Raw genomic sequence first — 57,671 nt, 5'->3', positions numbered from 1 at the left:
ATATAATATAATTATGACACATAACGGAATTAGTAGTTGATGCTTCTAGACCTAGTTGATAACTAATATTTTTGATTGTTCTCAGCCGCTATAATGATAATTTCATATAATTTACATGGTAATTAAAGTAGGAGGATTTAATTAAGGTTTAATGTTTAAATAAGCATCTAATGAATAAATTATTCCTAATACTCCTTGTCCCATTTAGTCTGAGTCATTCGCATGCCCAGAATGTGCTGGTGAGTACAGTGACCGAATTCAACACAGCGGTAGTAAATGCTCAGGCAGGCGATACCATTTTCTTGAAAAATGGCACTTGGGAAGACGCCCAACTCGACTTTTTCACCAGTGGTACATCAGACAAACCTGTAGTACTCAAAGCACAAACTCCAGGAGAGGTGATTCTGTCAGGTGCTGCCAGACTCCGCATATATGGAGAACATTTGGTGGTCAGTGATCTTGATTTTCAGAATGGAAGCTCATCAGGAGATGATATCATACAATTTAAGAAAAGCAGCAATGAGCTAGCGAAAAACTGCCGATTGACCAATACTCGTATTTTAAATTTTAATCCAGCTTCAGATGATATTGCCTACAAATGGGTATCTATTTATGGAGACAATAATAGAGTCGATCATTGCCATTTCGACGGAAAGAACAATGAAGGTGCACTGCTTGTGGTTTGGTTGACCGGAGAGGCTAGCCATCACCAAATAGATCATAATTACTTTGCCAATATACCTGAATTGGGAAGAAATGGAGGAGAAACGATTCGTATTGGGACGAGTACCAACAGCTTGACAGAATCAAGGACTATTGTAGAATACAACTTATTTGAATCCTGCGATGGTGAAATAGAAATCATCTCAAATAAGTCAGGTTTTAATATTTATCGCTACAATACCTTTCGAAATAATGAGGGCATGTTGACACTTCGTCATGGAGACGACTGTGAGGTATATGGTAATTTTTTCTTTGGTGGAGAAGGGAAGTCCTCGGGAGGTGTTAGGATCATAGGCGAGCGACATAAAGTGTACAACAATTACTTTCAGGATTTGGAGGGCGATGGCCTCAGAGCTGCCATCAGTATGATGAATGGTGTACCGGATTCACCACTTAACAGATACTTTCAAGTTAAAAATGCCGAGGTGGTTAACAATACGATTGTGTCTTGTAAAGAACCATTTGCCATAGGTGAGGGTAATGATAGTGAGAGAACATTGCCGCCACTGGATTGCACCATTGCCAATAATATTGCCATAAGCACCACTGGCAGTAAGTCTATTACATATACCGACACACCCATTAATATGACTTACGAATCCAATTACATTACCGGATCTACCGATGTCAGTGACGAAGGAATTATCAATCAAGACCCAGGGTTGGAATTGATTGATGGGTTATGGGTAGCTTCAAGTGAAAGTGAAGTAGTTGATGTTGAATCATTGACTGTCAGCTATTTAGAGTTTGATATTGATGGTCAGCTCCGTGATGATTCTCCGGACATTGGTTGTGATGAATTGGCTTCAACTGCCAAAATAAATCAACCTTTGACTCAAGACGATGTAGGGTATGACTGGACTGATACAGGAGGAAGTATACCCATCTTGTCTGTATACGAAACTGATGCCAGCATTCAACTGAAATTCACCAGAACGGGTTTTGAGATTAGCGGAATAAAAGAAGAAGATTTACCGGCACAAGTAATCATTCATGATCTACAAGGTAAGAAACTAGTCAACGACAGGGTTTCAAGTCCTACATTTAGTTTACCCATTTCCCTTAAAGGGGTTTACGTTGTGTCATTGATTACTCAGGAGGGTAGTATTCGCTACAAAGCCAAAGTGCAATTTTCCGAAAGGAAGTAGACAAGAGAAAAGCTACGGAATTACTGTTTTACTTTTCTGGCTTCTTTGATTGCTTTTCCCAATTGAAACACTGCCAATGCATAGAGTGGGCTGTGATTGTAGCGAGTGATCACATAGAAGTTCTTGAAGGTAAACCAGTATTCTTTACTGCCATCTTCCATTTCCATGGTTTGAAGAGAAGCAAGTGTATTAGGGTCTATTGATTCCATGAGCTTGTATCCTTTCTGAGTATAATAGGAAATGGTTTTAGAAGGCTTTACGCTTTGTTTTGATAATGCCTCTGCATTTTCACTTTGGTTAGCTTGAATGGCGATCAAGCCACCTTGATCCCATCTGTGAACTTTTAGATAGTTAGCCACACTGGCGATCCCATCATTGACTTCATTCATCAAATCCGCTCCGGTATCACTATCATAACTTTTGGCATAAGCCAGGTAGCTGCTGGGCATGAATTGTCCGTACCCCATAGCGCCTGCATAAGAACCTTTGATAGCTAAGGGGTCTAACCCTTCTTTAGCACAGAGTTCAAGAAACTTAGACAGTTCGGCCTTAAAGAAAGAGGATCTTCTAGGATAGCCAAAGGCCAGGGTGTACAAAGCATCTAGCACTAAATAATTACCCATACGCTCACCGAAGTAAGTTTCTACACCAATAATCCCAATGATGGCTTCTAGACTTACACCGGTTTGGACACTTATCTCATTGAGCACCATTTCATTTTTTGTCCAAAAGTCAATACCTGCATCAATACGTTCTGGCTTCATGAAAATGTTTCGGTAGCGCTCCCATGTCATGGTTTTCTCAGCTGGCCGATTCATTTTGTCTATGATGTCCGATTGAAAAGCAGCCTGATTAACGATGGATTCAACATCTTTCAAGGGCTTTTTTTGTTGGTAGGCTACATTTCGGATAAAATCATTCACTGCAGTTTGGTCGACCTGAGCATGACTTACGAAATAGGAAAAGCATGTAAAAAGAATAAAAACAATTACACGAAATTGATTGAATTTGACCGTATGAAAGAGTGTCATGAATACTAGGAATCTAAATACTTGATTTCATTTTGGAACGAAGATAAATTCATTTTGAATAGGCACACGTCTTATGACGAAATACTACTCGAAAGATTACATTTTATGAACCTGTACTAACCGTTTTTCGATAGGCAGAAGGTGTTAATCCGGTTTCCTTTCTAAACAACGTATTAAAGCTGGTTTTTGAGCTAAATCCAGCTTCAAAAGCTATACCAACAATAGTGATATGTGATTTTGATGGGTCAATGAGTAAGTGCCTGACTTCTTTTAAACGAAAGCCATTTACAAACTCGTAGAAATTCTTGTTCAAATGTTTGTTGATCACTTCTGTTAGATGATGCCGGGATATACTCAATGACTTGGCCAAATCCTCAATGGTCAAGTTAGAGTCCAAATACGGTTTATCTTCCTCCATGAAGGAAAGTAGTCGATGGATATGATCTTGAGCTACACTGTCTTTTAGACTTGAGTTTCTATACGATTTGGCCTCAGGTTTTTCGACTTGTCTCAGCTCTTTAAAAATTTCAGGCTGAGTAAGCGCCTTATAACTAATGATATAGATAAGTATGGGAAACCCTAAGGTCATGATATGTTCTGACCATTGAAGGTCCAATTGAAAATAATCGAAGCTGGTATCTATCAAATGAACCAGGAGTAATCCGCTGAAAATAGCCAATAAGTTTCTGAGCCAATCTAAGTTGGCAGATTCCAAATTTGAAAAAAGGTCCAACGCTCGACGGTCGAACATCAATACTTTTTTGAAGCTGAAAAGCATATATCCAATGGTGACAATAATCAGCACAATTTCCAATAGATACAATCGATCAAACGCATCAATAGGTGGGGGCTGATCTGCATAGTCTAATGCATACAATACGGTGTTGGGAAATACGAACTCAATGAGTATGCCCAAAGGAATGGCCAGAAAATGTGTGAAAATCGATCTGTCCATGGTTCTCCTCTCTGCGGTCAAATAGCTCGTGTACAAATACAACAGCGGACCACTAACATACAACAGAAGAAAAGTAGCATAACGAATCAATTGCTTGGAAAGAAAAGCATCTTGATCCTTGAATTGGAATAAAAAAAGTACCACTGAAGTAACTAACGTGTGGCCTGCAATGAACAAATTGGGCTTGTGATTTTTTCGTTTGTGATAAAGAAAAAAAGTCACCAATAAGCCTTGGATTGCAGCCAGGTTAAGTATGATAACAACGAAATCCATGCTAAACTAAATTAAAATCGTCTTCTGGTTCTTCTGTAAACAAAGCTTAATGACCATCATTGTTTTGGGCTGTGATCCAGTTAATTGCGCCAGCAAAGCTAAAGAAGAAACGAACGGTTTGGTATCCCATAAGATTCAAAAATCGAATATGATTTTTCTTTTCGGACCAATCTGGCAGCAATACTACCACTAATCGAATGGCAGACTTTCGTTGCCCAATATTTCTCAATGGCATGAGCCTTCCGGTTAATTCGAAAGGATGGTTCAAATCCAGCAGGGTACAGGCTATTTTATTGTTTTTGCCAAAACTAAAGATTTGCCTAAGTAGGTGTTTTAGCAGCTTGGTGTCAATTTGACCGATGAGTTTAACCTTAACCACCTTTGTGTTTTGAATATAAGATACTTCATATCCGATACCCTTGGCAACCTCAAACTCCTCCAGCTCATGAGTTGGCAAGTCGAGGAGATCATACAAGTATTTTTTTATTTTCATAAATGAGAGATTTAAAGAGACCGTAGGTAATTATCTACAGCCTCTTATTCTTCTGATTTAACTATTCCGCAGAAGTGATTTTTGTCGCACCGATAGAAACCTGAGTAGCTAAAAAATAACCCAAAGCATAATTGTCTGGCTCAGCAGTGTTGATCACATTTCCCTTAATCGCTACGGGAGGTGTTTCTCCAACTATGAAAGAAGGTTCATCCACTGATTTTTCGTAAAAGAGCTTGTAAAATTCGAAAGCCTTTTGATCCAAACTTCTCATTTTGATGCGCCCCATATCGTCTGGTAAAAAACTAAATTCATCTCCAGGGACATAGGCCTCGATGAACTGACCATTGAAGAACTCGTCTTTGACTACGAGCTGAAATTGATTGCCACCCGACGGAGTGAGGAGTAGCGTATCATTGCGGTATTGTTCGAAATGATAATAGTTCTCTTCATCAACTGGATCCTGAAAGTCAAGCGCTAGCTTGATTCCTGCATCATCGAAGAAAGTAGCTTCTTGTGAAATTTGATATACTTCCTGAAGCGCGGGAACGCCCTGTAGCGTAGATTCTGCTTCATAAGCGACTCCATTCCAATTGACCACCAATCTGTAGGTCTCATCGACTAGGGCTGTGATATCATCACTAGAATAAATGCCTTTTGTAGTCTCAGTTAAGAGATACTCCTGATCACTTTCGTCATAAATAGCCACTCTATCTGCTGTCAATGCTGGATTGGCTGTGTCGTCAAAGTAAGCCGTGGTTGTTGAGAGTTTTACTTCTACTATAGTTTCACTGGTTTCTTTATTCACCTCAATACCTCCATCTATAACGAGACGCTCTTTACCAAGTGGTATATCCAAAGTGATTTCTTCTGTACAAGAGAGGAATAGTCCACAGGCCATTCCAATTATGATTCTTATTATATTATTTTTCATAATTCAATAGTTTATTACTTGATCTACCGATTAAAATTTGAAGTTGTAAGTGATGTTTGGAAACATGCCTATGTAGCTTTTGGTAGCAGTTGTCTCGTTTTTACGGGACAAGAAGTTCGCATAGTTCTCATTGCTATACTGAGCGAAGTTGATGTCGTAAGCATTCTTTCGGTTATAGACATTGTAAATGCTAAAAACCCATTCGCCTTTCCATTTCCTCTTGGATGGTTTTGGTTTTAGGGTAACAGAAAGATCTAAGCGATGGACATTTGGCATCCGGTTTTGATTTCTTCCTTCGTATTGAGCGGCGATTAGTCCACCATACTCATATCGACTGGCAGGGTAGGTGATCGGCATGCCTGTTTTGAACGTGAAATTGGCGCCTAATACAATTCTGCTAGAAAGCTCATACATCCCAACCAAGTTCAGGTCATGGGTTTTGTCAAATAGGCTAGGATAGTATTCTCCTTTATTGACACCAGGGTCTGAAGACGTCAAACCCTTGACTACACGCTCGCTACGTGACCAGGTATAAGAAAGCCAGCCGTTAAATTTTCCGGCGTTTTTTTTGATCAATACTTCTAATCCATAAGACCTACCTTCTCCCGTCAGCAACTCAGTCTCCAGATTGTTGTTAAACTTCAAATCAGCACCATCTACAAAGTCAGGGAGGTTTTGCATGTCTTTGTAAAAAGTCTCTATGGAAAATTCGTACTGCTGGTTGTGTGTCACACCGAAATAGCCAAGAGAGACTTGGTCGGCAATCTCGGGTTCTAAATAGGGGCCAGTAGGCGTCCAAATATCCAGGGCATTGGGTGAATTCGTATTTGAAATCAAATGAATGTATTGGCGCATTCGGTTGTAGCTTGCCTTGATGGAGTTTCTGTCATTCAAGGCATACTTGGCTGATAGCCTAGGTTCTAATCCATAATCGCTTGAGATAACTTCTCCGCTGCTGTATGCAGTCTCACCAACGACTACACCATTTTCATAGGTTTGATTTTCGGGGTTGTAGACCACCGGTTGATTGTTTTCATATTGCAGAATGGTTTCACTGCCCACTCTAAAATAGGAAGAGAATCGAAGTCCATATTTCAGCGAAAAGCGATCAGATAGTTTTTGTTCTAAGCTCACATATGCTGCTGGCTCCCAAGCTTGTTTTTCATCCAGGTCTCTAGGTGTGACACTGGAGCCGGAAATGGGCCTGATCTCTCCCGGTTGGAACTTATATTGATTGATATTGACACCATAGTCAAGGGTGTGGTCACTATTGATAAACCAGGTGAAGTCTGATTTGAGATTGAAATTGTTGATATTAGAATCCCAACTGTATTCCGATCCTTTACCCAAATACTCTAACCCGTAATAATAGTTGCTGTACACCGCAGTGAAGTTGGAGAAGAGGTTGGGACCAAAGAGGTGATTCCATCTGGCCGTAAATGCCATGTTACCCCAGGAATTATCTACCACACTAGCCACTTTAAATTTGTCCCGTCCGAAATATCCTGAAACAAACAGTCTGTTCTTTTCATTGAGATTATAGTTGGCTTTTAAGTTGAAATCGTAGAAATATACAGTTGGCGCATCGCTGGACACTGCGGGTAGGAATACATCTGCATAAGATCGCCTTCCTGAAAGTAGGATAGAACCCTTCTCCGGAACCAATGGTCCTTCAATCGTCAATCTACTGGACATGAGCCCTAGACCACCACTGGTACTCCAGTTTTTTGCATTGCCATCTCGTTGTCTTACATCTAGTACCGAAGACAAGCGACCACCATAGCTGGCAGGAATACCTCCTTTGTAGAGCTTTACGTCTTTGATAGCATCGGGATTGAAAACCGAAATAAAGCCGAACAAATGAGAGCTGTTGTATATGGTAGATTCATCCAGTAGCATCAAATTCTGATCCGATGAACCACCTCTTACATTAAACCCGCTGGAAGTTTCCCCACTGCTGGTAACACCAGGTAAGAGCTGGAGGGATTTTAATACATCTACTTCTCCAAATAGGGTAGGGAGTTGTTTCATCGTCTGCACCTCCAACTTCTGTGTACCCATTTCCAGATTCTGTACTTCGGCGGCCGGATTTTCAGCTATTATTTCTACTTCCTCCAGCTTTTCTGCTGATGGTTTCATTTCCACGGTGAGCATTTCGTCTTTTTGTAGACTTATTACTCTGTTGATTGGCTCATAACCGAGATAATTGACCAAGAGGGTATAATCACCCTTTGGCAAGGAAACTGAAAAGAAACCATAGACATTAGAGACAGCCCCGGTTTCCATTTCCTTTACATAGACCGTCGCACCAATGAGATCTTCTCCATTGTCACCATCTTTGAGATATCCACTAAGCGTGACTTTTTGTTCTTGCGCCATGGTATTTAGGGACCAAGACATCAGCCACATCAGTAGCCACAAATAATTGTTTCGTTTCATGATTATATAAGATTTAAACATCATGAAGCAAAAGTGTGAGGAGATACTAGTGCGTGTGTTCGATCCGCACGAGGCGAACATCTTTTTAAGAATATTCGAAAGAGGATTATTCAGAAGTTGAGAATCATTTTTTGTACTTTACGCATCTAATGAAGGCAATTAAAGGACTACTCATAGATGTAGACGGTGTTTTAATAGAAAACGAGCATGCTTTAAAAGGTGCAGTGGATAGACTAAATGCGATCAGGAATAATTACAGTATCCGGCTATTAACTAACACTACCACAAAACAGAAAGTTGAGATTTATCAAATGTTGACGCGCTTGGGTTTCATTATCCAGCAGGATGAAATTATTACAGCACCCTTGGCTGCGCAAATATTATTAAAGGATAAAGGATGTTCCAGGATTTATCCGGTTGTTAATCAAAATATCTTATCTGAATTTGAATCTTTCGAAATTGATAAAAATAAACCGGAGGCCGTTGTTATTGGTGACATCGGTACGACATGGAGTTACGAATTATTGAATCGAATTTTTAAATACTTAATGAACGGGGCTGAATTGATCGCTTTGCATAAAGGAAAGTTTTGGAAAAGCGAAGGGACGCTGCAATTGGACATTGGAATGTTCATAGATGGTTTGGAATATGCTACTGGTAAAATGGCTACTGTGATTGGCAAACCCAGTAAATCATTTTTCAATGCCGCGCTTACAAGTATTGGTTTGCCTAAAGAAGCCGTGCTGATGATCGGTGATGATATCGATGGAGATATCTACGGTGCGCAAAACGTTGGTATAAAGGCCTATTTGGTTAAAACAGGGAAGTACAATGTGCAGTTTGTTTCCCAATCTAGTGTGAGGCCAGATAAAACCATAAACAGCTTTGCTGAGCTCAAATGGTAAATTCATTTTGATTCTGAGAACCTTATCCTAAGTTACCTAGAAAGCACTGTGTTGTTATTGCAAATTAGTCCAGCAATAAGTTTTAGCTGATTTTCTACTAATACGATGTCCTAAAAAGAGTCAAGGATTACATTTACAAAAATGTTCATTTTTAAACTGTCCGATTTTTAAGTAAGGCTACCCATGGTACTTAGTGATCAAGACATCAGCCACATCAGGAGCAACAAATAAAAAGACCAATTAAGCCAAGTTAATTTTAATAGTTGAACAAACTGAAAGCGGACCATTAATAGTTTAGGACATTATTTGTATTAATCGATGAAATGATTTAATGTATGCAAATACCTAGAAAGGTCAATATCTGAAGTTAGCTGTAATCGTTTTTTTAATCGATACTTTGAAGTTTGAACAGTTCGCTTGGAGTGGTGTAAGAGTTGGCATATTTGATCCGTGCTCAGATTAAGTACAAGTAGAGCGGCAAATCTTAATTCATTTTCGGTAAGATCTGGAGTTTGCTCGAGCAATTTTTTGAAAAATTTAGGATTGGTTTTCTCAAAACGAATCTTAAACGTTTTCCAATCTTCTTCCAGTCGCATTTTAGATTTGATTTCAGATAGCAGTTCTTTGCTTATTGGGTTGGGAAGGGTTTGCATATGATGATATACTTTATCTAGTACTTCCTTCTTAGAGGCCGTGATGATGGACAGGTTGTAGAGTTCGTTGTTCTTGAGTTGCATTTCGCTCTCATATTTTTCCTTCTCCAATTCCTGAATGGCCAACAGATGTTCTTTCTCTTTTTCCCTTTCTCTAAGTTCAAAAATGGCCTTCACCGCTTTCTTTTTGTTTTGATTCATTTTGCGAGTTAAACCCAATTGAAAACACCCTAATTCTAACCCATAGCCTACCAGGGTATAGTGATAGGATTCTGTCAGGAACGAGAAATGAAGCGACAGACTAGTAAGTACTGCGCCTAGAATGCCAAACATCAAACCCGCTATAACAAAATATTTGTTCCTTTGACTTGATAGCAGAACTGTAAACATAAAAGGAATGGATACGAGAGCTATTGACGTATTGGTTCGAGGCAAAAAATGATAGTATAATTCAATAGAGAACGAAAAAAGAATCATCATCCCAAGTGAAATAAAAGCTGCATAGCCAATAAATAATTTAGCGATCAACCAAGACTTTGTGTTTGTTGATTGATAATCCAGATAATTGCTGGCAAAAAGCGCATATAGCATCCAGTTGACTGGAAACAATATACTTGTATCAAAATTGAATTGAGGCGCAATAAACCAGGTAAATTTGAAATAGCCGCAGAGATATAGGCTCAGTGATATCACAAAAAACAGGTAGAACAAGTTGCTTTTTTCTTTGAAAATTAGCCCCAGAGATGAATTGGTTAGCAGTAACACAATCACCATTCCGACGAAAATGCCTATGGCTAACAAGTCGTTGATAGCTACCTCTCGAAACACATCTTCACGCTGAATAAAAAAGTTGTCCGCTACCTTAAAGGGCATGTCCCAAACTTTGCCTTCTACTTTTACGTAAATCTGTTTTGTCTCATTTGATCTAAGTGCTACTCTAATCTTTGTCTCATTGTTTTGACCCGAATAAAAGTCATCGTGGACTTTGGAAATCCATACACCTTTTTTTTTATGATAGATTAATTCATCGTCTGTGAATTCCCAATATTCAATTTTCCATTCATTGCTGAAAAGAAGAAAGGACAATGGAGCTGAGCTGGTATTCGTTAAATCTATGCGATACCAATAATTGTAATGAGGTAAATAAGTTGTCGGCATATCGATGTATAGAAAACCGTTATTGTTGATTACCTCATTTACATTCAGCGTGCCGGTAGTGTCCACCAATAGGCCCACCTGATGTTTCGGTAGTTTTGACATGGATAAAAAATCAGATGCCGTCAAGAGAATGGGTTGAACGTAAGCATAACCTAAGTGGCTAGCCAGCCACAGAGCGAGAAAGCAAAAACAAAAATGTTTTTTCATTAGGTGATGACGTTGGCATGAAACTAAGCGAATATATAACGATTAACCCCTTGGTGCACGGTCGTGATTTTAAAATTTTCCATGTAGTAGCTATGTAGTAGGTCAATAGCTAGTTTTTTTTAGCCTTTGAACTACTATTGGATTTCAATCAAAACAATTGAAGTAGCTATGAGATCTTTTCAAAACCCTCCGAATCCAGATTTTTATGTAATTGCCATCACGTGGCTTATTATTTTTTTAGGCTTTGACTCAAATAGGAGTTATGCACAGTTCACTAAAAATGATGAGGCTTCTACAGTCATTCAAGATATGGCTGGTACTAAAGCGGATTGGGGGGACTTTGACAATGATGGAGATTTGGACCTAGCAGTAGTGGGATCTCATGGCGGAAAGTTTGCTAAAATCTACAGAAACAACAACGGCACTCTAGAAGATATAGAAGCTGAACTGCAAGGTATTTCGGGTTATGGTAATGCTATGTGGGGAGACTTTGATGGGGATCTGGATTTGGATTTGGTGATCACCGGGAGTACATCTGTCGGTGTATTCCCAGACCAGCAGGATATCAATATTGCATACGTATATCGAAATGATAATGGTGTATTTGTTAATCAAGAGGCCAACCTAACAGGTGTGGCTGGATGGGCGCAGTGGAATGACTATGATGGCGATGGCGATCTTGATCTTGCCGTAGTAGGGACACCTACCGATGTGGCTGCGGATGGCACAGATATCCTAGATATATATAACAACGATGATGGCACTTTCACTTCTATTGATGTGCCAAATCTTTTCGTACGAAAATGGACTGGTGCATCCATCGATTGGGGAGACTACGACAATGACGGGGACAACGACCTGTTTGTGTCCGTAACAGGTGAGGTCAATAAAGATCCTCTACAATGGAAGTCTGTTGTATTGAGCAACAATGAAGGTTCCTTTACTGCGGTAGACCTATTCATTCCTGGGGTATTTAGTGGACACGTGAAATGGGCAGATTACGATGTAGATGGCGATCTCGATCTAGCGATGATGGGGATCAACTATCAGGACGAAGATTTTACTACCGTTTTTAATAACAACGACGGCATATTTACAGATATCGGCTTTGATTTTGGAAATAACTCCCCAGACACTAAGTGTGCCTGGGGTTTTTTGGACTGGGAAGATTACGATACCGACGGATATCCAGATTTGCTAGTATCAGGCAAGCAGCATACTGGCACGTTTATTACTAAAGTATTACGAAACGAAGAAGGTGTTTTCAGTGACATGCACATGCCATTACCAGGCACGCTCGGATATGCAATTTGGGGTGATTATGATGATGATTTCGATTTGGATGTATTAGTTGGAGGAGTACAGAAAGTAGGAGATCGGTATTATAATCTGACGGAACTTTACACCAATGAGATCCGAACTGCTCATACCATATTATTCGAAACCATTGGAGAAAAAACATACGGAGACGCTAAGTTCGACTTGTCGGCTGAGTCAAGCGCAGCACAGGAAGTGAAATTTAATGTTATAAGTGGTCCGGTCACTTTAGAAAACAAATCCATTAGTATCCATGGTACAGGAGAAGTAGTTGTACGTGCCTATCATGCCGGAAACGAAACTTATAACCCGAGCTATGCGGAGTGGATGTTTTTAGTGAAAAAGGCAATTTTAACTGCAACAGCAAACAATGAGTCCATCATTTTTGGAGATGCCATACCTGAGCTTGGCATCTCCTATGGTGGATTTGTAAATGGTGATGATGTCACCGATTTACTAGAAGCACCCGAATTGAGTACTACAGCATCCGCAGAAAGTCCTGTAGGAACATATACTATTAACATCTCTGGCGGTCAGTCAAAAAACTATGAGTTGATACTTGTTGATGGTGAATTGACTATTACAACATCGATTTTGGACGTTGATGCACATCAAAAGAAAGTGATGGCCTATCCCAATCCAGTTCACCAAGTGTTAACCATTCCTGAAGCTGATGGCCTTCAGTTAAAATTTTATAACCTAAGTGGAGAACAGCTATACATCAAAGCTCAAAATAACCAACTGGATCTTTCTGGTCTAAATGCGGGTACATATGTTCTTCACTTAAGTGATCCCAATGGTAAGCCTTTGTATAAACAGAAAATTTTAAAGATTAAATAAGTCCAGTCTGTACCAGATAACCAAAAACATTAATTCTGCTTTAAAGACTCGATAAAAAAGATAATTATAACACATAAAATTAATGTGGACTGTTGCTTAATGAGAAAAATAACTCCTCTTAGTACCCAAGCTATACTTGGGAGGGAAGTTTTAGGCTTTATATCAATATCTTTCTATTTTTATTTCAATGAAAGATCAGGCCTCAGCATCTTCTTATGATTTAATTTTTCAGAATGTAGGTCGCTTTATCGACCTTACGGATGAAGAAAAAGACCTATTCAAATCACTTTTAAAAAGTGGGAGTGCCAAGCGCAAAGAGTTTGTCATGCGTCCTGGCAAGATGGCAAAGTATGAATATTTTGTAACCAAAGGCTGCTTAAAAGTTTATTCCCTTGATAGAAATGGGGTAGAGCATGTTTCCATGTTCGCCATTGAAGATTTCTGGACAGGGGATATGGCCAGTTTCATGTTGGAGCAACCTGCATCCTATTTCATCAAAGCGCTAGAAGATTCAGAATTTCTAATGATATCAAAAGAAAGCTTTGAAGGCCTTTTTCAGAAGATACCAAAGTTCGAACGTTTTTACAGAAACTTGTATCAACGGTCATTGGTGAGTTACATAGAAAGAACCAATCAAGGTATTTCATTGACTGCAGAAGAACGTTATGAAATTTTCTTAACAAAATACCCGCATATAGCCCATCGCATCACTCAAAAGGATTTGGCTGCTTATCTGGGCATCACTCCGGAGTTTTTAAGTATGATTCGTAGCAAGATGAGCAAACGGTAGTTTTTCTTAAACTAGTTTATTTTTCCTGGATACAGAAGGGGTCTCTTTTGTATCATGAAAAAGAGAAACACACTTTTAGCCTTTGTTTTTATGGTCATAACCCATGGAAGCATGGCGCAGATTACGCAGCTAGAGCTAGCTTCTGGCCTTCAAAAAACAGACTTTACGTCTTTCTCATTAAGACCAATCACAGCACATGCTAAGTTTTCTATTGGCACGTTGGCCTTCTTTCAAAAATATCATCAGGAAGAAAGCGTCCTATTTGATGAAGCTGGCGTTCATGCGACCATCTATTGGAACATCAATAAAGCTATTTCGATTGGGCCTGGATTGTATTACAACAGCATAGCAGGCTACGCTCAAAGGCTATCCATTTTATATGCGATCAAATCCCAACATTTTATACTGACCGCCATTCCTACCATAGCCCACAATGAACAAACCGGATTGATCAATGGCGAGATGTTTTTGCAGATGCAGTGGACACTCCCAATAAAAAACGATTGGCAGCTCCTGCTCAGCGCACAAATACTCACCAACTGGGAAAAGTTCTCCCAGCACACCAGAAGCTTCCAGCAAATAAGGGTAGGGGTAGATAAAAATAGAACACAGTTTGGACTGGCTGTGGACTTTGATCAGTATGGTGATACTCCGCTGACCAGAACATCACCAGGTCTATTCGTTCGAAAAATTTTTCTAAACAATAAATAAACAATGATATGATGATGAACAAAATTCTAATCACAGAAAGTAATTGGGGAGTGCTAGCCGCTCGCTTGACACTCGGAATCGTTCTATTTCCTCACGGGGCTCAAAAAATGTTGGGTCTATTCGGAGGCTATGGATTTACAGGCACCATGGATGCTTTTACAAATCAAATGCATCTTCCCTGGATTGTGGCTTTGGCAGTAATCATGATAGAGTTCTTCGGATCAATTTCATTGCTCCTTGGATTCGCAAGCAGATTGTGGTCTCTGGCTATCGCAGGCCTTTTTATAGGCATCATTTTTACCACTCATTTAGAACATGGCTTCTTCATGAACTGGTTCGGCAATCAAGCCGGTGAAGGATATGAATATGCGCTATTGGTAATAGGCATTGCAGTAGCAGTCTTGATCAATGGCAGCGGAAAATATGCGATTGACACTCAATTAGTAAAACTTTTAAATAAATAAGCAATGAAAAAGATAATCGCACTCGGGGCAAGTAGTAGTAAGAATTCTATCAACAAAACACTCGCTATTCATGTGGCCAGTAAAGTTGCAGACGCCTCCATTACAGTACTAGATCTCAACGACTATAAGTTACCATTATATAATGTTGATGCAGAAGAAGAGTCAGGGATACCTGAAGCCGCACATCAATTCAATAACATCATTCAATCAGCTGATGGATTGGTGATTTCGCTAGCGGAACACAATGGCACCTACACCGCCGTATTTAAAAACCTGTTCGATTGGCTTTCCAGAATCGACATTAAGGTATGGAAAGACATACCTATGTTTCTCCTGGCTACTTCACCTGGTGGGCAAGGAGGTGGGACTGTACTTGCTGCGGCAAAATCAGGTTTCCCATATATGGGCGGAAATATCATTGTAGATTTTTCCCTGCCATCATTTTATGAAAACTTCTCAAATGCCGGAATTACTAATTCAGAATTATCATCGATCCTGAATGAAAAAATAGGCTTATTCGAGCATTCATTAGAGCAAGAAGAAGCTGACATCCATCAAAAACTTTAACACTATGAAAAGAGCCATTAAATATAGAACCAAAGGCCAGGGACATCACGGCATGATAACGAACCTTATCAGTCCTTCAGGTTTAGGAAATGACATGAAGCCGTTTGTATTCCTGGATTATATACATGGTGTACCACCCCAGGGCACAGGTTTTGGGTGGCACCCACACTCAGGCATAGCCACTTTTACCTATTACCTCGCAGGAGGCAGCGATCTGGAGGAAAGCACTGGCCATCAGGTATCATTTAGGGCGGGGGACATTGAGTATTTACAAGCTGGTACCGGAGCTTGGCACAAGGGAATGCTACTTAAAGACCAACCTACACTAGGGTTTCAGCTTTGGATTTCTCTTCCTCCAAAGCTCGAGACCGCTGATGCAAAAAGTGTTTATGTTGTTCCAGATGAAATATTTGGAAATGATCGGTTCAAAGTACTTTTGGGGGAGTATGAAGGAATCAAAAGCAAAATTGATCCTCCAAATGATATGAACTATCTGGATGTAAGCCTTAAGACTCATGAGAAATGGACCTACGTACCACCAGCCACACATGATATCATGTGGATGATCGTGTACGAAGGACAATTGAGCGGCGAGCGAGCTGCGTCTGTTGGTGAATTGATTGTGTTTGAAGAAGGAAGCCAACCTGTTGAATTTTCAACTGATCATAGTGCCAGCTTTTTGTTGGGCTCAGCAAAGAAGTTTGAACATGATTTGATTTTAGGTAGAGGCTCAGTACATACCTCTAAAGCCAATTTGGAGGCTAGTCAAAATAAGATCAACAAGATCTACGGCGACCTCGTTATAAAAGGTGCCTTTGATTCGCTTTTATAATAAGGGTCACTTGAAAACTCTTATATAAATCAAGTCTTCAGAGTTATCTTTAAGCCGTATTCTTGGGAAGAACAATTAGATAACTTTAGTTGACATAACACATGAAAAACAAGCTGCAACTCATCGGACTCGGAACAGCTGCCCTAGGACGACCTCAGTATATCAATCTACGCCAAGAAGAAGAGAAGGCATTTGAATTGGAGATATTTAAGGCGCATGGCACGTCCATTTTAGAAGAAGCATATGCGCAGGGCATACGTTATTTTGATACGGCACCTAGCTATGGCATGGCCGAGCAACTGCTCTTAGATTGGGTCACGGAAAAGAGGTATCAAGATGTCGAAATCGCCACGAAATGGGGCTACACCTATGTCGCCAACTTCGATCCTGAGGCGACGGTACATGAGGTCAAAGAACATAGTCTAGACAAGCTCAACGAGCAATGGCAGCAATCACAGAAACTACACCCATTTCTGTCGGGATATCAGATTCATTCTGCCACTTTTGAGTCTGGCATATTTGAGCATGTGGATGCCTTGGATAGGCTTTGGGAATTGAAAAACAAGAATGGCTTGCTGATAGGACTGACATCCAGCGGTGCTAATCAAAAGGAGATTATCGAAAAAGCAATTGAATTTGAACGAGACGGCAGGCCACTCTTTGACCTGTTTCAAGTCACCTACAATGTATTGGATCAAAGTCTATTTGATATAATTAGAGCGCTCACAGGATTGAACAAAAGAGTCGTTGTGAAAGAGGCTTTGGCTAACGGGAGGATATTCCCAAACCTTAATTTGCCACACTACGCTGATCTGTACCGTGAGTTGTCACACCTAGCCGAAAAGTACAAGGTGGGGATAGATGCTATTGCCTTACGATTCTGCATGGATAGCATCACACCTTTCGTGGTTTTGAGTGGGGCTTCTGATAAAATGCACATCTCGGACAATCTAAAAGCGAACGATTTCACCTTGAGTGAGAAAGAGGTCGCACTTTTAAAAACCTTCAACATTCCTCCTAAACAGTACTGGCAAGAAAGGTCACAATTGGCGTGGAACTGACCTAATACAGCCGAATGTGTATTTTCATTTGGTCATTTATCCATACGCTGGTCAATTTTAGTATACTACTTCTGATACTCAATTTTAAGAATCTCCCATACAAAATCACCCATTTTGGTTTTAACCACAGCCTCATCTCCAACAGTTTTATCCAGAAGGGCTTTGGCCATAGGAGAGTCCATGGAGATATAATCTTTATTAGTTTTCAACTCTTCGTAACCAACAATACGAAAACGTCTTTGAAAACCTTTCGCTTCGTTTTTAACTTCAATCCAAGCACCAAAATTCACTTTTCCTTCTTGATTGGGGTGGTATTCGATCACCTTGAAGTCATCGATGCACTTACGCAAATATCGAAGGCGACTATCAATTTCTCGAAGACGTTTTTTATTGTAGTGATAGTCTGCATTCTCCGAACGATCTCCCAAGCTTGCCGCCCAGGATACTTTGTTGGTAACATCTGGCCGCTCTACGCGCCACAAGTGATCATGTTCTTCCTTCAATTTTTGTAAACCTTCTGAAGTAATCATTGGCGACCGATTGAGTTTCGGTAGCGTCGATTCTGGGATTTTACGCCTCATATAAGTGATCTGCTATTGAAAACTTTTGCAAGATAATATAATGGTGGATGTATTGTTTGTGCGGGTTGGCCTACTTCATTGAAAAAAGCGATTAAATCAATTCCTAACCGTCACAAAGCACTCCTTTACCTCTCCTCCGAACTAGGCATCACCATATATGTTATACGCCTTTCAATCACCGCATTTTGTGTTAACGGCTATTCCCACCATCGCTCACGCGGACGATACAGGGTTTATCAATGGCGAGGTTTTCTTGGTGATACAAATAACTCGACCATTAGAAAATAATTGGAAACTGCTATTCAGCGCACAAATGCTCACTAGCTGGGATAAATTCTCCCATCCCACCAGAAGCTTTCAGCAATTAAGAGCTGGATTCGACATACAAACCACACAGTTTGGACTGGCTGTGGACTTTGATCAGTATGGTGATACTCCGCTGACCAGAACATCACCAGGTCTATTCGTTCGAAAAATTTTTCTAAACAATAAATAAACAATGATATGATGATGAACAAAATTCTAATCACAGAAAGTAATTGGGGAGCGCTAGCCGCTCGCTTGACACTCGGAATAGTTCTATTTCCTCACGGGGCTCAAAAAATGTTGGGTCTATTTGGAGGCTATGGATTTACAGGCACCATGGATGCTTTTACAAATCAAATGCATCTTCCGTGGATTGTTGCTTTGGCAGTAATCATGATAGAGTTCTTCGGATCAATTTCCTTGCTCATTGGATTCGCAAGCAGATTGTGGTCTCTGGCTGTCGCAGGCCTTTTTATAGGCATCATTTTTACCACTCATTTAGAACATGGCTTCTTCATGAACTGGTTCGGCAATCAAGCCGGTGAAGGATATGAATATGCGCTACTGGTAATAGGCATTGCAGTAGCAGTCTTGATCAATGGCAGCGGAAAATATGCGATTGACACTCAATTAGTAAAACTTTTAAATAAATAAGAAATGAAAAAGATAATAGCACTCGGGGCAAGTAGTAGTAGTAAATCTATCAATAAAGCACTGGCCATTCATGCTGCTAGTAAAGTAGCTGATGCTTCCATTAATGTCATTGACCTATACCACTATATGCTGCCCTTATATAGTATTGATTCAGAAGAGGAATTTGGAATACCAGAGGGAGCACATAAATTCAACAATCTCATCGAATCAGCAGATGGATTGGTGATTTCTCTAGCAGAACACAACGGCACATATACTGCAGTCTTTAAAAATCTAATCGACTGGCTTTCCAGAATTGATATGAAAATATGGAAAGGAAAGCCCATCCTGTTGATGGCGACTTCCCCAGGTGAACGTGGGGGTGTGAGCGTGCTTTCTGCCGCTAAATCTTCTTTCCCATTCATGGAAGGTGATATTGTGGCTGAATTCTCATTGCCCTCATTTTATGACAACTTCTCAAACGCCGGGATTACCAATACTGAATTAGCGTCAAAGCTAGATCACCAGGTAATGCTTTTTGAGCAAGCCTTAGAAAAAGTTGAAACTGTCTAACCTTAAGATTAAAAGAAAATGAAAAGAGCAACTAAACCGAACCATAACCATTACTGGTAGTAACTAGGACTCTTTCAGCTTTTCCTGAGCTGGCAAAAGGGGAGTGGAAAAATGAAAGTGTGCGGTCAAATGGTTGTTTATAACTTATGATAGTAATTGTATATGTAGTCAATATGAATTAATATTACACCAATAGTATGATTATCTGCTTAATATTATAGTTATGGCAACTGTTAGAAAAACAATAACATTTACTGATCAACAGGATAAATGGATTAAGGCACAAATAACTTCTGGTGAATTTACAAATGATAGTGAGTATCTGCGTCACCTTGTTCGTCAAGATCAATCTAAAAACACAAAATTTTCTAATTTGAAATCGGCTATTGCAAAAGGTCTTGAAAGCGGTATTAGCGAAAGTACAATTCCTGATATCATGAAGAAGGTTGAAGCTAAAATGAAAGTGGATGGGCGCCTATAAGCTTTCTATCGAGTGTGAGGCGGATATTTCAGAAATATATGAATATGGAATTGAGAAATTCGGATTGATACAATCACAAGAATATATGATTGGGTTACATGATCTATTTAATACATTAGCAGAAAATACTAATATCGGTAGAGATGCTTCTGAATTTTACCCATCACTTAAGCGATTTGTATACAAGTCACATATGATTTTTTATCTACAATCGGAATCTGGGATTTTCGTTGTGAGAACTTTAAGTCAAAGCATGGATTATCAACGACACTTGGATTTGTAATTTCCTTTGATCATTTAAGCGTTTTATATTGACAATATATCTCATATCAAAACCGTTCAAGCATATTTAAAATAACGCGAATTATGTAACTGGTAGTAACCTGTTACATAATTTATATTATGTTAAATTGAATTTAGGGAGAATGACCCCTGTTACTGTTTTATACTATTTATTCATTTAGAATTGAATTCGAATTACAACAACACCCTTGGGCCACCTTTGAGTAAATCCTGAAATTCTGATGGCCCTACCAGCTCGTCTTTGAGTTTGTTGAAGCCGTCTATCGTTTCAGCGGATAACAATCCCACCACAGCATCCAGCGCTTCCCCGCTGATCATGTATGGACATTCACCCATCACCAATTGATCGCCTAAGCATTGCGCATAGATCTGGCATTCACCAATAGATTTGATATGCTTGTCCGTAGCCACGCAATACTCCAGCCACAGATTCAAATCATCAAACAATTCATTGGCCACCAGGTACTGCCTACGGCTGAGATCTATTTGTTCCTGAAAATACTTATTGATATTCGCCATAGACGATGCGGAGATTTTACTCTTGTGTTGCTGCATACAGCGCACACACATGGCATATTCAAAAATGGTTGCATACACCTCATAGCCCAGCTGCGGTTTGATGGCTTTTTCTATAAAATATGGCATGTCATTATGGAGCAAATCCTGTTCACACGATATACAATTACTCATCATAGCTCCTGTGAGATCATCATAAAATAATTTGGGTATGGGCCTGTGATTGTTTGGTCGCTCTGCTTGCTCTTCCATATGCTATTTTGCTCCTTGATGCAATTGCTTGCCTATTCGTATTATTTCTTGTTGCAGTGACTGCGAAGTTGAATATATCACTCCATGATTGTTCATATAAACCTCCTTCTGGTTTAATGGCAGATCCATTCCTGATGCAGTACTCACAGGCAAACCCAACACTTCAAATATAAGCCTTGTCGCGGCATAGTCCCAGATACACCCGCCACCCCGGTCAGTTTTCGGCCATTTAACATAACATCCTGATCCTTCAGTCAGTAAGCTCATAACGTTCATTACAGCGCCTTTGCCTGTGCTTATTGCCATTTCTTCATATCCTTGTGATCGACAGAGTGATTGTAAGGCATCAACAGTGGGCTCATAACTTGCTGATGTTAAAAAGCTTCTGTCCAACTGACAAACCAGTGTTTTAGTCTTTTGCTCAAACTCATAGGGCTCGTCATTTTTTAAAACCCCACTCCCTTTGATTCCTAACCAATACTCCTTCTGATACGGATCTGCTATGGCGCCTATAATTGGATCGCCAGCCTGATTTATTAATGCGATAGATACCGCATAGCCAGGTTCCTGTTCTGTAAAAGGCAAAGTACCATCCAATGGATCGATACACCAGAAATAATCTTTACCTAATCGCGAACCATCGTCTGGAAGCTCCTCGGTGAGTAAACCTAAATCATAGGTTGTTAGGCTTGGCTTCAACTCCTCCAGGATCAGCCTTTGACTTTCCAGGTCAATCGCCGTGACCACCTGAGTGGCCAGGTTTTTTATCCCATCTTTTAGCTCAATATGATGTGTCTCTTTTACTTGCGACTGAATATATGCTGCTGCTATATGTGTCGCTTTTTGCGCCACTTGAGCCAGTGATTGGATATCGTTTGTACTCAATTTCAAGACAGCTGTTTCAGTACTTTGTTTTTAATGTTTTCACTGTAATCGTGCATCTTCCAATGTCCAGGACTCCAGCCATCGAGGAAGCGATAAAAGTCGGTCCAGGCATAGTCGTAAAGCTTGCTCCACTCCTGCTGAATTTCCTCAAAATCAACCAGTTGATCATATAGTACTAAAGCCTTTTTTAAAGTTTCAAAATAGAATCTTAAAAGCTCTGTCTCACAGACACTTAAGTTCTCTTCATGCAAGCAACTGCTTAAGAAGTAAGCGACGTCTTTCATCCCGGATCCTTGGCCAATATATTGGAAGTCTACAGCCGCTACTTTTTGACCTTTTTCTGAAAAACAAAAGTTGGCCAATTTCGCATCACCATGTACTAAAGTTTGGTATTTGGCACCGGTCAAAGTCTTGTCAATTTCACGTGCTGCAGCCTTTAGTTTTTTGTTCTGCATGGCTTCCAATTCATCGGGCCTGGTATCAAGATGCCAATAGGTTCCCACTGGCCAGAGCCCATCTCCCTTCACTCCCATGAATTTGGCATGGAAATGCGCTAACCAACTCAGACAGGCTTTGATCTCAGGTATCGATACCTCTGATTTTCTGATAGGAAATCCCGCTGCATTCAAGTCTTCCATGATCATCAGCATTTCACCCTGACGGTCCTGAAGGTGAATGGTATCTGGAACTCGACAGTAATCATCACAGCGATGCGCCAAATCATTGTACCAATTGATTTCTACCTGATAGGATTTCAGTTTTCGCTCATGCGAAAGGTTCGTATTCCAACCTCTGGGATGATGACTCTGATTGGGTGGCTGTACATGTTTTACAATAACCGACGGGCTTAAACCTTCTTCCAGTTCGCACCGCAAGATCTGACCATAGCCACTCCAAAGTTCCTGAATGAGACTGGTATTGATAATGGACTTGGCCTGAGTAGCCTTGAGAATGATTTCAGCTAATTGTTCGGTCATAGATAGAATACAATGCTAATGGTTTCAATGAGTGTATCAAAATTCCTCTATAGCAAAAATGCTTACTGGTCATGGGTATTGGCGGTGTTCATCGAATGAAATGGCATTTTAAAAAGGAAAAACTTAAATTATTAAAAGACGTTTAGGTTGGACTGCCAGGGAAGATAGGCCATTGATAACATGAAATTTTCGCCTTTGGTATGCTTTATGATACATACTCGAATAAATTAATCACAAATGGAAACGCGTGCATTGTATGGTTTTGAAGATCCGATTGACTCGTGGAGTCATTTGATTGGCGCTATAGCGGTGTGTATACTACTGTATTACCTTTTCAAAAAAGATGGTATTGGCAGGAAACGTCCCTGGCCCGTAATCATTTACGGCTTCTCTAGTTTGTTTTTATTGTCGATGAGTGGTGTTTATCATTTGGTCTCCAGAGATTTAGATGCCAGATATATCTTAAGAATCATTGATCATGCTGGCATTTTTTTAATGATTGCCGGAAGTTTGATTTCTATTCACATGATTTTATTCAAAGGCATGCTCAAATGGATTATTATTATCCTGGCTTCTGTTATTGCGCTATTGGGCATTACTTTTGGCTCCATCTATTTCAACGAGTTACCTGATTTCCTAACCCACATAGTTTTCATTTCATTTGGCTGTTTAGGGCTCATTTCGGTGATTGGTATATTGAAAATGAGAGGATTGCTATCCATTAAATATGTGGTTTATGGCGGTTTGGCTTATATCATTGGTGCTGTCATCGATATGTTCAAATACCCTTCCATCGTACCCGGTTATTTTGGTCCTCATGAATTATTCCACATCGCTGTACTAATGGGCGTTGCTTATCATTGGGCCTTTCTACTCCAGTCTATCCGACAGCAAGAACAAGCGCATTAAAGAACAATATGCTTCACTTTTATAGGGGCATGTGATTTTTTTATTACTGGCATTTATTCATTTTAGATTTTTTCAACATGAAATCAGATAAAATCAAAAGGACTGTTTGAGTCCTAGAATGAATAAAAATATTTACGATCACTAGAATGGACGAGTTTCTTTTTGATTCTGATTTCATGTTGAAAAAGGCGTTAAGAAATGAATAACAGCCTTGAATTCTTTGATTACTTTCTTTTTCAAGAAAGAAAGTAAGGCCTAGCCGGCGAGGCGAAAACATCGTTGAGAAACATTAGTTTTAACCTCTGTTCACAGGTCACATTCAATCAAGTCAAGATGCATTTTTGATTATATTAAATTTCCCTACCAACTTTACAGAATGCCCCCTTTTATTCTTAATTCAGATTAAAATTTTGAGGCTTTTTTGGTTTCAATGTTTTGGATGCCAATATCAAGGCTTGGGCAAAGATACCCATGCAGATGAGGATAATGATTTCTATCCTGGAAATAGAATGACTGGTTTTGATAACATCATTCGATTGATTGATGAGCCTTTCTCCTTCTTCCATTTGGATATTGGATAAGCCCTCAAGCAAGGTAATAAGTTGAAGGTGCTTCTTTTCAATTTCACCTCGTAGTGTTATCGAATTACTATCCTTTTGAAATTGACTCTCCAATTCGCGAACATCAAGGAGTTTAGTTTTGAACTCTTGAAACAGCCGGGTTTCTTTTGCCGTGTATTTGGTTTTTTCGTATTCAACGAGCAGCGCATCTATCTTCTGGTTAATCTTTAGTTGATCGTTCGAACTCATTATATTTTCTTCACTGGAGTGCAAAAGCATATGTTTCTGATGGACAAGTCCAGAAAGTTTGAAAATATAATTCTCTACCAGCAGACGATCCTTATAAACAGATGAAAAGGACTCCTGCAACTCAGAAAAATGATTTCTATCTAACAAATTGGTAGCCAGGACCAGTAGGAAAACAATGGCCAGGGAAGAGGCCGCTTTTACCTTTTGTTCAATCGAATAAGTCCATTTCATATGCTAAGTTTTTTGTACATCAAAGTCACCTGTGTCATTCTGCACAAATGTCTTAATGGTTAATACTCGGTTAAAGTAAAGAATGTTGGGGGAAAAATAGAATCGGAAGTCAGCAGACCTGATTATTATAATCTCTTTTTAATCAATGAGACCTCATCAGTATCAAATCCACTTTCCATCAAGTGCATAAATCTTCTCACAATTTCCTGAGTAATCATTACAGGTTTATGAGCTCTATAAATTAATTCTCTAACAAGCTTTCAGCTGAAAAATGAAAATTCAAAATTCTGTATTGTAGCCTGACAGCCCCATTCATTAAAGGGAAATAGGCCAAAAGATAATATCTACTCTCCTGTTCATCTGCCGCCCTTGAGAAGTGCTGTTGTCATAGATTGGATTGAATTGTCCAAAATCTTTTTGTTCTATAGATTCTATTCGAATGCCATTGTTGTCAACAAGCTCGTGGACGGTAGTAGCACTTCTCATTTCAGAGAGCCACTGATTGTATGCAGCTCCGCCAATATTATCTGTATGGCTATGAATGGTAATATTAAAATGATTGAGATCTGGAATCGAGTCTAAAAAGTGGCGGAGTTCTTGAATCTGGTAGGGTGTAATATAGTATTGGCCACCAGGAAAGTAAATACTCTTTCTAATGTGTTCGGTCTGAGCAAAACTCTGTAACGAGATTAACGTCAGGGAAAGGACATAAAAAAACCGAGAAACCATTTCCAAACATACGAAATATGCTTGTTCTGGTTACTCGGCTTTGAAGTCAAAGACTTCGATTGTCTTTTATTGACCTGCTTCCAAGGCGTCTACTTTATCCAAAATAGCCTCAGCCTTATCCATCATTTTCAATTGTGTATACATTTGCTGAAGCGCCTTCAAACCTGCAATATCATCAGGCTGAATAGTTGTCGCTTTTTCCATGTATGGTAGACCTTCCTTCAAAATTTTGTCAGCTTTAGCCAATTTAGCAGGACCATATTTATCGTAATCCTTCAAGTTCATATCACGAACTTCGTCGTAGTATTCTTTGGCCAGATTCACATAGATTACACCTGTGTTAAAATTAGCTACATAGTTATCACCATCAACTTTAATCGCATTTAGGTATGCTTCCTTAGCCTTGTTATAGTTTTCTCTAGCTACTTCCTTTTCACCTGCTTCTAATTTTGCGCTACCCAGGTTATCATAAAGTACACCAAGGTTCAAGTGTAAATTAACGTTAGTAGGATCTTCTTCTATAGCAGCCTCAAGTTTAGTTCTAGCTTCGTCTACCTTATCCATAGTCAAAAGCAAGCTGATTTCTTCCTGACCAAATTTTGATTCAGTAGGATAAAGTTCTTTTGCTTTTCTTACCAAGTCCAACGCTTTTTCGTTGTCTTCTTTGTAAGTTCTTTCTAGATAAATCAAAGTAGATATTACATCGCCATTGGCAATATTAGCATCTACCATTTGATAATAGTAATCCAAAGTCTTGTCATTGTCTCCAGACTGCTGTGCAGCAACTCCCGCGTACAATAAAGTCACTGAATCTGTTGGCTTAACTTTTAGTGCCTTTTCGAAAGCAGCCAGTGCTTCTCCATACTTTTCTTCTCCATACACAGTACCACCGATATTGATGTAGTTACCCCACATCGCATCAAGGTTCGTATTTGAGATCAGGTTATTAGGACTTGTCTCTTTGTCCATTTCCAATACCTTGTTGTAAGCTTCAACTGACTTATCTAAAGCATCTGCATCAAGAGAAGATACCGCTTCATCAGTACTAGTTGCTATGGCTTGATAGATTTTACCTCTCACAAACCAAGTTTTAGATTTTAGGGCATTTTTTTCAATAGTAATAGCCACATCTATCTCGGCTTTCGCGTTTTCAAACTCATTTTTAGCTAAATACGCATCGGCCTTCGTTACAGACCCTTTCTGAGCGAAAGATGCTACACTCATTAATAGGGCAAGCGTCAACACGAATAGTTTACTTGTATTCATAATTTTAATGTTTAACTAGGGCTTTCATAACCCTACTATCTGGTTTAATTTACTCTTTGTCTTTATTATCTTCTGTCGGAGTCTCTCCTTCTTGGTTATCCACCTCAGGTTCGTCACCTTCTATCTTTTCAATTTTCTCGACAGATGAAATCTCATCTTTATCTCCCAATTTAATGAGTCTAACACCCTGAGTGGCTCTTCCCATTACTCGAAGATCTGCCACAGCCAATCGAATAGTAATACCGGATTTATTGATGATCATCAGGTCATCGGTATCAACCACTTCCTTGATTGCAACAAGCGCGCCAGTTTTTTCAGTGATGTTCATGGCCTTCACTCCCTTACCACCACGCTTAGTGATTCGATAGGCGTCGATCTCAGATCGTTTGCCATATCCTTTCTCAGTCACCACTAGAAGATTAGCTTCTTCTCGAGCCACGCAAACCATGCCAATCACATGATCATCGTCTCCTTCTAATCTGACTGCTCTAACACCAGCTGCTGTTCTTCCCATTGGACGAACATCTTGCTCGTTGAAATGAATCGCTTTACCTGACTTTTTAGCAATGATGATATGATTGCTTCCATTAGTCAGATTCACATTTAGTAATTCGTCTCCTTCGTGAATGGTAATCGCATTGATACCATTTTGACGAGGTCTTGAATAGGCTTCAAGTGAAGTCTTCTTAATTACTCCTTGTTTCGTACACATCACGATGAAGTTATTATTGATATAGTCTTCATCTGATAGCGTATCCACGTTGATTACCGCTCTGATTGAATCTTCACTTTCAATATTGATCAAATTCTGGATCGCACGTCCTTTAGTTGCTTTCTGTCCTTCAGGAATCTCCCAAACCTTTTTCCAGAAGACTTTACCTAACTCAGTGAAAATCAATAAGTAATTGTGCGTAGAAGCGACAAACAAGTGCTCAGTAAAATCATCAGTTTTGGTGGAAGCACCCCGTGATCCTACTCCACCTCTACCCTGCGTTCTGTACTCAGTTAGAGGTGTTCTTTTAATATACCCTTCATGAGAAATGGTAATGACCATTTCTTCATCCGGAATCATATCTTCTGCAGTGAAATCATCGGCCGCATGCTCAATTTCCGAACGACGTTCATCACCGTACTTTTCTCTTAGTTCAGTAAGTTCTTCTTTGATGATATCCATACGCATCTCTTCACTTTCAAGAATGGCCTTCAAGTGATCGATCAACTTCATGATCTCATCGTATTCCTTCTGGATTTTTTCTCTTTCAAGACCTGTAAGTCTCTGAAGCCTCATTTCAAGAATTGCCTTGGCTTGAATCTCGCTCAAACCAAACTTCTCCATCAAACCAGCTTTAGCGATTTCAGGATCTCTGGATGCTCTAATAAGATTGATCACCTCATCAAGATTATCCAGGGCAATCAAATAGCCTTCTAGAATATGGGCTCTTTTCTCCGCTTCAGTCAACTCATATTGAGTTCTTCTGATCACTACTTCGTGTCTGTGTTCTACGAAGTACTTGATCAAATCTTTGAGGTTCAAAGTTTGTGGTCGACCTTTCACCAGCGCCACATTATTTACCCCGAAAGAAGATTGAAGTTGGGTGTATTTATAAAGGTTGTTTAGAACGATGTTTGGTATCGCATCTTTTTTGATGTCATACACAATACGCATTCCGTCTCTATCCGACTCATCTCTGATGTCTGATATACCTTCTAATTTCTTATCGTTAATCAAAGCAGCCGTCTTTTCGATCATGCTGGCTTTGTTTACCTGATATGGAATTTCAGATATAATGATCTGCTCTTTACCAGATTTTAGCGTTTCAAATTCGGCCTTTGCTCTTAGCACTACTCGACCTCTACCTGTCTCATAAGCTGAACGAACGCCCTGATAGCCGTAAATTGTAGCTCCAGTCGGGAAATCAGGAGCCGTAATGTGCTGCATCAACTCCGGAATCTCGATATCATTGTTGTCGATGTAGGCGATGGTTCCGTTGACCACTTCTGTCAAGTTGTGCGGAGCCATATTGGTCGCCATACCAACGGCGATACCAGACGTACCATTGACCAATAGGTTAGGGAACTTACCAGGCAACACCTGAGGTTCTTTCAGGGAGTCATCAAAGTTGGGCTGAAAATCAACGGTCTCCTTGTTAATGTCGTGCAGAAGCTCTTCTGCCATTCTTTTCAACCTGGCCTCCGTATAACGCATGGCTGCTGGTGAATCACCATCAACAGAACCAAAGTTACCTTGACCATCCACCAATGGATATCGCAAGGACCATTCCTGAGCCATACGCACCATGGTGTCATAAACTGAAGAGTCACCATGTGGGTGATACTTACCGAGCACTTCCCCGACAATTCTTGCAGACTTCTTATAAGCTCTGTTGTGTAAAACACCTAAATCCAGCATACCATAAAGCACTCTTCTGTGCACAGGTTTTAATCCGTCTCGTACGTCTGGTAATGCTCTCGAAATGATGACTGACATTGAATAATCAATGTATGCGCCACGCATTTCATCTTCAATATTGATAGGTATTATATTCTGATCGCCTAAAGGTAGGTTTTCGTTGTCTTCAGCCATAAAATTTTAAATAATGACAAGCAAAATTAAGTGCGCAATTTAACTAAAATATTACCTAAAATTCACTATCTGAACCAACAATATCAGCGAAAGAATTAAACTATTTTTTAGGTCAAAAAGAGAGGAAAAAATCCATGACTAAACCATCGATCAATACGGGTTTAATTTCTTCCTATTTTTGAATCTATACCGCCATAGTTTCCGATGATTTTCTCCAACTTTTGGGTTTTGCTTTTTCCAAATAGGCTGTCCCCTCACCTCTTCTACACGTCCAGTTTGAGGGTCTGTATACAAGTGTTTGAGCTGGACATGATCACTTTTCATCGGAGACCTTCTGATCTCAGGAATAGTGATACTCACACCAAAATTAACTTTGAATGTAGGGTTTTTATGCTGTACACTCAATCCAGTTTCAGGCACGCTCATGGTGTAATTTTTAAAGTCATAAGATGGCTTAATGACGACCCTGAAGTATTCTGATAAATTTTTCTCTATGGAAACGCCTAAGTTGAAAAACACCCCTTGATTCATTAAACCTTTATTGAACTTCTTACCCATGTTCTGCTTTCCTATTTCAATTTCACCCGCAAATGACCAATCCCAGAAATCATAGAATCTATAACCAAGGTTTAAGTAATAACTGAAAAACACCGCCTTCTTAAAATCGGGCTCGTAATTTCTGATGTTTAAACCATCAACGGTTGGACTCAAAGATTTGACCGTGTGAAACTCTAAACCTAACCCAAGTCCTACTCTAAACTCCTTGTAATTGTACCTTACACCAAGATTGATTGGAATACCCCAACTTTTACCTTCAAACCCCAAACCCAGCGAATCTGCATTGTAGGCTTGTAAATCCCTAAGTAGCAACGGATTGTTGACCGGATTGGCAATAGGTGGATAAGGCACGTCAAAAGTATCAATAAGCACCACAGCCTGCGATAATGCCGGGTTATTAAACCAATTGTTGTAGACGTCGAACTCTGTTCCCAAAGGCTCGCCAGTGTTGGGTGAAATAAACTGCTCTGTTGCCGATTGTAAATACCAAAAACCACTTAGATCATGGCTGTACTTGGTAGAGTTATATCCTGTGGTGACCGTTATAGAAAATTGATTGAGAACGGCTCTAACGGGTGACCTATAAATATCATCAGGATCTATTGGATACTCCTGCGCCTGTACGGTGACAGAACATATTACCAGATATAATAGCAGTCTAAATTTCAATTACCTGTTGATCGTTTGTTAAGGATTATTTAATAGGCTGGTTTCAAATAACACAATTTCATATGGTGCTACTTTAGCAGCATACAAAGGAATAATTTCTAAGTCTACAAAATCTTGTTTTCTATACGAAGGGACCACAAAAACACTCTCTCCGTATGCCTTGTGCGAAGGTAAGATAATTAGTGCGCTTTCTCCCCTTTCCATTTCAGATATGCCTTCGTCCAGCCCCGCAATGATCGTGTTGGTTCCAAATGTATAAGTCAGTGGCGCAGCATTTGATCTTCGATCGAATTCCTCTCCAGCCAAAGTTCTTCCGACATAACTGATGGTTGAAATATCGTTGTTTCTCAACGTATCGTTTTCTGTTCCTTGAGACAACCGCTTATAATAAATCTGCTGAGCAGCGAGATATTCAACAGAATCCTTAGGATGAGCAATGGTATCGTTTAAGTTCTCACTAATAATGTATGCATCGATAGCTGCCAGTTCCGCTGCAATAATATCTCCTTCATTTTGAACTGCCGCTACCTCTATTTCGATTTCTAAAATGGAATTTTCTGGAATTAAAGAACTAAAAGAATAGTCCTGATAGCCTAAAGTGGATGGTATATAAAAACGGAAGGTTTCACCTTCTCTCATTAGACCTAGTCCAATATCTAATCCAACTGGGAACACTGCGTCTACTCCTTGTTTAAGCTTCACAGAATCATCGCCATCTGATCGGCTATTAATATCATAAGCATTGCCATTCATTACTTTGGCAGAATAATAGACACTCAAAATCGCCCCATTTGCTGCTGCACCCGTTGGAACTGTATCCAATATAGAATAGTATATTCCTGATTCATGAGCTACAGCGTTAGAATCATTGTCGGCTATGTACGCTTCGATCGCAGCTTGGTCTAAGGCAGCCTGACCCAAATCAGTAGAATCTGAACTATCACCACATTGCGAGAGTGAATAAAGAGCGACCAGCCCCAATAAAATTTGAGGGAATTTTAATTTAAAAATCAAGATTTAGAAATTTTACACAAATTGATGAAATAACGACGAGAAAGGAAATAAATTTTGGTAATATCTTCCTTTCATTTATTTCACAATAAACGTACTACAGAAGTAATGAAACAGAGGAATTTTATGCAAGCCCAATTTCTCTCCAATAGACTGTACTCGACCGAAATCAACTTTAGAAATTTTTCTCGGGCTGATGATGTCTTCATCATCGTCCAGAAAAAATGAGGAAAGAAACCGAATAAAAATATACGGTGCTTTCAAGACTTCATCTCTGTACTCTGATTCAGTTACCGTTTTGTTAGAATCAAAATCTTTCTCCAGGTTACTGACATCAAACGCTTGTTCCATGGTGAGCCTAATGATTTTAAGAAACTCACCTTCCCAGTTGTCGTATTGCTTAATCAAATACTTGAGTCCAAAAACAACCGGGTCCTTTTTCATAAAATAACCTCCTTTTGATAGCTTTCTTGCCTTTTTATTGAGAGCCATTTCTTCCCACAAACTAACGCTGCCATTGGCCAGGGCCACTCCCACTGTAGGAGCCATGACAATTAGAGAGAAAAAATCTTGATCGGTGATTTCGAGATAAGGTGCTTCATTTTTAATAAACTCTTTCTTTAGCTCAAACGTGGCCTTTTGGATGACCTCGTTTTCTATAAGAGTCTCAATTTCATATTCAGTAAACATTCCCAAGCATTTTGTTACTCTAGAAATTTACCACGTATTGTCGAATTAGAAAAACTCCTAAACAAAAAAGGCGAACTCAATGAGCTCGCCTCTTATATAGAATATATATATTTTTATTCTTCTCCTTCTGTTTCCTCAGATTCGGTAGTTAATGATGCTACAATTTCATCATATTGAGATTTTACAGCTGCATCAGCCTTCAATGCTTTCTTAACTTTGTTGTACGTGCCTGCGCCGATTTCATCTTTCACCACCGCAGTATATTGCGTTTTGAATTCTGCTTTAAATGCAGTGATATCCTCTTGAATTTGAGCATAAGCAGCTAATTGTTCTTCTGATGCACCAATTTCAGCCAATTTAGCTTCATCACCTTTAGCTTTGTTGAGCTGGTTATATAACTTACCGCCTTCCATCAATTCGTTGCTTTTTACAGCCTCGCTAATTTTGGCTTTCATGTCTCCTTTTAAGGAATCAATTTTCGCCGTTACTTGCGCGTATTGAGTTAATTCTTCATTTGTTACTTCTGTATCCTGCGCCATTGTCTTAGGACAAACCACTAAACAGGCGATTAACAAACCAAATACCAATAGGCTATTTTTCAACTTCACACTTTTCATTTTTATCTAATAATTAATAGTTAACAGTTAAACTAACCACGAATAAATACCCATTGGCTCAATATGTCAAGTAAAACAAGGATTAATCCAGTGGATTGTCAATTGTAATTATCTTAGCATCAAAAATATATTGTCTAATACATGAGAAAAATATACTATTTGGCTACCTGCAGCACCTGCATCAGAATTATTAAGGAACTTGACATCACACCATCCAATTTTGAAATGCAGGATATCAAAACACAAGCCATGACTGCTGATCAAGTAGATGAAATGAAAGCGTTAAGTGGTAGCTATGAATCCTTATTTAGTCGCAGAGCGATGAAATACAAATCAATGGGTTTAGCTAACCAAAACTTGACTGAGGCCGATTACAAACGCCTAATCATCGAAGAATACACTTTCCTCAAGCGACCAGTTTTTATTATTAACGATGAAATATTTATCGGAAACTCAAAGAAAATAGTTGAAGCCGTAAAGCAGAAAATTAGTTAATACTGATTCAGGCGCCTTTGAGGAACGCTCTCTAATGAATAGAAAGAATGGAAAATAGTTTGGCCATTCTGAATGTGAAAGGTGAACTCATGCGATTGAGCTATTTCTCTTCCGCTGTTTACATTCAGTGTGGCTTGGCTCACTCCTACAGGCAAATGTGCTCGAGTATAGTAAATCGTATGAGGAATGGTTTGCCAGTTTCGAGTATCTGCTTTTTCCGTATAGGCATTGAAAGCGCCTAATACGGCACCCCAGCCTTCGCTTTCTTCTCTCAATTCTTTTTCGGCAAGCTTTTTCAACGCCAGTCGTAGCAAGGATTTACTCAACTCTAGCCCCATTCTTTGGTCTAGTGAATAAAAAGCAATCTTGTTGATATCCTCTGCTGCTTCAAGACTGTAAGTTCTTCCATCAACAGTTAAAGTACCTTGTTTGAAAATTGGAGGTCTCTCATTGTACTTAGGAATGGCTACCCGATAAAACTCCAAATCAGATAGATCTGCCCCTTCTTCATCGTCCTCTTTTTGCTCAATTGGGAATGAAAAGTTATAACCTCGTTCTTCATTTACAAATGTGATCATCCCCGCTTCACCATGTACCACCGTAAAGTTGATTGAAAACTCATCTTTAACCGGTCCGAGTCCATTGTTCCAGAGAAATATCAAATCTCCCCCTTCTTGATTGTCAGGTTCGTACCTGGTTTGGAATTCCCTTTCGTATTGCGCTAACTCTGTCTGGAATCCCATTAAATAAGCGGTTCGCATGAGGTCTTGCTTCAACTGACTGGGCGGTTGAACACCGAACATTCTTATGTAATCTTCTTTGTAAATGTTATAGGAATTTCTGTATGCAATGAAGGCATTGTTATAATCCCGATCCGCATCATAAATCAGCCCCATTAGGTTATGAATGAAAGCATCACGCTTATATTTCGAATCGCTTTTGTACTTGTCATTCAGCTTTAGTAGGCGATTATTTAATCTTCGACATTCCACCAAGGCAGACTCCCGATCTCCCAGTTTGATATAATTAAGCGCTTTGTAATACAACAACAACAAATGCTCATGGTCTTCGCCTTTGTATTCTATAACTGTCGGGTTGATAACGTAGGCGCCAGCTTCATTGAAATAATTGGTACGATAATCTTCGCCATAAATAAATGCTTTTTCAAAGTAGATGTTACTCTCTTCTGGCTTATTCAGCATGGCTGCTATCGTACCTCTATTTAGAAAATAAAGAAACTTCTCCTTACTGCTTGCCGCCTTAGGGTTTGCCTCTAGCGTTTTTTCCGCTGCCTCCATATCACCACTTTCAAATTCTTGATTAAAAACCAAGTTCATTTGATAGTAGGTCGCGCAGCTCAGCAAAAAGCAAAGCGGTAGTACTTGATAAAATCGCCTCATTATCAACTTTAGAGAAGTTTAAGGAATGTTGGACTTAGTTCTTGATGAATTTCTTAATCTCCTTATCTCCAATCCAAACTTTTTCGCTAGACTCGATGCTGGCCAATTCAAGGTTTACTTTGTAGTTTACCACTTTTTCCTTTTTATAAGCATCTGTTACAGAGGTGATTACCCCAAACATCATAAAGTCTGCACCAAGTTCTTTACCCCATTTGGCTTGCGTTTCTACAGAAGCAAAGTCTCCTTGTTGTGCTCTTTCCTCTCTCAGTTTTTCTCTAAACACAGAGTTTTGCACCACTCTTACCGTGCCGGAGTTGATAAACTCTCTTTCCACATCTTTAATGAATGTTTCTGCCTCAATATGCTCTGAGCTCTTGTTGGCTATCATACCGACAATAACAACCGGTCGATCATCATTTTTGCTTTTAAAATCAGAAATCCATGCCCTACTTAGAACATCTCTAATCATTTCTTCAGCTACCAACTTAGAATCCGTATCATTCCATCTACCACTAAGGTCAATTTGTTGATCTGGACTCACTCGTGTTACAGTTCTTGAACATGAGGTCATTAATACTACAGCAGTTAAAATTAGAGTCAGTCTTTTCATCTTGTTATGATTTGTTTTTTAGAAAATGCACCAATGAATTTGCCACACGAAAATATCCCATGAAATTATTCAGATATTTCCTATTCACCAATGGTTTTCTAAATGGTTTGAAAATTTAAAATTTAGCTATGACCCGGACATTCAAAAATCTTGCCGATAATGCATTGGGTACGGCAAACTGATTTCCAACGACGTCCTGAATCCATGTGTAAGATATTGTATTTTCTGCTCCCAAGGCATTTAACACCTCTAAGCCTATCCATAAGGAGTTCGGGCTCAAGGTTTTATCATTTTCAAATTCAAAACTTTTTGAAAAACCCAGATCTAACCTGTAATACTCGTCGCCACTAAAACTATTTCTGTAAGTATCATTTCTAGGTGGGCCAAATGGCAGTCCACTTCCAAAAAGCATGTTAACACTTACTTTCATACTTGGATCATTGGGTAAATGATCCTGAAAGAAAATTCCCAAATTGACCAATTGATCACTCGGACGTCTAATATAACCTCCCCCTTCTTGTAAATCCTCCATGGTTTTAAGCAGTCCCAAACTAAACCATGACTCTGTTCCTTCGATAAACTCTCCGTTGACTCTGAAGTCGGCCCCATAGGCATAGGCAGTGGCCTGATTGGTTGCAAAGTATCTAATTTTAATATTGTCTACATCATACGGATTCACATCCCACAAATACTTGTAGTACAAATCCGTAGTAAACTTAAACGGCCTGCCCCAGGCCAGGAAATGGTGATCCATGCCTCCTACAATATGTAGAGATGATTGCGCTTTTACATTAGGATTAATATCTCCTTCACGATTTCTCAATTCTCTGTAAAAGGGATGTTGCTGGTAAAGCCCTGTAGAAAGTCTCAACGTGGACCTTTGATGAGCGCCCAACTTGTAAGCATATTGCAATCTGGGGCTGACTAATAGCTGCTCGCTATAGGTCCAGTAGTTAATCCGAGTTCCAAAATTCAACGTGTGAACTGCATTTGCGGAGTTTAGTGTGTACTGAGCGAACCCAGCGATTTTATGAGACTGGAGATCAATGGAATTATTCGCTGAGTAGGTGACATTAGCAAAATCGGCCGAATCGGTAAATGCAAATTCCTGCAGCTTATCATCTAAGTTTTCATAATCCCAGGACATGCCGAAGGCCAGCACATCATTATCTAAATAGATTTCATTCTTTTGATCGACGGTCAGAATTTTGGCTTCCAATTTATTCCTACCGTATGAATAATTGCTTCCTATTCCTCTGATTGAGATACATTCATTAAATCTATTAGAACCGGGCTCTCTGTTAACATCACAAAGAAGATAAGCGCCTTCAACTTCATAATTTTCTCTTTCGCTAGAATGCACTCCAGACACTGTTAATCGAGAAATAATATCTTCTGTAAAAGCATGTGATAAAACTATTCCCACCTGATTTGTATGATAATCCAACTGTTCGCGTCCTTCGAAGGCGGTTGACATTCTGAAAGAAGCCTGTATGGTCCCAAATTCCGTTTCTTGTGATTCTGGAAGGGTCAAATAGTTATTATGAGCAGAAGAAACCAAAAGACCAAGTTTTGTCTTTGATCCAAATTGCTTATTAATAAACCCCTGAAAATCAGTGAATTTAGGTAAGTAGTTGCCATTAGTCTCCAGCGTTCCTAAGAGATACTTACTATTCTTGTGCCTCACTCCAAAGGAGTAATTCAAATCTCCTTTTTTATTGATGCCGCCATAGTGTAAACTGCCTCCTAGCAGACTTAAATTGATTGTGGCTTCATTAGTTTTAGGTTCTTCGTATTGAACGTTGAGCACAGAAGACAGTTTATCTCCATATTTTGATTGCCACCCCCCAGCAGAAAACTGTACGATACCAACCATATCCGTATTGATAAAACCAAGTCCTTCCTGTCTACCCGCACTCACTAAAAATGGGCGATAGATCTTAATACCATTTACATAGATTAAATTCTCATCATAATTCCCACCTCTAACTGAATATACCGAAGCCAATTCGTTATTACTAGTTACGCCAGGCAAAGTGGCCAATATCTTGCTGAAGTCACCTGTTGCTGAAGGTAATGTGTATGCATTTTTGGCACTAATCTCTATATTTCCAATTTCTTGAGCTTCATCAAACCTTCTATCGCTGATATCTACGCCAGACAGCAACTGAGTATTTTCTGTCATCTTGACCTTTAAAAACTTCTCATTGGCTAGCGCTATAATCTTAGTCTGATATTGTAGATGAGAAAGAACAAGTTGGGCTGAGTCTGCACCAGAATACTTCACTTTGAACTCTCCTTTTGCATTTGTAAGAGAGGATGTGGAATCTGGAAGTAATAAGATAAAAACGTCACTGATCGGTTGATCAAGCGAGTCTGCTACTTGCCCTTGAATAAATGTGGTTTTTTGAGCAAATAATCCTTCACAGTTTAAGATTGAAATAACTAAAAATGGTAAGAAGATATGTTTCAAATAGTTGGCCATGTATGGTTTGCTGCAAATTGGATGCAATATATACATCGCCCTAAGAATCAGTAGCGCAATATTTTAACATTTTTGAAATAGGACTCACTTTCTATTTGAAGAAAATAAATGCCTTGCCCACTTTGATTAAAATTCAATTCTGTGATCTGTCCTTTTCTCGTTCTTTTTATGGTTTTCTCATTTAGCAACTTTCCAGATTGGGAATAAAGCTTAAGCTTCAAAGGCATAGGGACACTACCCTTTTCAATTCTTATATTGATATGATCTCCTGTAGCAGGGTTAGGATAAACGGTCAACGCGTCCTCACTATACTTTGTGACAGCAAGGGGCTCTTCTCCTATCGCACTATTATAATTAGGTAAACCATATCCCACTTTGTTATCAGGCGAAGCAAAATTATCTGAAGCGGTTAAGATCAAATCTCTTAATTCCAAATTAGTCAATGTTGGGAATTTCTGCCATAACCCCGCAGCAAAACCAGCAATCAGCGGAGCTGCAAAGCTTGTCCCATTCTTCTTCACCATAGTATTGCCCCCACCAAGAACGGTCGTTTGGTATCCCATCGCCACTACTTCTGGTTTAATTCGATTATCAGCCGTTGGCCCAACTGAACTAAACGAAACGAGATTATACTCTTCATCCAGCGCACCTACAGAGATGATATTTTCAACATCTGCTGGCATTGAAATATAAGGCCATGTAGAACTGTTGCCAGAATTTCCTGCACTAGTCACTACTAATATACCACGCTCGATGGCCATTGCAGCTGCCTTGGAAATGACTGATGTATTACCATCTAAATCCTCAACCGTATAGTCCATCGAGGCGTCATCAAAATCACTATATCCTAAGGAAGAGGTAATGATATCAACCCCTGCGCTATCTGCTCTTTCTGCTGCAAACAACCAGTTGTACTCTTCTATCCTATACTCAGAACTAACATCTTCTGTAATATATAAACTGATGTTTGCATCGTATCCAGTTCCTACAAATGTGGAACTCCAGCTTGCACCTAGACAACTCCAGGTCCCCGTACCATGATCATCGTATTGAAAGACATCCTGACCTCCTGTAGTGAAATCAAAAACATCATTCAACTTTTGATTCTCAAACGTATGAGCAAATACACTTGATTTATTGGCATCCAAGAATCCATCATCGAAAACTGCAATCCAAACATCCTTTCCAGTCATGCCATCATCATGCATCAGGTTAGCTCCCAACATGGATATTTGTTTGTCTGAATTTATGTTGGCTACATTTGATGGTTCCTCATCTAATCTGATGTTATTCACAGGATCTGGCGTGCCATTTAATTTCTGACCCGGCGCTGCATATTCTGTTTTAAGCACCTGATCTAGTGCCTCTATGGCTTCTATTTCTTCTGTAGTGGCCTCAACCAGCACCGCATTCATCCATCTCGAGGTGAAATAAGTTTCTGCTCCTGTATTTTTAACGGCATTTATATAACTGCTATTTACAGGCAAGTCCTCAGAACTGATAGCTATGGATTGATCCTCTCTTCTTTCAATTGCCTTTGCAGACAAATAGGCCGCTGGGTTATCAATGCTATAGCTGGAATTCGCTTTGTCCGTAAAATAAACGACGTATCTATCAGACTGAGCTACAGCCATTTGTGTTGAAACACAAAGCACTAAATAAATTAAAAATACTTTATTCTTTCCCATACGATTTCAGTGTCATTGTCAGCGCTCTTCCTGACTGAATTTCTTTCTCTGTACTGCACTCTACCTGACAATATTTAAGAATAACGCTTTCTTTGATAATCAACCCTACATTTGGTGCAAAAATTTCAGAACGATTCTCTAATCCTAAAAAATCTTCTCCTCTATCATTTTGAACCACTTGCACAATGTCTTGATACAAAGAATCTAACAATGTAGTATCTGGCAATTGAGTATTGTACCAATAGGTCTCATCAGTCAAGCTATTCAAACTGTTACCATTCCATTCAATCTGATGTTCGATCGGAAAACTCATTTTCACAAAAGGTACATTGTTTTCAGTAAGTACTGCAATACTGGTGGACTTTTGAGCTGTCCAAATAGAATCTAATTGCCATTGTTCTGCATCATTTAATCTCGTAGAACGATGAATGATGTATTGCAAATTATTGCTAGCATTTAAACCAGAGTCGGCCACATATTCTTTGAGTTCATAGTTTTCCGTTGTAACTCCCAAGACAGAGTAAATACTCTCTTCTACATCATAAATTCTGTAATCTCCAACTTCTAAGGGAAAATAATGCAACCCCAGTCTATCGGTATCCCATGCCACCTCAGACTCGGAGCAGCTGATTAAAAACGATGCAAAAAAAAGAAACAAACTATACCGCACGCTGATTGATTTGGTTAAAGCTCTTGCTGATCCATCCGCCGCCAATTACATCGTTTCCTTCATAGAAAACAGCCGCCTGGCCTGGGGCAATAGCAGAAACTCCATTTCCAAAAAACACTTTCATAGTATCTCCCACTTGCTCTATAACGGCTGGATTGCCGGAATCATTATATCGAACTTTGGTAACGGTGTCCATACGCTCGTCCAGACTACTGTATTTACCAAGGATCAATTGATTCACATACATACCATCTCTTGACAATTCATCAAAAGTCCCCAGAACTACCTGATTCTTTTCTTTATTAATTTCTACCACATAGGCTGGAAAACCTAAAGCTATACCCAAGCCTTTTCGTTGGCCTACAGTATAAAATGGATAGCCTTCGTGTGTCCCAACAACTGTCCCATCTTCTAGTACAAATTCACCACCAGCTACTTTTTCTTCTAACCCTTCTACCCTTCTTTTCAAGAAACCTCTGTAATCATTATCAGGAACAAAGCAGATTTCATAAGATTCCGATTTGTTTAGAAGATCCGTAAATCCTCGCTCTCGAGCCATCTCACGGATTTCTGATTTTTTCAAGTGTCCCAAAGGCAAAAGTGTTCGGCTCAAGCTTTGTTGAGAAACTCCCCAAAGGGCATAGGACTGATCTTTCATTTCGTCCACCCCTTTACTAATCACGTACCGTCCATTTTCTTCACGGACGTTGGCATAGTGTCCAGTTGCTATAAAGTCGCAACCGAGTTTATCAGCCCTTCTTAGCAGCGCATCCCATTTGATATGGGTATTACACAAAACGCATGGATTGGGTGTTCGTCCGGCTAAATATTCATCAGTGAAATGGTTAATCACATAATCACCAAATTCCTCTCTAATATCTAATATGTAATGGGGGAATCCTAGATTGACAGCAATGTTCCTCGCGTCATTGATGGAGTCCAGACTGCAACAGCCCGTTTCTTTTTTACTACTACCTGAAGAGTTGTAATCCCAGGTTTTCATTGTCATTCCGATAACTTCATATCCTTGTTCATATAGCATCACTGCAGCTACAGAGCTATCTATTCCTCCGCTCATCGCTACAAGCACTCGTCCTTTTGTACTCATTGTTATGTTTTATTGCCAGGTTCACAGCCTGGTGTTGACATTTATTATAAGCGCAAAATTACGTGAAATAGTTTGATATGTAAGAAAATATTAAATGCCTCTTTTTGGCACAAAAAAAATGGTCACATCAAATATTATGACTCAATTATATTTTCTTATACAAATTAAGGCACTTAAGTAATTCATCTTTCTTGGGTGTAGTGATGGGAACATCTACTTTGCCTATTTTTAGATAGTTGCCTCCTATAGCATCTATACAATCCATATTTATCAAATAGGATCGATGAGCCTGAAAAAAAGTATTTTTCGGTAATACATCTATGAACGAAGCCAAAGTTCCTTTAATCAAATGTTTTTTTTCTTTGGTATGAACCTCGATATAGTTTCCGTTCGCTTTAGCCAAATAAATATCCTCAAATCTTACTTTTACCAAAAGGTATTCATCTTTAATAAACAGAGAATCTTTTAGAATAATTTCTTCAAAATCATTAGAAGTCTTAGCGTTATTTATTTCAGCAAACTTCTTCACTGCCACTTCTATAGATGCATATAGGTGATGCTTATCAATAGGTTTGAGGAGATAGCCATAGGGGTTGCTTTCGGTAGCTTGTTCGACCGTAGCTTTATCGCCATAAGCAGTAAGGAAAACATAAGGTATATTATGAAGTTCCTTTAATTGGTTAGCGAGCCAGATACCCGTTTTGTCTCCTTTGAGGTTGACATCGAGCAAAGCAAAATCTGGCTCTTCACTGAGTATAGCATCAAGCGCTGTTTCGGCTCGCATACAAATGCCTACTACCTCGTAGCCCAATTCTTCTAGCATGTCTTTGATCGACTCTGCTGTGATCATTTCGTCTTCGACGATCATTATTTTCAGTGGTGTCATGCTGCAAAAGTTAATTGAAATCGGGTGCCATTCTTATTTTCAAAACTAAAATCTCCTTCTAGTTGTTGACTCAACATTCTGACCAACCTCAGTCCTAAAGACTTGGTTTTTTTGATATCGATCTCTTCGGGTAGTCCCAGACCATTGTCATTTACATTTAAATGGTAGGCTCCTCTCTCTTCTGTCAATGAAATGCTAAATGACCCATTGCTGGTAGTACCGAAAGCGTATTTAAAAGCATTGGTCGCTAATTCATTCACGATTAGACCTAGAGGAACAGCAGTATCTACATCGAAATAAATATTGTGTGCATTGATATTCAACGTTACATTGCTCATCCCAAATGAGGATCGAATTTCTCCAACCAACTCGGTCAGGTACTCATCAAAAGGAATACTTTTCAAATCATCATTTTCATAAAGTTTCTGATGAATAAGCGCCATGGACCTGACCCTACCTTGTCCTTCTTCAAGCACCCGCTTGAAGTCCTCATTCTCGAATTTACCTGATTGCAAATACAGCAAGCTTGCGATGATCTGCAAATTATTTTTTACTCGATGATGAATTTCTTTGAGCAAGGACTCCTTTTCGACCAGTGATTTTGCGATTATATCTTTTTGCTCTTCGATTTCTATCACTCTTTCTTTAATGGTTTCTTCGAGTTCAAGGTTCTTGCGTATCAGTCTACCGGCATTCAATTTCACAATGATATAAATGATGAAAACTAGAATTAATAAGTACGACATAAACGCCCACCACGCCAAATAGGAAGGTGGTTTTATTTCAAACTCAAACGTGGTGACCGAACTAGTTTCGCCAAATACATTACGAGCCTGAACAGAAAATGAGTATTCTCCGAATGGTATGTTGGTAATGTCTTGCTCCGTTTTCTCTGTCCATTCCGACCAATTATCATCAAAACCCGCCAGTTTAGTCCGATACATGACCTTGGAAATCCCTTTGAAAAAGGGAGCCGCATATTCAAAGTTTAGAGAGTTGTATTCATGATCCAAACTATAGGGAATTTTCGAATTCTTTGATCCATGATATATCACTGTGTCGTTTTTCAAGATAGAAACTGATCGGATGATGGGCTCAAAATTGAAATGATGAGAATCGGTTTTGTTGGTTTGTACAACATAGAAGCCATCCAAAGAACCAATGGCCAAGGTACTATCATTTAAGAGTTCGAAATAGTGCGTGAGTGAACCTGGATTCAAAGTTGCAAAAAATGTAGTGTCAGTGACTATTTCATTGGTTTGAGTATTTAGAGAAAGATGACCTATTTCCTGACTGGTAGTCAAATACCAATAGCTATGATCATTTTCCTTAGCCAAAGAATATATGCCTCTCTTATCAAAATACTCGCCAAATCTGGTGTCCTTCTTTAGCATTTGATCATCTGCAGCATAGTACATTGGTCCGTTAGAAGTGGCGATATACACACGGTTTTCGAATAAAAATACTTTGTTTTGAGAACCCGAAGGCAATCCATGGTCATCATTCAAAATAAGGATTTCCGATATGGCATCGAATGAATTGTTCAGTTTAAATTTTAGTACTGTGCTATAAGTCGATGCAGCCCAGTAGCATTTGTGTTTTTCGTCATAAACTATGGTGTGAATGATATCTTTTGGCAGTCGGTCGTCTACAATGGACTTATGATGTTTCCACTTACCATTTTGCATTTTCAGTACCTCTAGTTCATTGCCATTTTCCTTTGTGGTAATAATTATTTGGTCATCTTTAGAATATACCGCTGAGGCATGATAGGTATTATTATTTTCCAGGATCGAAATAAACTGATGATCACTAATCACTCCCTTCTTTCTGGTATGAGCAGAAAAGAGCCAGTCTTCTGAGCTAATTAGAGACAATCCCCCAATTTCAGAATTTTCGACTTTTTTGAAGAAACGTTCTTGAGGATCCAAAATATTTATTTGGTTAGGTAATCCTCTGTAAAAAGTGCCGGCATAGCTTATCACATATTGTTCTTGGTGATGAATGATGGTTTGATTGACAGAACCTTCGAGCCCGTTGGGTTCACTCACCTTACTGATCGGAGAAGTCACATTCAAGTAAATCAGGCCATCATTGGTAGATATCCATAAGTTGTTTTCTTTGTCTTGATACACGCTGTGTACTTGATTGTTGATTCCCGTAGCTTTATCCAAAAGCAATAGAGGATTCATCTGAGCATCAGTAAGCACGAATCCTCCAGTCAGAAAGCAAAATCCATAATAACCGTTGCTAAATCTGGCGGCTCCGAAGAGCTGATTGTTTAGATAGTAAGGGTTGTTGAAAAGATTGGATGGTTGAGGCATTTGATTCGAATAAACATGTGCACCGAACTTGGATGATAAGGTTAGAAATTTATTTTCCTCTAATGGCACTATGTTGTCAATAGTCATGTCTGCCCAGTAGGCTCCCCCAGGTATCATGATCAAACTATCTTCTTTTACTTCGAATAGCCCTTTCTGATCTACCATGATGAGCAGCCTGTCGTCAAATACAAAACTGGGATACATTTGATTTTCAGATGAAATGGTGGCAAACGAATCGTTCTCGGCGTCATAAATATAGACGTACTCATGGGCGATGAAGAAAACCTGATGCTCTATCACATGAATGTCTCGAATCAAAACCACATCAACTTCTTCAGCTAATTTTTCAAGCAATGAAATGTACTTCACTGCGCCATCACTTGCTTCTTCTAAGTACCCCATACACTCATAGCCTGCGGCATAGATCCTACCCTTGCCATCATCTTTGAAACTTTGGATTAATGATGGATCAATCACTTTCCATGTTTCACCATCAAATTCTAATATCCCTCCAAATGATGCTACATATATTAAGCCTTGATTGCTTTGAATGACGTTCCAGATTTGTGAATTACCTCCAAAATCGTCGGCACCATATTTTTTCATTGGCGGGTTTGCACCTGCTATGGTCGACAACTGTTGGGCGTGAATACGATTGGATGCAATGAGCAGTACAAAAAAGAGGATGAGATATCCGTTGAGTCTAGGCATTGAAGTAAACCATGATTTAAAAGAGTGCAAACTAAACCTTAATAGACAAAGAAAAAACCAGTCATCCTAAGATGACCGGTTTAACCAGCTATGGGAAAAAATCATCAATGTAAGTCAACCCAAGCTCCACCTGCTCTTCCCTGAAATTTACTTGTTGTTGTGTTGTATATCATGAGTCCATCTGCAGGAGAAGATATTTCATCTCTTTCTGTTGTGGTCATTCTCGGCATGAGAAGTCCGCCAGTCGTAGAGTTTACTTCCAATGCGGCACTGGCATCTGGAGTATCTGTCCAAACTCCAACAGAATTTTCATTTGCTAAAATTGCAGTTTGAGGTGTTATTCTATCTAGCATGTAAGTTGTCAATTCATTCATATCCCATGTTCCACCTCCATTAGAAGAGCCCCAGTAGGCCGTACCGTCTCTATATGGGTTTCCATTGGTTAATATCCCTTGTATTGAATTTCCCTCAACTGCCACAGTATAGGATTGGCCAGCCACAAGGTCTATATCCGAAGAAAATGAAATATCAACGGTTTGAACGGAAGTGCCCCCTGGAGTAAATGGAACACGTGCCAACTCACTTCCTCCAAAACCAGCCCCATTATACAAAACAAACTCATTTCCTGAAGTGCTCGAAAACACAACTTTAAAAACTACTCTCGTTATTTTGCCCGAAGTTGCAGGCTTAAATGACTGTCCGACTCTGGATTCGGCACCCGACCCACTTACGCTTGCAAATGCAAAATCTATATCTGTGGTTTCTCCTTGGACAAGGACTTCTAAATCTATATTTCCTACAGCATCGAATGTATTTATACCATCAATTGAGCTATCAACATACAACTTAGTGGCTGCATGTTCATCTACGGTTGGCTCGTCGATTGATAAATTGCCATTAATGATTGCGTCACCCGTTTTATAAACAATCATCGCATCAGAAGCTGTACTTGATGAGCCATTACCAATGACGAACAATCGATCTGCTGCATTGAAGTTTTGTGAGTTTACTACCGTATAGGTGGTATTATATGATCCTATCGCAGTTTCAGCATACGAGCCTGCATTTGTTCCTATGCCAGCGGCAAATGAATTTCGTCCAGCAGCCACACTGAGTCTACCTACAGCAGTAGCAGCCAAATCTGTAGCTGATGTAGAGTGACCCATGGCCACAGAACCAATCCCCGACGCTGTCGTCTTGTATCCAGAGGCAAAAGACCATTGCGGAACAGAACCTTCTATCCACTCGTCGGCTGTAGTAACACCAGCACGAAATGCCCCGCCACTTTTGTCAAAGAACATGCGAGTCCCATCGGTGTATAAGTCGCTTGCTCCAAATACGAAATCGTCGTCTGCGTCTCCTGCTGAAATTACATTTGAGGTGTTGGTGAAGGCTCCTACCTCATCATTATCATCCACATATTTCTTAGTCGCAGCGTGTTCATCTGTTGTTGGATCGTTTAGGGATAAATTACCATCCAGCAAGGCATTTCCATTTTTGTAAACTGTGAATGCATCTGATTCTGACCCGTCGCTGGTTCCATTGCCAATCACAAAGGCACGGTCAGTGTCGTCTCCAACAGGCGTGTAGTCTGTATTATAGCTACCAATGGCCAATTCGGATTCTCCCCGTGCTACTGTGTGGTTGCCCATGGTGGTAGCATTCGAACCGGATGCAGTAGTGTTGATACCTAGAGCTGTTGAGTTGAGGCCATTGGCCAAATTGTATTGACCAATAGCGATTGCATACTCTTGAGAAGCAGTTGCATCCGTACCAATGGCAATGGCTCCACTTGCCGTTGCAGAATTATTGGTTCCGATTGCTACAGCACCATATCCACTGGCTTCATCACCAGTGCCCATTGCTATTGAATAATTACCTACATTATCGTCATCCCACTGACCTGCATTTGTTTCACCTGCTCGAAAAGCGCCTTTACTTTTATCAAAAAACATTCTTGCGTTATCATCATTGGTTGCTTTATCATTAACCAATTGACTTGATCCAAATACAAAATCATCATCCTCATCTCCTGAATGTATAATATTATTAGATGTCTTAAAAACTGAAGCATCACTTAAATTGACCGTACTACCGGAACTGATAGACAGACTGCTTCCCTCCAAAGAAATATCCTGTATTTCATTAGAAGCATCGGCGTCGGCATCTTCACCATAAAGGGCATAAGGAACAGCAAGTAATTGGTTAGTTCCGAAGTCATCAAAACCACTACCAAGGTCTACTTCTGTCTTTAAGAAAAATGAGCCCAATGCCCAATTCACTTTAGAAAAAAGCCCTGTGACAGCTTCACCATTGCCTATGGTTACCGAAATTAACCCAAATTCGTTGGTCTTTACTGTATGAGTTTCGGCATAAGATGTAGTACCGGATGCACTTCCTTGAAGGATAGTAAACCGAAGTGTAAGGCTTTCATCCGTTACTGTATTTCCGTCATTGTCCCTGATTATTGCTTGGTATTGAAAACCACCCGGCAGAGGGCTTTCGGCCTGGGCAAAACAGGTCTGAGCTATGACAAGTATGATTAGAAATGATGCTATTCTTTTCATGATTTTATCTTTATTATTCAATTATGATATCTTATTGTTTGATTATTTTAAGTTGCTGAATCGGCTGATGGTCTATACTGATTCTGAGCAAATACATTCCTTCTGGCAAATGACCCATTTCGATGGTTCGCTCCATAGCAAAGTTTACCTCACGCTCGTCCATTACTAAATGGCCCTGTGGCGCAATGAGCTGATAGCTACCCTGATATGAACCAGATGGAGGCTGGATGGATAATAAATCACTAGTAGGATTGGGATAGATTCGCACCTGAAGACCTAAGGGCGAATGGCTGGCGACTACAGATACAATTTCCCCTCCGTGATGAAACCCAGAGGTGATAAGATTCGAATTGGTAGAAGAGCTACCGCTCACGACTTGCCCGAGGGTCCAGGAAATTTGTGCATGGTCCGAAGCTGAATGACTGCCCGCGCTGGCAATCACATGTTGTTGACCAAGCACTTCGCAGATACTAGCACTTAACAGCAAGCAACACAATATTAAGAGTTTGTTCATAGGTAAGTATTTTTTTTACGAACCTACGCTCACGACTATGAACAGTAAAATAAAAGTGACGAATCGCTCAAAGTGCAGTTTGAATCGAGGAAAAGTGTGGACAAAAAAAGAGACCCGTTAGAGCCTCTTTTTTAATTTGTATTACACAGCTTGGTGAAATTATTTTTAGTCAACTTTGAGAACTGTAATTCCCCACATTTCTTGATTGCTCGGAGGATCATCATTCCATCGTCGATAGGAATGCGAACCATCGGTTTCGTAGTATACCCGATAAGTCCCTTTTTCTAGCATCACTGTTTCATTAAATTCTCTGTTTTTTCTTGCACCACCGCCATGCTCAGAATTTCGGTAGTCCATTTCCCAAACGATTTTTCCGGTATCCATATTTTTGATAAAACCGTAGTCGTACATTTCTCCACCACTACCTTCGCCTAAGCCAAGTACTCTTACTCTGGTGTCTTCATTAACAGAAAAGGTTTTTTTTACTAATGCCCGATCTCCTACCATGTTGATGACTACTAATTCATTCTTATTTCTATATTCCTCTGGGTGAAACGGGGTTACATTTTTCATATCAGCTTCATTGGTAGCCCAAATGGTGATTCCCCACATTTCTGGCTCGTATGGTTGACTAGAATTCCAATCTCCATAGGCATGTGAATCATCTGTTGCATAGTAAACAATATAATCGCCTGGTTCAAGTGTGATGACCTCTTCTACATATCTATTCTTATCAGCACCGCCGCCATGCCTTGCCTTGTAGGGCTTCATTCTCCAAACTCGCTCTCTTGTTGTAGCATCTACTATCCAACCAAAATCTGCCATATCATCACCGCCAGTAATCTCCCCGAGACAGTAGATTCTTACGTCCATGGCTTTTTTAATACTAATGCCCTTGGCTATCATTTCATCATCTCTAGCCTTCGTTAATGAAACGAGCGGCTTTACCGTTTTAGGTTCTTGGTAGGCTACCACATTATTTTTGTCGCTACCTTCTGCCCAAACTGTTATCCCCCAGAACTGAATATCATCTGGAGGAAGGGCATTCCATCTTTCAAACGAATGGGAATCGTCCGTAGAATAATTAACCAAGTAACTTCCTTTGGGCAGCGTGATTTTTTCATTGACTTGCAAATTCTTCCTTGCTCCACCCGCATATTTAGCATCTCGGTAATCCATTTCGAATACTCTTTCACGAGTATTGGCATTGGTAATCCATGCATAATCAAACATTTCACCATCGCTACCTTCTCCAATAGCATACACCTTTAATTCCGTGGATCCTGTCAAGGTAAATCCTTCGCTAAATCTTTCGTCATTTCTGGATTTGGTAATTGAAACAACAGCATCTCCTGTTTTCTTATCCAAGAAACTTCTCGCGTCAGCTGCCTTTACACCCGGTCCATCTACTTTGATAAATAAATCATCTTGTGCACTTCTTCGGTAACTCTCTCTTCTTCTTGAACCGAACAACCAATCCATGGTGTCGCCAAATCCATCAAAATACCAATCTTTATCTCTTCCTCTATTCCAATTTCTATTAGAATACATTCCAGCAAAGTAGAGCTCATAATTTCCTTTCTTTAATGAAACCTTGTCGTTGAATTTGAATGGTCCGTCTTCACCATCGATATCCTCATCCTTCATAAAATCGAATAAATGCCATACAACTTCACGAGAGTCAGCATCTATAATCCATCCATAGTATATCAGTAGTTTCCAGTCGTCTTCAAATACTGCACCTAACCCTTCAATATTTACATCTCCATTTTGAGAAGTGCTGAAGCCTTGTATTTTCACTTCTTTTGGATATACATCTCCAAGTCTTACCGATTGCGCCATGCTTGTGGAACACATGAGTATAGCCAGCGCCAGAATATTAATTACTTTCATAGTCATAATGAGTTTTTTCTTTCACAACTAAGATGTAAATGATTGTGAAAAAGTTTTAATCATAAAAGAAATAATTAATAATTGACTCTCTACTAGTCTAAACAGCCTTTTTAAGAGACTTAAAATCATTTTTTTTCTTTCTTCAATTATCTTGGCAATAAATTTGTTAACACTCAGAAGAAAACGACTAATTTTAAGATAAACTCAAATACAGTCCCTATGCGTCACCTTTCCCAACTATTGTTCTTCCTTCTTATTATAAATACCTCCGGCTGTGCCACCGCTAGAATTCCTAGTTGGATTAAAAAAAGACCAATATCTGACACCCACTATATTGGAATAGCCAGAGTTTCAGTAGCAGAAAGAGATTTTAATCAAGTAGCTAAGAATAAAGCGCTAGCCGATATCATTTCTGAAATTTCTGTAGAGCTGAGTTCTACTTCAGTCTTTCATCAGTTGGAAGAGAATGATATACTCAAAGACACTTATGAATCGTGGACAAAAACTAAAATTGAAGACGATTTAGAAGGCTACGAATTAGTCGACACGTATACCAAGAAAGGCGAATATTGGGTGTATTATCAATTGAACATCGCGGATTATAAACGAATTAAAAAGGAGAAATTGGATAAGGCTAAAAAGCTTTCGATCTCTTTATTAGAAAAAGCGCATGAGGAAAGAAAAAAAGGTGAAATAGGCACTGCGCTACAACTTTATCGACAATCATTTGACGCGATCACTCCGCACTTGAATGAGGACTTATCAGCATTTATCCACGAGCATGGCAGAATTGATCTAGCGAATCACAATTACCATTCAATTGCCGAAACATTTGCTAATTTATCTTTCCGGGCTTCGAATGATCCTATCATTTTCATGCCTTTAGGAAATGGTGAGTTACCTACTTTCACCGCTAGATACAAAGACATTCCAGCCAAAGATTTACCATTGCTTATTGGGAAATATGGAGAATCGCTGGAGACCTTCCAATCTGCCAAGAGTAATGATGCAGGCATGGTACAATTACCTATAGTCAATGTGCCCACAAATAGCACACAGTCGATCGAAATTGAATTAGATCTAGGTAAGATATTTGGAAAGAAAAGTACTGAAAACATTATTGGCGCCATGTTTTCACAAAAGCAAGACGCTCCTACCGACCGAATCAATGTAAAGATTGAGCCACAAACTGCAGTGTTTAGAACAAATACAGGTGGCAAAGATCAGGATTTGATTATTAAATCAGCTCAGTCAATACTCACAAGCTATTTAGTGAACAAAGTCTCTGAGGAATCCAAAGCGGCATTCGCTATAGAAATTGATGGTCGCTGGCTAGAGAGTACAAATGATCCTCGATACAACTTGTATCGCGAGACACTCAACTTTTCTATAAAAGTCATACAGCTCTCTTCAGAAAAAGTAGTTTATCAAACAACTAGATCAGACCTTAAAGGGGTAAAGTCTGGGTCGCAAATGAAAGCTAAGGAAGAAGCACTGTCCTTGATGGAAACAGCACTCAGATACGAAATTTTACCAGAAATAAACAGAATAAAAATAGACTAATTAAAACAAATAACTATGAAAATCAATTACATCAACACCCTAGCAATCATCGGAACCATAGGTTTGATGATAGGATGTAAAGGCAGTCCGAAGCCTACTCAGTCCAAAGGAGAAAGTGAAATTGTTCTACATTGCTCAGGCCCAGACTACCGAAGTGATAAAAAGAATTTTAGAGCTTATGCCACAGGTGAAAGCAGTGATCTGGAGATCGCCCGAAAGAAGGCTTCAAGTAATGCTAAAGCTGCATTAGCCAGCCAGGTACAAACGACCGTTAAGAGCACTACAGATAACTATGCAAATTCTAGAGAATTCAACAACGTTGAGGAAATTGAAGAGCGATTTGAATCACTCAATAGAGAAGTAGTAGATCAGCAGTTGAATGATGTCAAGGTAATCTGTGAGAAGCTTACTGAAAACAGTAAAACTGGAAAGTACAAGTGCTATATGGCTGTTGAAATGAAAGCTGATGCTGTACAGGAGGCCATCGAGCAACGAATCAAGAATGATGATCGATTAAAGATTGATTATGATTACGAAAAATTCAAAGAGACTTTCGAGAAAGAGATGGAGAAAATGAGCAATAACTAGAGCTCAGTCCTCACAAAAGCAGAAGCCTGTTTGATAAATATCAAACAGGCTTTTTTTATTCCTTCCAATTCTATTTTGGTAACTGATCCATCGATATATAATAGATGTCATCAAATCCATTACGCGGAAGACTCATAAGTTCTCGCAACTCTGAAACGGTTTTGGCTTTCATATTTTCTTTTCTACTACTAGTAAAATAGAAGGTCTTGCCATCCCGTGAAACAAAAGGGCAATAATCGAGTTTTGAAGAATTGATCTTGTCTCCAAGATTAATAGCAGGCTGCCACTTTCCTTCCTTTTGGTAAGAGATATACAAGTCTCCACCCCCAAATCCATCTGAACGCTTGTACGAGCTAAAAATCAAGTACTTTTCCTCTGGATTGATGAAAGAATTAAATTCATAGGTCATCGAATTAATCGCTGAGTCCAGGCTGACTGGCTTCGTATATTTACCGTTTGTCAATTTGCTATAATAAATATCCTCTTTACCCTTGGTATCTGATCTGGTGGCCGTGAAATAAAGAGTTCCTGCATTAGAAACTGATGGAAAAAACTCCTCTCCCTCAGTGTTGATCATTGTATCTAATGCCATTGGCTCCCCCCATCCTTGTTTCATCTTATCGACATACCATATATTATAGTCCTTACTCTCGTCGCCTTCACGCATCGGACGATCTGAAGCAAAGTATAAACGTGTACCATCAGGAGAAAACATAGGCTCGATATCTTTATAGTTTCCGGAAAAAGACACCACAGTTGGTTCGCTCCAGCTTGCCTCATTCTGCTTCATCTCCACAATCATACGAGCGTCATCATTGTAGCTATGGATGGAATAAAGTAAATGATTTCCGTCTACAGAAATAGTCATATCTCTTTCTTTGTATGGGGTCGACACTTTACCTTCCATAAATAGCTCTTGAGCCGTTGAAGATGAAAAAGGCTGAAGCCAGACTAGCAGTATCGCTAGCCCAGTCTTCAACCATTTAACCGAAGAGTCTTTGTTAATCATATCTATCTTTTGAGTGTTTCGAGTCATCGCCTTGAAATAATATTGAGTTTTTTTATTTTGATACAAGAAACACAGCTAAAGTGAATTGACCTTAACTTTTTAAGTAATACTCGTCAAACTGGTAGAAGCACTCGATGTACTGTTAAATATTTCCGTGAACGAGATCAGAAATTTGATCCTTATAGGTTCGACCGGACTTCACGACTTGCTCATTGGTGAGGTGAAAATGGTATTCCGAATTGGTATGAGGACGGATTTCAACAATCTGGTTACAATTGATAATGTAGGATTTATGAATTCGTCTAAACACTTTAGGGTTAAGCTTTTTTTCTATTTCAGATATTGACTTGTAGAGCAAAAACTTGCCTTGATCATCAATGATCTCAATGTAATCTCCAGCGGCCTCGATACATCGGATCTCGTCGGTAAGAATATGCTTTATTTTTTTTGAGTCCCTAACTACCAGTTTGGATGGATACTCTGATTCGTGGTTTTGAATCAAGGCATTCTGATAATCTAAATTGATTTTCGCCCACTGTTCTTGATAATTTTTAAGTTCCGATAGCTTAATTTTTTCTAATGCCTTATTCATTGATGCATGAAATCTGCCCCTATCAAATGGTTTCATCAAGTAATCAATAGCATTAAGTTCAAAAGCTTTAATCGCAAACTGATTGTAAGCCGTGGTAAAAATGACTGCTGGTTCGTGCAGCAAGTGTTCACTATCCAGAACAGCAATACCATTCATTTTTGGCATTTCAATATCTAAAAACAACAAGTCTGGCTGCAGTTTGTTTATTTGCGTTACTGCCTCTAAGCCATCGGATGCTTCATATACAGTCTCTACTTCCTCAAAGTCCTTGAGATACGAACTAATGATTTCTCTAGCCAGTGGCTCATCGTCTGCTATGAGTACTTTCAATTTCATTCTTCAGTAGTTAGTGCTGGGAAAGTGATGCTTGTCTTGGAAGATTTACAATCAAAATTCAAATGAAAATTCTTCTCGAATAAGGATGAAAGTCTCTTCCGAGTATTTGAGAGTCCCAAACCTTCTTTCAAACTTGACTTTGATTCCACATTCGATAACCCCGTATCCTGTACAGTTATTTGAACTTTTTCCTGTTCCTTGCTGATATGGATAGTTATAGTTCCTTGGTTACCATTTGGCACTATTCCGTGAATCAGTGCGTTCTCAACGATTGGCTGCAACAAGGCCGGTGGTATAAGTAGATTTTTCGTTTCATCCGCTATCTCCCATTCACACTTTAAGTCTTCCCCAAACCTAATCATGTAAATTTCTAAGTACCTTTTAGTATAACTAACCTCATCATTGATAGTAATCCATTTTTTACTATCCAAGTCCATGCTTTCTCGAAGGAGATCACTGAGTTTGGCTATAACCGTAATAGCTAAGTCATTTTCTTTTTTTAAGACTAATCCAGAAATCGCATGAAGTGAATTAAATAAAAAATGAGGTTTGATCTGAGCTTTTAATACCCCAAGTTGTGCCGCCATTAAACTTTGATTTAGATCTGCTTGTTTACGAGATAGAATCTGAGACTCTGAGTAACTCAGATAAGCCACGCAAGAAGCTACGAACCCAAGTCCCAACACAAGGTTAGAATGCAGTCTAAAGGTAATGAGCTGAATAAATATGTTAGCATAGCTCTTTTGTTCTTCTACATTAGAATCACTCACGTAATGAATCACTGATTCCAAACTTAAGATGATACCAATGGCCAAAAGGCATAATCCAAACATTTGTAAGGTGTACAAAAACCAATTTTTCTTTCGAACATACAATTTGCGAATGAACTTGAATAATACTGGTGATAATGGAATCCAAAAAAGAATGAATAGGTCATTAATTACTATTCGCTTATATGGTGCTGGTTCATTGTGAAGCTGGTAATAAAACAAGCTTTCCGATACTGTCAGTGCAAACACTACAAACCAAACCACTGCACTTATAATCGTAAATCGCCACATGTGTTTAGTTGTAAATCTCTTGATAAACATCACCTGAAATAAATTTGAAAACGAAATATACTATAAACCTTCGTTCCCCGCATCAAACACAAACTTCCAGGATTGGTCTGACTGTCTCTTCCATATACTCACATATGTTCCTGCTCCTAATGAATCTCCAGCTAGAGACGAAACAAGATAAGTTCCATAAGTATATCCCAAATCTCCAGAATGAGCAATGTCAGCATACATAGGCTCCCAAGTAAGACGAAAGGCAGAATCAGGTCTGCTAAAATGACCACCAATAACAGCATCTTTTCCTACGATAGGCAATGAGTTATTTCTTAAAACCGCACCATTCTCTGCTATGTAAGTTTCGAAGGCGTAGTTCATCCCTTTTTCAAAGGAAAGTTGTGAAAACGCTCTGTCTACCTCTTTGAGTATTTCAGCGTCAGGCTTTTCAATATTTCGCTCAGTTTTGTCTTGGCTAGATTGACAAGAGCAAAACAATGAGAAAACAATAATTGGATTTAATAGATATCTGATCATAGTATAAAGTTTGGTCATCTAACAGCCAGAGGTTGTACTCCACTTATTTAAATGCTACCGCTCATGTAAAAGGCGATTGAACCTCATTTCCTACTCACCCATGGATTATCTCTAACATAAAACCGCCAAGGAAGCAACGCATCCTCTTCAGCATATTCTACTCCTACTCTGGTAGTTTCTATGATCAATTCATTTGCAATTGTCTCTGCATCTTCAATCCAAATCGGTATCTGGTCAAGAGTCAAACCGGTATGTACAGTTTTGATCCCCAAAGATTTGGCTAATATCCCCGGTCCATTTGTAAGTTTTTTGTTGCTAGAATTGAGTCTGTTTTTCATTACTTCCATTCCTTCTAATGGCTCTAAAGCTCTAATTAAAACAGCATCAGCCTTGTCGGCAACATTGGTTACTACATTAAACAAATGATGAATGCCATAACACAGATATACATAAGCACAGCCTCCTTCTGCATACATCACTTCAGTCCTTGCGGTGCGTCTACCATTGTTTGCGTGGCAAGCCTTGTCATTAGTTCCGCTATAGGCTTCTACTTCTATTATTTTTCCTTTGCATAACTGACCATCAATTTCTGTACAGAGCACTTTGCCCAGCAAATCTTTGGCAACTTCCAGGACATTTGACCTTCGGTAAAAGCCGTTCGGCAAAATATTTAAACTATCTTTCTTCATTCGCAAACCTGAAAACAGGATGAACGTATAACACCCCGTAATTTTAACAATCAAAATGAACTTAATTATGTACAAAACCAAACTGTTCACACTCAGTTTCGTAGCGGCACTTTTTGCCATCTCTTTCAACGGAACTGCTCAAATTAATACACCTGCTCCGAGTCCTGCAGGTTCGGTATCGGCTACCGTAGGTCTTACCGAGATTGAAATCAACTACTCTCGACCACAGATGAAAGGTAGAAAAATCTTCGGTGACGGAGATGTCCTTGTTCCAAATGGCCAACTATGGAGAGCTGGTGCTAATGCTGGAACTACCGTAAAATTCAGTGATGATGTGAAAATTGCTGGCCAAGATTTAGCGGCTGGAGAATATTTATTCTTAGCCACTCCAGGTGCTTCTGAATGGGAAGTGGTATTTTATTCTGACATCTCGTTGGGAGGAAATGTAGCTGCCTATGACGACAGCAAAGCGGCATTGAAAGCTAAAGTAAAATCTTCTAAGCTTACTGAAACTGTGGGTACTCTGACATTCAACATTTCTGACATAAGCGAAAACAGTGAAAATGCTAACATTCAGTTGGCATGGGAAAACACTGCAGTAAATGTGCCAGTACAAGTGTCTTTCGATGAAGCTGTAATGAAAGCTATTGCAGAAAATACAGTGGTAAATCCAAGAAATTTAATGACTGCAGCTAGATACTACTATACTGCTGACAAAGATTTGGATCAAGCGTTGAAGTGGGTAAATACTTATTTGGCGACTGGAGACAACAGCACGCAATTTTGGAATGTTCACTTGAAAGCACAAATTCTTGCTAAGCAAGGTAACAAGAAAGAAGCGATCAAAGTAGCGAAAGAGTCTATGGCAGCAGCCAA

Annotated in this window: 53 protein-coding genes (1 of these 53 only partly in view); 19 read left to right on the top strand and 34 right to left on the bottom strand. The window is 39.4% G+C overall.

Going from position 1 to position 57,671, the window contains the following annotated elements; translation table 11 throughout:
• Positions 1–170: 170 nt before the first annotated feature.
• A complete protein-coding gene (locus R8N23_RS12235; protein ID WP_318171888.1) occupies positions 171–1,871 on the top strand; it encodes a polysaccharide lyase 6 family protein in 1,701 nt (566 codons plus the stop codon).
• A 20-nt stretch (positions 1,872–1,891) separates the two neighbouring features.
• Here R8N23_RS12235 and mltB read toward each other — a convergent pair whose 3' ends face one another.
• From mltB to R8N23_RS12210, 5 genes are all read right to left on the bottom strand, one after another.
• Entirely contained in the window at positions 1,892–2,902 is a 1,011-nt protein-coding gene (gene mltB / locus R8N23_RS12230; protein WP_318171887.1) for a lytic murein transglycosylase B, read from the bottom strand.
• A 103-nt stretch (positions 2,903–3,005) separates the two neighbouring features.
• Positions 3,006–4,130 (bottom strand): helix-turn-helix domain-containing protein, encoded by a 1,125-nt coding sequence (locus R8N23_RS12225; RefSeq protein WP_318171886.1) that lies wholly within the window; start codon positions 4,128–4,130, stop codon positions 3,006–3,008.
• Positions 4,131–4,176: 46 nt separating this feature from the next.
• A complete protein-coding gene (locus R8N23_RS12220) occupies positions 4,177–4,623 on the bottom strand; it encodes a hypothetical protein (protein ID WP_318171885.1) in 447 nt (148 codons plus the stop codon).
• A 61-nt stretch (positions 4,624–4,684) separates the two neighbouring features.
• Positions 4,685–5,554, bottom strand: a complete 870-nt coding sequence (locus tag R8N23_RS12215; RefSeq protein ID WP_318171884.1) for a DUF4249 domain-containing protein — start codon at positions 5,552–5,554, stop codon at positions 4,685–4,687.
• A 30-nt stretch (positions 5,555–5,584) separates the two neighbouring features.
• A complete protein-coding gene (locus tag R8N23_RS12210; RefSeq protein ID WP_318171883.1) occupies positions 5,585–7,993 on the bottom strand; it encodes a TonB-dependent receptor in 2,409 nt (802 codons plus the stop codon).
• Between the two features lie 149 nt (positions 7,994–8,142).
• Here R8N23_RS12210 and R8N23_RS12205 point away from each other — a divergent pair, with 149 nt between their 5' ends.
• Positions 8,143–8,898 carry a TIGR01458 family HAD-type hydrolase gene (locus R8N23_RS12205; RefSeq protein ID WP_318171882.1) on the top strand — a complete coding sequence of 252 codons (756 nt, stop codon included), beginning with the start codon at positions 8,143–8,145 and terminating at the stop codon, positions 8,896–8,898.
• 311 nt (positions 8,899–9,209) lie between these two features.
• Here the strand turns inward: R8N23_RS12205 and R8N23_RS12200 are convergent, their stop codons facing one another.
• Complete coding sequence (locus tag R8N23_RS12200) at positions 9,210–10,811, bottom strand: 7TM diverse intracellular signaling domain-containing protein (protein WP_318171881.1); 1,602 nt, start codon at positions 10,809–10,811, stop codon at positions 9,210–9,212.
• Positions 10,812–11,084: 273 nt separating this feature from the next.
• Between R8N23_RS12200 and R8N23_RS12195 the strand changes: the two genes are divergently transcribed.
• The 7 genes from R8N23_RS12195 (at position 11,085) to R8N23_RS12165 (ending at position 17,498) form a co-directional block, all read left to right on the top strand.
• A complete protein-coding gene (locus R8N23_RS12195) occupies positions 11,085–13,073 on the top strand; it encodes an FG-GAP-like repeat-containing protein (RefSeq protein WP_318171880.1) in 1,989 nt (662 codons plus the stop codon).
• Positions 13,074–13,260: 187 nt separating this feature from the next.
• A complete protein-coding gene (locus R8N23_RS12190) occupies positions 13,261–13,863 on the top strand; it encodes a Crp/Fnr family transcriptional regulator (RefSeq protein ID WP_318171879.1) in 603 nt (200 codons plus the stop codon).
• A gap of 54 nt (positions 13,864–13,917) precedes the next feature.
• Positions 13,918–14,574 (top strand): hypothetical protein, encoded by a 657-nt coding sequence (locus tag R8N23_RS12185; RefSeq protein ID WP_318171878.1) that lies wholly within the window; start codon positions 13,918–13,920, stop codon positions 14,572–14,574.
• Between the two features lie 8 nt (positions 14,575–14,582).
• Complete coding sequence (locus R8N23_RS12180; protein ID WP_318171877.1) at positions 14,583–15,038, top strand: DoxX family protein; 456 nt, start codon at positions 14,583–14,585, stop codon at positions 15,036–15,038.
• A 3-nt stretch (positions 15,039–15,041) separates the two neighbouring features.
• Positions 15,042–15,605 (top strand): NAD(P)H-dependent oxidoreductase, encoded by a 564-nt coding sequence (locus tag R8N23_RS12175; protein WP_318171876.1) that lies wholly within the window; start codon positions 15,042–15,044, stop codon positions 15,603–15,605.
• A gap of 4 nt (positions 15,606–15,609) precedes the next feature.
• Positions 15,610–16,437 carry a pirin family protein gene (locus R8N23_RS12170; protein WP_318171875.1) on the top strand — a complete coding sequence of 276 codons (828 nt, stop codon included), beginning with the start codon at positions 15,610–15,612 and terminating at the stop codon, positions 16,435–16,437.
• Positions 16,438–16,538: 101 nt separating this feature from the next.
• Positions 16,539–17,498, top strand: a complete 960-nt coding sequence (locus R8N23_RS12165; protein ID WP_318171874.1) for an aldo/keto reductase — start codon at positions 16,539–16,541, stop codon at positions 17,496–17,498.
• A 65-nt stretch (positions 17,499–17,563) separates the two neighbouring features.
• Here R8N23_RS12165 and greB read toward each other — a convergent pair whose 3' ends face one another.
• On the bottom strand, positions 17,564–18,028 hold the full coding sequence (gene greB, locus R8N23_RS12160; protein WP_318171873.1) for a transcription elongation factor GreB: 465 nt from the start codon (positions 18,026–18,028) through the stop codon (positions 17,564–17,566).
• Positions 18,029–18,236: 208 nt separating this feature from the next.
• On the opposite strand from greB, the gene R8N23_RS12155 reads away from it, so the two are divergent.
• The 5 genes from R8N23_RS12155 (at position 18,237) to R8N23_RS12135 (ending at position 20,355) form a co-directional block, all read left to right on the top strand.
• The gene (locus R8N23_RS12155; protein ID WP_318171872.1) at positions 18,237–18,575 is read left to right on the top strand and encodes a hypothetical protein; all 339 of its coding nucleotides are present in this window, start codon (positions 18,237–18,239) and stop codon (positions 18,573–18,575) included.
• An 8-nt stretch (positions 18,576–18,583) separates the two neighbouring features.
• Positions 18,584–19,039 (top strand): DoxX family protein, encoded by a 456-nt coding sequence (locus R8N23_RS12150; RefSeq protein WP_318171871.1) that lies wholly within the window; start codon positions 18,584–18,586, stop codon positions 19,037–19,039.
• Positions 19,040–19,042: 3 nt separating this feature from the next.
• Entirely contained in the window at positions 19,043–19,591 is a 549-nt protein-coding gene (locus tag R8N23_RS12145) for an NAD(P)H-dependent oxidoreductase (RefSeq protein ID WP_318171870.1), read from the top strand.
• Positions 19,592–19,814: 223 nt separating this feature from the next.
• Entirely contained in the window at positions 19,815–20,072 is a 258-nt protein-coding gene (locus tag R8N23_RS12140) for a type II toxin-antitoxin system ParD family antitoxin (protein ID WP_318171869.1), read from the top strand.
• Positions 20,059–20,355, top strand: a complete 297-nt coding sequence (locus tag R8N23_RS12135; RefSeq protein WP_318171868.1) for a type II toxin-antitoxin system RelE/ParE family toxin — start codon at positions 20,059–20,061, stop codon at positions 20,353–20,355. The genes R8N23_RS12140 and R8N23_RS12135 overlap by 14 nt, the downstream gene beginning before the upstream one ends.
• A gap of 194 nt (positions 20,356–20,549) precedes the next feature.
• Here R8N23_RS12135 and R8N23_RS12130 read toward each other — a convergent pair whose 3' ends face one another.
• The 3 genes from R8N23_RS12130 to R8N23_RS12120 are packed head-to-tail and all read right to left on the bottom strand — an operon-like array spanning position 20,550 to position 23,005.
• A complete protein-coding gene (locus R8N23_RS12130; RefSeq protein WP_318171867.1) occupies positions 20,550–21,143 on the bottom strand; it encodes a hypothetical protein in 594 nt (197 codons plus the stop codon).
• A gap of 3 nt (positions 21,144–21,146) precedes the next feature.
• Positions 21,147–22,034: an inositol monophosphatase family protein gene (locus R8N23_RS12125; RefSeq protein WP_318171866.1), complete on the bottom strand. Its 888-nt coding sequence runs from the start codon at positions 22,032–22,034 to the stop codon at positions 21,147–21,149.
• Positions 22,031–23,005, bottom strand: a complete 975-nt coding sequence (locus tag R8N23_RS12120; protein ID WP_318171865.1) for an oxidoreductase family protein — start codon at positions 23,003–23,005, stop codon at positions 22,031–22,033. The genes R8N23_RS12125 and R8N23_RS12120 overlap by 4 nt, the downstream gene beginning before the upstream one ends.
• 237 nt (positions 23,006–23,242) lie before the next feature.
• Between R8N23_RS12120 and trhA the strand changes: the two genes are divergently transcribed.
• Positions 23,243–23,914 (top strand): PAQR family membrane homeostasis protein TrhA, encoded by a 672-nt coding sequence (trhA, locus tag R8N23_RS12115; protein WP_318171864.1) that lies wholly within the window; start codon positions 23,243–23,245, stop codon positions 23,912–23,914.
• 392 nt (positions 23,915–24,306) lie between these two features.
• On the opposite strand, the gene R8N23_RS12110 is transcribed toward trhA, so the two are convergent.
• The 8 genes from R8N23_RS12110 to R8N23_RS12075 form a co-directional block, all read right to left on the bottom strand.
• The gene (locus R8N23_RS12110; RefSeq protein ID WP_318171863.1) at positions 24,307–24,954 is read right to left on the bottom strand and encodes an MCP four helix bundle domain-containing protein; all 648 of its coding nucleotides are present in this window, start codon (positions 24,952–24,954) and stop codon (positions 24,307–24,309) included.
• 315 nt (positions 24,955–25,269) lie between these two features.
• Positions 25,270–25,683: an OmpA family protein gene (locus tag R8N23_RS12105; RefSeq protein ID WP_318171862.1), complete on the bottom strand. Its 414-nt coding sequence runs from the start codon at positions 25,681–25,683 to the stop codon at positions 25,270–25,272.
• 66 nt (positions 25,684–25,749) lie between these two features.
• A complete protein-coding gene (locus tag R8N23_RS12100) occupies positions 25,750–26,949 on the bottom strand; it encodes a tetratricopeptide repeat protein (protein ID WP_318171861.1) in 1,200 nt (399 codons plus the stop codon).
• A gap of 49 nt (positions 26,950–26,998) precedes the next feature.
• Positions 26,999–29,533: a DNA gyrase subunit A gene (gene gyrA, locus R8N23_RS12095; RefSeq protein ID WP_318171860.1), complete on the bottom strand. Its 2,535-nt coding sequence runs from the start codon at positions 29,531–29,533 to the stop codon at positions 26,999–27,001.
• A 150-nt stretch (positions 29,534–29,683) separates the two neighbouring features.
• Positions 29,684–30,760, bottom strand: coding sequence for a hypothetical protein (locus tag R8N23_RS12090; protein ID WP_318171859.1), 1,077 nt, complete (start codon positions 30,758–30,760; stop codon positions 29,684–29,686).
• Positions 30,761–30,778: 18 nt separating this feature from the next.
• Positions 30,779–31,774: an FKBP-type peptidyl-prolyl cis-trans isomerase gene (locus tag R8N23_RS12085; RefSeq protein WP_318171858.1), complete on the bottom strand. Its 996-nt coding sequence runs from the start codon at positions 31,772–31,774 to the stop codon at positions 30,779–30,781.
• A 75-nt stretch (positions 31,775–31,849) separates the two neighbouring features.
• Positions 31,850–32,461, bottom strand: coding sequence for a hypothetical protein (locus tag R8N23_RS12080; protein ID WP_318171857.1), 612 nt, complete (start codon positions 32,459–32,461; stop codon positions 31,850–31,852).
• A gap of 113 nt (positions 32,462–32,574) precedes the next feature.
• Complete coding sequence (locus R8N23_RS12075) at positions 32,575–33,063, bottom strand: hypothetical protein (RefSeq protein WP_318171856.1); 489 nt, start codon at positions 33,061–33,063, stop codon at positions 32,575–32,577.
• Positions 33,064–33,219: 156 nt separating this feature from the next.
• Between R8N23_RS12075 and R8N23_RS12070 the strand changes: the two genes are divergently transcribed.
• Positions 33,220–33,573, top strand: coding sequence for an arsenate reductase family protein (locus R8N23_RS12070; RefSeq protein WP_318171855.1), 354 nt, complete (start codon positions 33,220–33,222; stop codon positions 33,571–33,573).
• On the opposite strand, the gene R8N23_RS12065 is transcribed toward R8N23_RS12070, so the two are convergent.
• From R8N23_RS12065 to R8N23_RS12015, 11 genes are all read right to left on the bottom strand, one after another.
• Complete coding sequence (locus R8N23_RS12065) at positions 33,570–34,973, bottom strand: hypothetical protein (RefSeq protein ID WP_318171854.1); 1,404 nt, start codon at positions 34,971–34,973, stop codon at positions 33,570–33,572. The two genes, R8N23_RS12070 and R8N23_RS12065, sit on opposite strands and share 4 nt — an antisense overlap.
• 34 nt (positions 34,974–35,007) lie before the next feature.
• Positions 35,008–35,583, bottom strand: a complete 576-nt coding sequence (locus R8N23_RS12060) for a penicillin-binding protein activator LpoB (protein WP_318171853.1) — start codon at positions 35,581–35,583, stop codon at positions 35,008–35,010.
• Between the two features lie 115 nt (positions 35,584–35,698).
• On the bottom strand, positions 35,699–38,068 hold the full coding sequence (locus tag R8N23_RS12055; protein WP_318171852.1) for a TonB-dependent receptor: 2,370 nt from the start codon (positions 38,066–38,068) through the stop codon (positions 35,699–35,701).
• A gap of 47 nt (positions 38,069–38,115) precedes the next feature.
• Positions 38,116–39,756: a S8 family peptidase gene (locus R8N23_RS12050; RefSeq protein WP_318171851.1), complete on the bottom strand. Its 1,641-nt coding sequence runs from the start codon at positions 39,754–39,756 to the stop codon at positions 38,116–38,118.
• The gene (locus tag R8N23_RS12045; protein WP_318171850.1) at positions 39,743–40,426 is read right to left on the bottom strand and encodes a hypothetical protein; all 684 of its coding nucleotides are present in this window, start codon (positions 40,424–40,426) and stop codon (positions 39,743–39,745) included. The genes R8N23_RS12050 and R8N23_RS12045 overlap by 14 nt, the downstream gene beginning before the upstream one ends.
• Positions 40,416–41,534 (bottom strand): tRNA 2-thiouridine(34) synthase MnmA, encoded by a 1,119-nt coding sequence (mnmA, locus tag R8N23_RS12040; RefSeq protein ID WP_318171849.1) that lies wholly within the window; start codon positions 41,532–41,534, stop codon positions 40,416–40,418. The genes R8N23_RS12045 and mnmA overlap by 11 nt, the downstream gene beginning before the upstream one ends.
• Positions 41,535–41,679: 145 nt before the next feature.
• A complete protein-coding gene (locus tag R8N23_RS12035) occupies positions 41,680–42,420 on the bottom strand; it encodes a LytR/AlgR family response regulator transcription factor (RefSeq protein ID WP_318171848.1) in 741 nt (246 codons plus the stop codon).
• Positions 42,417–45,455: a histidine kinase dimerization/phosphoacceptor domain -containing protein gene (locus R8N23_RS12030; RefSeq protein ID WP_318171847.1), complete on the bottom strand. Its 3,039-nt coding sequence runs from the start codon at positions 45,453–45,455 to the stop codon at positions 42,417–42,419. Before R8N23_RS12030 ends, R8N23_RS12035 begins: the two co-directional genes overlap by 4 nt.
• A 104-nt stretch (positions 45,456–45,559) precedes the next feature.
• Positions 45,560–48,022: a hypothetical protein gene (locus R8N23_RS12025; RefSeq protein ID WP_318171846.1), complete on the bottom strand. Its 2,463-nt coding sequence runs from the start codon at positions 48,020–48,022 to the stop codon at positions 45,560–45,562.
• 31 nt (positions 48,023–48,053) lie between these two features.
• Positions 48,054–48,536, bottom strand: coding sequence for a T9SS type A sorting domain-containing protein (locus tag R8N23_RS12020; protein ID WP_318171845.1), 483 nt, complete (start codon positions 48,534–48,536; stop codon positions 48,054–48,056).
• 165 nt (positions 48,537–48,701) lie between these two features.
• The gene (locus R8N23_RS12015; protein ID WP_318171844.1) at positions 48,702–50,429 is read right to left on the bottom strand and encodes a hypothetical protein; all 1,728 of its coding nucleotides are present in this window, start codon (positions 50,427–50,429) and stop codon (positions 48,702–48,704) included.
• 219 nt (positions 50,430–50,648) lie between these two features.
• On the opposite strand from R8N23_RS12015, the gene R8N23_RS12010 reads away from it, so the two are divergent.
• Positions 50,649–51,992 carry an LPP20 family lipoprotein gene (locus tag R8N23_RS12010; RefSeq protein ID WP_318171843.1) on the top strand — a complete coding sequence of 448 codons (1,344 nt, stop codon included), beginning with the start codon at positions 50,649–50,651 and terminating at the stop codon, positions 51,990–51,992.
• Positions 51,993–52,007: 15 nt separating this feature from the next.
• Positions 52,008–52,580 (top strand): hypothetical protein, encoded by a 573-nt coding sequence (locus R8N23_RS12005; RefSeq protein WP_318171842.1) that lies wholly within the window; start codon positions 52,008–52,010, stop codon positions 52,578–52,580.
• A 70-nt stretch (positions 52,581–52,650) separates the two neighbouring features.
• Here the strand turns inward: R8N23_RS12005 and R8N23_RS12000 are convergent, their stop codons facing one another.
• From R8N23_RS12000 to R8N23_RS11980, 5 genes are all read right to left on the bottom strand, one after another.
• Complete coding sequence (locus R8N23_RS12000; RefSeq protein WP_318171841.1) at positions 52,651–53,589, bottom strand: hypothetical protein; 939 nt, start codon at positions 53,587–53,589, stop codon at positions 52,651–52,653.
• A 142-nt stretch (positions 53,590–53,731) separates the two neighbouring features.
• Positions 53,732–54,517, bottom strand: coding sequence for a LytTR family DNA-binding domain-containing protein (locus tag R8N23_RS11995; protein ID WP_318171840.1), 786 nt, complete (start codon positions 54,515–54,517; stop codon positions 53,732–53,734).
• Positions 54,514–55,578, bottom strand: coding sequence for a sensor histidine kinase (locus R8N23_RS11990; protein ID WP_318171839.1), 1,065 nt, complete (start codon positions 55,576–55,578; stop codon positions 54,514–54,516). Before R8N23_RS11990 ends, R8N23_RS11995 begins: the two co-directional genes overlap by 4 nt.
• Before the next feature lie 60 nt (positions 55,579–55,638).
• Complete coding sequence (locus tag R8N23_RS11985) at positions 55,639–56,106, bottom strand: YybH family protein (protein ID WP_318171838.1); 468 nt, start codon at positions 56,104–56,106, stop codon at positions 55,639–55,641.
• A gap of 83 nt (positions 56,107–56,189) precedes the next feature.
• Positions 56,190–56,795 carry a DNA-3-methyladenine glycosylase gene (locus R8N23_RS11980; protein ID WP_318171837.1) on the bottom strand — a complete coding sequence of 202 codons (606 nt, stop codon included), beginning with the start codon at positions 56,793–56,795 and terminating at the stop codon, positions 56,190–56,192.
• Positions 56,796–56,862: 67 nt separating this feature from the next.
• On the opposite strand from R8N23_RS11980, the gene R8N23_RS11975 reads away from it, so the two are divergent.
• Positions 56,863–57,671, top strand: the 5' portion of a protein-coding gene (locus R8N23_RS11975; protein ID WP_318171836.1) for a DUF2911 domain-containing protein. Its footprint extends 67 nt past the window's final position; 809 of the gene's 876 nt are visible here — the first part of the coding sequence; it begins with the start codon at positions 56,863–56,865; its stop codon lies beyond the right edge, outside the window.

Source organism: Reichenbachiella sp., from assembly GCF_033344935.1.
Taxonomy (GTDB): Bacteria; Bacteroidota; Bacteroidia; order Cytophagales; family Cyclobacteriaceae; genus Reichenbachiella.
The sequence above is the reverse complement of the archived record's forward strand: the minus strand, read 5'-3'. Positions and strand labels throughout refer to the sequence as shown.

Coding starts and splice junctions, on each gene's coding strand:
- R8N23_RS12235 (WP_318171888.1), top strand. CDS start 171: ATGAATAAATTATTCCTAATACTCCTTGTCCCATTTAGTCTGAGTCAT.
- mltB (WP_318171887.1), bottom strand. CDS start 2,902: ATGACACTCTTTCATACGGTCAAATTCAATCAATTTCGTGTAATTGTT.
- R8N23_RS12225 (WP_318171886.1), bottom strand. CDS start 4,130: ATGGATTTCGTTGTTATCATACTTAACCTGGCTGCAATCCAAGGCTTA.
- R8N23_RS12220 (WP_318171885.1), bottom strand. CDS start 4,623: ATGAAAATAAAAAAATACTTGTATGATCTCCTCGACTTGCCAACTCAT.
- R8N23_RS12215 (WP_318171884.1), bottom strand. CDS start 5,554: ATGAAAAATAATATAATAAGAATCATAATTGGAATGGCCTGTGGACTA.
- R8N23_RS12210 (WP_318171883.1), bottom strand. CDS start 7,993: ATGAAACGAAACAATTATTTGTGGCTACTGATGTGGCTGATGTCTTGG.
- R8N23_RS12205 (WP_318171882.1), top strand. CDS start 8,143: ATGAAGGCAATTAAAGGACTACTCATAGATGTAGACGGTGTTTTAATA.
- R8N23_RS12200 (WP_318171881.1), bottom strand. CDS start 10,811: ATGTCAAAACTACCGAAACATCAGGTGGGCCTATTGGTGGACACTACC.
- R8N23_RS12195 (WP_318171880.1), top strand. CDS start 11,085: ATGAGATCTTTTCAAAACCCTCCGAATCCAGATTTTTATGTAATTGCC.
- R8N23_RS12190 (WP_318171879.1), top strand. CDS start 13,261: ATGAAAGATCAGGCCTCAGCATCTTCTTATGATTTAATTTTTCAGAAT.
- R8N23_RS12185 (WP_318171878.1), top strand. CDS start 13,918: ATGAAAAAGAGAAACACACTTTTAGCCTTTGTTTTTATGGTCATAACC.
- R8N23_RS12180 (WP_318171877.1), top strand. CDS start 14,583: ATGATGATGAACAAAATTCTAATCACAGAAAGTAATTGGGGAGTGCTA.
- R8N23_RS12175 (WP_318171876.1), top strand. CDS start 15,042: ATGAAAAAGATAATCGCACTCGGGGCAAGTAGTAGTAAGAATTCTATC.
- R8N23_RS12170 (WP_318171875.1), top strand. CDS start 15,610: ATGAAAAGAGCCATTAAATATAGAACCAAAGGCCAGGGACATCACGGC.
- R8N23_RS12165 (WP_318171874.1), top strand. CDS start 16,539: ATGAAAAACAAGCTGCAACTCATCGGACTCGGAACAGCTGCCCTAGGA.
- greB (WP_318171873.1), bottom strand. CDS start 18,028: ATGATTACTTCAGAAGGTTTACAAAAATTGAAGGAAGAACATGATCAC.
- R8N23_RS12155 (WP_318171872.1), top strand. CDS start 18,237: ATGTTATACGCCTTTCAATCACCGCATTTTGTGTTAACGGCTATTCCC.
- R8N23_RS12150 (WP_318171871.1), top strand. CDS start 18,584: ATGATGATGAACAAAATTCTAATCACAGAAAGTAATTGGGGAGCGCTA.
- R8N23_RS12145 (WP_318171870.1), top strand. CDS start 19,043: ATGAAAAAGATAATAGCACTCGGGGCAAGTAGTAGTAGTAAATCTATC.
- R8N23_RS12140 (WP_318171869.1), top strand. CDS start 19,815: ATGGCAACTGTTAGAAAAACAATAACATTTACTGATCAACAGGATAAA.
- R8N23_RS12135 (WP_318171868.1), top strand. CDS start 20,059: ATGGGCGCCTATAAGCTTTCTATCGAGTGTGAGGCGGATATTTCAGAA.
- R8N23_RS12130 (WP_318171867.1), bottom strand. CDS start 21,143: ATGGAAGAGCAAGCAGAGCGACCAAACAATCACAGGCCCATACCCAAA.
- R8N23_RS12120 (WP_318171865.1), bottom strand. CDS start 23,005: ATGACCGAACAATTAGCTGAAATCATTCTCAAGGCTACTCAGGCCAAG.
- trhA (WP_318171864.1), top strand. CDS start 23,243: ATGGAAACGCGTGCATTGTATGGTTTTGAAGATCCGATTGACTCGTGG.
- R8N23_RS12110 (WP_318171863.1), bottom strand. CDS start 24,954: ATGAAATGGACTTATTCGATTGAACAAAAGGTAAAAGCGGCCTCTTCC.
- R8N23_RS12105 (WP_318171862.1), bottom strand. CDS start 25,683: ATGGTTTCTCGGTTTTTTTATGTCCTTTCCCTGACGTTAATCTCGTTA.
- R8N23_RS12100 (WP_318171861.1), bottom strand. CDS start 26,949: ATGAATACAAGTAAACTATTCGTGTTGACGCTTGCCCTATTAATGAGT.
- gyrA (WP_318171860.1), bottom strand. CDS start 29,533: ATGGCTGAAGACAACGAAAACCTACCTTTAGGCGATCAGAATATAATA.
- R8N23_RS12080 (WP_318171857.1), bottom strand. CDS start 32,461: ATGTTTACTGAATATGAAATTGAGACTCTTATAGAAAACGAGGTCATC.
- R8N23_RS12070 (WP_318171855.1), top strand. CDS start 33,220: ATGAGAAAAATATACTATTTGGCTACCTGCAGCACCTGCATCAGAATT.
- R8N23_RS12065 (WP_318171854.1), bottom strand. CDS start 34,973: ATGAGGCGATTTTATCAAGTACTACCGCTTTGCTTTTTGCTGAGCTGC.
- R8N23_RS12060 (WP_318171853.1), bottom strand. CDS start 35,583: ATGAAAAGACTGACTCTAATTTTAACTGCTGTAGTATTAATGACCTCA.
- R8N23_RS12055 (WP_318171852.1), bottom strand. CDS start 38,068: ATGGCCAACTATTTGAAACATATCTTCTTACCATTTTTAGTTATTTCA.
- R8N23_RS12050 (WP_318171851.1), bottom strand. CDS start 39,756: ATGGGAAAGAATAAAGTATTTTTAATTTATTTAGTGCTTTGTGTTTCA.
- mnmA (WP_318171849.1), bottom strand. CDS start 41,534: ATGAGTACAAAAGGACGAGTGCTTGTAGCGATGAGCGGAGGAATAGAT.
- R8N23_RS12035 (WP_318171848.1), bottom strand. CDS start 42,420: ATGACACCACTGAAAATAATGATCGTCGAAGACGAAATGATCACAGCA.
- R8N23_RS12030 (WP_318171847.1), bottom strand. CDS start 45,455: ATGCCTAGACTCAACGGATATCTCATCCTCTTTTTTGTACTGCTCATT.
- R8N23_RS12025 (WP_318171846.1), bottom strand. CDS start 48,022: ATGAAAAGAATAGCATCATTTCTAATCATACTTGTCATAGCTCAGACC.
- R8N23_RS12020 (WP_318171845.1), bottom strand. CDS start 48,536: ATGAACAAACTCTTAATATTGTGTTGCTTGCTGTTAAGTGCTAGTATC.
- R8N23_RS12015 (WP_318171844.1), bottom strand. CDS start 50,429: ATGAAAGTAATTAATATTCTGGCGCTGGCTATACTCATGTGTTCCACA.
- R8N23_RS12010 (WP_318171843.1), top strand. CDS start 50,649: ATGCGTCACCTTTCCCAACTATTGTTCTTCCTTCTTATTATAAATACC.
- R8N23_RS12005 (WP_318171842.1), top strand. CDS start 52,008: ATGAAAATCAATTACATCAACACCCTAGCAATCATCGGAACCATAGGT.
- R8N23_RS12000 (WP_318171841.1), bottom strand. CDS start 53,589: ATGATTAACAAAGACTCTTCGGTTAAATGGTTGAAGACTGGGCTAGCG.
- R8N23_RS11995 (WP_318171840.1), bottom strand. CDS start 54,517: ATGAAATTGAAAGTACTCATAGCAGACGATGAGCCACTGGCTAGAGAA.
- R8N23_RS11990 (WP_318171839.1), bottom strand. CDS start 55,578: ATGTGGCGATTTACGATTATAAGTGCAGTGGTTTGGTTTGTAGTGTTT.
- R8N23_RS11985 (WP_318171838.1), bottom strand. CDS start 56,106: ATGATCAGATATCTATTAAATCCAATTATTGTTTTCTCATTGTTTTGC.
- R8N23_RS11980 (WP_318171837.1), bottom strand. CDS start 56,795: ATGAAGAAAGATAGTTTAAATATTTTGCCGAACGGCTTTTACCGAAGG.